45 protein-coding genes and 1 tRNA gene (1 of these 46 cut by a window edge) are annotated in these 57,671 nt (G+C 54.6%); 16 read left to right on the top strand and 30 right to left on the bottom strand.

The features are described from left to right. Nucleotides 1-215: 215 nt before the first annotated feature. Nucleotides 216-2,579, top strand: a complete 2,364-nt coding sequence (locus tag LA756_RS15850; protein ID WP_224435696.1) for a DUF4159 domain-containing protein — start codon at nt 216-218, stop codon at nt 2,577-2,579. A gap of 10 nt (nt 2,580-2,589) precedes the next feature. Here LA756_RS15850 and LA756_RS15845 read toward each other — a convergent pair whose 3' ends face one another. Next, nucleotides 2,590-3,687, bottom strand: coding sequence for a substrate-binding domain-containing protein (locus tag LA756_RS15845; RefSeq protein WP_224435695.1), 1,098 nt, complete (start codon nt 3,685-3,687; stop codon nt 2,590-2,592). Nucleotides 3,688-4,357: 670 nt separating this feature from the next. Here LA756_RS15845 and LA756_RS15840 point away from each other — a divergent pair. The 3 genes from LA756_RS15840 to LA756_RS15830 all read left to right on the top strand — a co-directional run bounded on the left by LA756_RS15840 (nt 4,358) and on the right by LA756_RS15830 (nt 8,558). Continuing rightward, the gene (locus LA756_RS15840; protein ID WP_224435694.1) at nt 4,358-5,311 is read left to right on the top strand and encodes a DUF1559 domain-containing protein; all 954 of its coding nucleotides are present in this window, start codon (nt 4,358-4,360) and stop codon (nt 5,309-5,311) included. Between the two features lie 177 nt (nt 5,312-5,488). Then, nucleotides 5,489-5,935, top strand: coding sequence for a carboxypeptidase-like regulatory domain-containing protein (locus LA756_RS15835; RefSeq protein WP_224435693.1), 447 nt, complete (start codon nt 5,489-5,491; stop codon nt 5,933-5,935). A gap of 265 nt (nt 5,936-6,200) precedes the next feature. Beyond that, the gene (locus LA756_RS15830; RefSeq protein ID WP_224435692.1) at nt 6,201-8,558 is read left to right on the top strand and encodes an arylsulfatase; all 2,358 of its coding nucleotides are present in this window, start codon (nt 6,201-6,203) and stop codon (nt 8,556-8,558) included. 114 nt (nt 8,559-8,672) lie between these two features. Here the strand turns inward: LA756_RS15830 and pilM are convergent, their stop codons facing one another. The 4 genes from pilM to LA756_RS15810 form a co-directional block, all read right to left on the bottom strand. Continuing rightward, complete coding sequence (pilM, locus tag LA756_RS15825) at nt 8,673-11,267, bottom strand: pilus assembly protein PilM (RefSeq protein ID WP_224435691.1); 2,595 nt, start codon at nt 11,265-11,267, stop codon at nt 8,673-8,675. A 63-nt stretch (nt 11,268-11,330) separates the two neighbouring features. Next, complete coding sequence (locus LA756_RS15820; protein ID WP_224435690.1) at nt 11,331-12,590, bottom strand: DUF1573 domain-containing protein; 1,260 nt, start codon at nt 12,588-12,590, stop codon at nt 11,331-11,333. A gap of 125 nt (nt 12,591-12,715) precedes the next feature. Further along, entirely contained in the window at nt 12,716-14,005 is a 1,290-nt protein-coding gene (locus LA756_RS15815) for a DUF1559 domain-containing protein (RefSeq protein ID WP_224435689.1), read from the bottom strand. A 349-nt stretch (nt 14,006-14,354) separates the two neighbouring features. Continuing rightward, nucleotides 14,355-15,554, bottom strand: coding sequence for a type II secretion system protein (locus LA756_RS15810; protein ID WP_224435688.1), 1,200 nt, complete (start codon nt 15,552-15,554; stop codon nt 14,355-14,357). A 295-nt stretch (nt 15,555-15,849) separates the two neighbouring features. Between LA756_RS15810 and LA756_RS15805 the strand changes: the two genes are divergently transcribed. Next, nucleotides 15,850-16,251: a hypothetical protein gene (locus tag LA756_RS15805; RefSeq protein ID WP_224435687.1), complete on the top strand. Its 402-nt coding sequence runs from the start codon at nt 15,850-15,852 to the stop codon at nt 16,249-16,251. A 25-nt stretch (nt 16,252-16,276) separates the two neighbouring features. Beyond that, on the top strand, nt 16,277-16,984 hold the full coding sequence (locus LA756_RS15800; protein ID WP_224435686.1) for an MOSC domain-containing protein: 708 nt from the start codon (nt 16,277-16,279) through the stop codon (nt 16,982-16,984). A 375-nt stretch (nt 16,985-17,359) separates the two neighbouring features. Here the strand turns inward: LA756_RS15800 and rlmN are convergent, their stop codons facing one another. After that, nucleotides 17,360-18,421, bottom strand: coding sequence for a 23S rRNA (adenine(2503)-C(2))-methyltransferase RlmN (gene rlmN / locus LA756_RS15795; RefSeq protein WP_224435685.1), 1,062 nt, complete (start codon nt 18,419-18,421; stop codon nt 17,360-17,362). A 193-nt stretch (nt 18,422-18,614) separates the two neighbouring features. Here rlmN and LA756_RS15790 point away from each other — a divergent pair, with 193 nt between their 5' ends. Beyond that, nucleotides 18,615-18,923 carry a hypothetical protein gene (locus LA756_RS15790; RefSeq protein WP_224435684.1) on the top strand — a complete coding sequence of 103 codons (309 nt, stop codon included), beginning with the start codon at nt 18,615-18,617 and terminating at the stop codon, nt 18,921-18,923. A 106-nt stretch (nt 18,924-19,029) separates the two neighbouring features. Further along, entirely contained in the window at nt 19,030-19,746 is a 717-nt protein-coding gene (locus tag LA756_RS15785) for a hypothetical protein (RefSeq protein WP_224435683.1), read from the top strand. 415 nt (nt 19,747-20,161) lie between these two features. Here the strand turns inward: LA756_RS15785 and LA756_RS15780 are convergent, their stop codons facing one another. Then, complete coding sequence (locus LA756_RS15780) at nt 20,162-21,601, bottom strand: TonB-dependent receptor (RefSeq protein WP_224435682.1); 1,440 nt, start codon at nt 21,599-21,601, stop codon at nt 20,162-20,164. Between the two features lie 690 nt (nt 21,602-22,291). Here LA756_RS15780 and katG point away from each other — a divergent pair. Continuing rightward, entirely contained in the window at nt 22,292-24,460 is a 2,169-nt protein-coding gene (katG, locus tag LA756_RS15775) for a catalase/peroxidase HPI (RefSeq protein WP_224440393.1), read from the top strand. 66 nt (nt 24,461-24,526) lie between these two features. Here katG and LA756_RS15770 read toward each other — a convergent pair whose 3' ends face one another. Both LA756_RS15770 and LA756_RS15765 read right to left on the bottom strand, forming a co-directional pair. Then, nucleotides 24,527-27,100, bottom strand: coding sequence for an ATP-binding protein (locus tag LA756_RS15770; RefSeq protein ID WP_224435681.1), 2,574 nt, complete (start codon nt 27,098-27,100; stop codon nt 24,527-24,529). A gap of 317 nt (nt 27,101-27,417) precedes the next feature. Continuing rightward, nucleotides 27,418-28,893 (bottom strand): DUF1501 domain-containing protein, encoded by a 1,476-nt coding sequence (locus tag LA756_RS15765; protein WP_224435680.1) that lies wholly within the window; start codon nt 28,891-28,893, stop codon nt 27,418-27,420. 414 nt (nt 28,894-29,307) lie between these two features. On the opposite strand from LA756_RS15765, the gene LA756_RS15760 reads away from it, so the two are divergent. Further along, a complete protein-coding gene (locus LA756_RS15760) occupies nt 29,308-29,637 on the top strand; it encodes a hypothetical protein (protein WP_224435679.1) in 330 nt (109 codons plus the stop codon). A 938-nt stretch (nt 29,638-30,575) separates the two neighbouring features. Here LA756_RS15760 and LA756_RS15755 read toward each other — a convergent pair. The 4 genes from LA756_RS15755 to LA756_RS15740 all read right to left on the bottom strand — a co-directional run bounded on the left by LA756_RS15755 (nt 30,576) and on the right by LA756_RS15740 (nt 34,277). Further along, nucleotides 30,576-31,181 carry an LUD domain-containing protein gene (locus LA756_RS15755; RefSeq protein ID WP_224435678.1) on the bottom strand — a complete coding sequence of 202 codons (606 nt, stop codon included), beginning with the start codon at nt 31,179-31,181 and terminating at the stop codon, nt 30,576-30,578. Then, nucleotides 31,178-32,575, bottom strand: a complete 1,398-nt coding sequence (locus LA756_RS15750) for a lactate utilization protein B (protein ID WP_224435677.1) — start codon at nt 32,573-32,575, stop codon at nt 31,178-31,180. The genes LA756_RS15755 and LA756_RS15750 overlap by 4 nt, the downstream gene beginning before the upstream one ends. Continuing rightward, on the bottom strand, nt 32,572-33,321 hold the full coding sequence (locus tag LA756_RS15745) for a (Fe-S)-binding protein (RefSeq protein ID WP_224435676.1): 750 nt from the start codon (nt 33,319-33,321) through the stop codon (nt 32,572-32,574). The genes LA756_RS15750 and LA756_RS15745 overlap by 4 nt, the downstream gene beginning before the upstream one ends. A 92-nt stretch (nt 33,322-33,413) precedes the next feature. Beyond that, a complete protein-coding gene (locus LA756_RS15740; RefSeq protein ID WP_224435675.1) occupies nt 33,414-34,277 on the bottom strand; it encodes a sensor histidine kinase in 864 nt (287 codons plus the stop codon). A gap of 553 nt (nt 34,278-34,830) precedes the next feature. Between LA756_RS15740 and LA756_RS15735 the strand changes: the two genes are divergently transcribed. After that, the gene (locus LA756_RS15735) at nt 34,831-36,273 is read left to right on the top strand and encodes a hypothetical protein (protein WP_224435674.1); all 1,443 of its coding nucleotides are present in this window, start codon (nt 34,831-34,833) and stop codon (nt 36,271-36,273) included. A gap of 96 nt (nt 36,274-36,369) precedes the next feature. Here the strand turns inward: LA756_RS15735 and LA756_RS15730 are convergent, their stop codons facing one another. From LA756_RS15730 to LA756_RS15710, 5 genes are all read right to left on the bottom strand, one after another. Beyond that, nucleotides 36,370-36,603, bottom strand: coding sequence for a DUF1653 domain-containing protein (locus tag LA756_RS15730; protein ID WP_224435673.1), 234 nt, complete (start codon nt 36,601-36,603; stop codon nt 36,370-36,372). A 75-nt stretch (nt 36,604-36,678) separates the two neighbouring features. Beyond that, nucleotides 36,679-36,752, bottom strand: a tRNA-His gene (locus tag LA756_RS15725). 91 nt (nt 36,753-36,843) lie between these two features. Further along, a complete protein-coding gene (locus LA756_RS15720; RefSeq protein ID WP_224435672.1) occupies nt 36,844-37,653 on the bottom strand; it encodes a creatininase family protein in 810 nt (269 codons plus the stop codon). Nucleotides 37,654-37,709: 56 nt separating this feature from the next. Continuing rightward, nucleotides 37,710-39,530, bottom strand: coding sequence for a leucine-rich repeat domain-containing protein (locus LA756_RS15715; RefSeq protein WP_224435671.1), 1,821 nt, complete (start codon nt 39,528-39,530; stop codon nt 37,710-37,712). Between the two features lie 385 nt (nt 39,531-39,915). Further along, the gene (locus LA756_RS15710) at nt 39,916-40,920 is read right to left on the bottom strand and encodes a sugar phosphate isomerase/epimerase (protein ID WP_224435670.1); all 1,005 of its coding nucleotides are present in this window, start codon (nt 40,918-40,920) and stop codon (nt 39,916-39,918) included. A gap of 221 nt (nt 40,921-41,141) precedes the next feature. Here LA756_RS15710 and LA756_RS15705 point away from each other — a divergent pair, with 221 nt between their 5' ends. Further along, nucleotides 41,142-42,170 carry a hypothetical protein gene (locus tag LA756_RS15705; RefSeq protein ID WP_224435669.1) on the top strand — a complete coding sequence of 343 codons (1,029 nt, stop codon included), beginning with the start codon at nt 41,142-41,144 and terminating at the stop codon, nt 42,168-42,170. Nucleotides 42,171-42,283: 113 nt separating this feature from the next. Further along, entirely contained in the window at nt 42,284-43,720 is a 1,437-nt protein-coding gene (locus tag LA756_RS15700; protein ID WP_224435668.1) for a hypothetical protein, read from the top strand. A 3-nt stretch (nt 43,721-43,723) separates the two neighbouring features. Here the strand turns inward: LA756_RS15700 and LA756_RS15695 are convergent, their stop codons facing one another. From LA756_RS15695 to LA756_RS15650, 10 genes are all read right to left on the bottom strand, one after another. Next, on the bottom strand, nt 43,724-43,969 hold the full coding sequence (locus tag LA756_RS15695) for a hypothetical protein (protein ID WP_224435667.1): 246 nt from the start codon (nt 43,967-43,969) through the stop codon (nt 43,724-43,726). A 101-nt stretch (nt 43,970-44,070) separates the two neighbouring features. Next, on the bottom strand, nt 44,071-44,379 hold the full coding sequence (locus LA756_RS15690; protein ID WP_224435666.1) for a hypothetical protein: 309 nt from the start codon (nt 44,377-44,379) through the stop codon (nt 44,071-44,073). 179 nt (nt 44,380-44,558) lie between these two features. Then, nucleotides 44,559-44,783, bottom strand: coding sequence for a hypothetical protein (locus LA756_RS15685; RefSeq protein ID WP_224435665.1), 225 nt, complete (start codon nt 44,781-44,783; stop codon nt 44,559-44,561). A gap of 222 nt (nt 44,784-45,005) precedes the next feature. After that, nucleotides 45,006-45,509, bottom strand: coding sequence for a hypothetical protein (locus LA756_RS15680; RefSeq protein WP_224435664.1), 504 nt, complete (start codon nt 45,507-45,509; stop codon nt 45,006-45,008). 45 nt (nt 45,510-45,554) lie between these two features. Next, complete coding sequence (locus LA756_RS15675; protein WP_224435663.1) at nt 45,555-46,445, bottom strand: M28 family metallopeptidase; 891 nt, start codon at nt 46,443-46,445, stop codon at nt 45,555-45,557. Nucleotides 46,446-46,494: 49 nt separating this feature from the next. Further along, the gene (locus LA756_RS15670) at nt 46,495-47,070 is read right to left on the bottom strand and encodes a hypothetical protein (protein WP_224435662.1); all 576 of its coding nucleotides are present in this window, start codon (nt 47,068-47,070) and stop codon (nt 46,495-46,497) included. 154 nt (nt 47,071-47,224) lie between these two features. Continuing rightward, nucleotides 47,225-49,045: an oligoendopeptidase F gene (gene pepF, locus LA756_RS15665; RefSeq protein ID WP_224435661.1), complete on the bottom strand. Its 1,821-nt coding sequence runs from the start codon at nt 49,043-49,045 to the stop codon at nt 47,225-47,227. A 381-nt stretch (nt 49,046-49,426) separates the two neighbouring features. Continuing rightward, nucleotides 49,427-50,488 (bottom strand): beta-ketoacyl-ACP synthase III, encoded by a 1,062-nt coding sequence (locus tag LA756_RS15660; RefSeq protein ID WP_224435660.1) that lies wholly within the window; start codon nt 50,486-50,488, stop codon nt 49,427-49,429. Nucleotides 50,489-50,610: 122 nt separating this feature from the next. Beyond that, on the bottom strand, nt 50,611-50,970 hold the full coding sequence (locus LA756_RS15655; protein ID WP_224435659.1) for a DUF2750 domain-containing protein: 360 nt from the start codon (nt 50,968-50,970) through the stop codon (nt 50,611-50,613). A gap of 154 nt (nt 50,971-51,124) precedes the next feature. After that, complete coding sequence (locus tag LA756_RS15650) at nt 51,125-52,246, bottom strand: Gfo/Idh/MocA family protein (protein ID WP_224435658.1); 1,122 nt, start codon at nt 52,244-52,246, stop codon at nt 51,125-51,127. A gap of 258 nt (nt 52,247-52,504) precedes the next feature. Between LA756_RS15650 and LA756_RS15645 the strand changes: the two genes are divergently transcribed. Continuing rightward, nucleotides 52,505-53,281: an NRDE family protein gene (locus LA756_RS15645; protein ID WP_224440392.1), complete on the top strand. Its 777-nt coding sequence runs from the start codon at nt 52,505-52,507 to the stop codon at nt 53,279-53,281. A gap of 280 nt (nt 53,282-53,561) precedes the next feature. Next, nucleotides 53,562-54,545, top strand: a complete 984-nt coding sequence (gene epmA, locus LA756_RS15640) for an EF-P lysine aminoacylase EpmA (RefSeq protein ID WP_224435657.1) — start codon at nt 53,562-53,564, stop codon at nt 54,543-54,545. Between the two features lie 198 nt (nt 54,546-54,743). Here the strand turns inward: epmA and LA756_RS15635 are convergent, their stop codons facing one another. After that, nucleotides 54,744-56,234 carry a WD40 repeat domain-containing protein gene (locus LA756_RS15635; RefSeq protein WP_224435656.1) on the bottom strand — a complete coding sequence of 497 codons (1,491 nt, stop codon included), beginning with the start codon at nt 56,232-56,234 and terminating at the stop codon, nt 54,744-54,746. A gap of 317 nt (nt 56,235-56,551) precedes the next feature. Here LA756_RS15635 and LA756_RS15630 point away from each other — a divergent pair, with 317 nt between their 5' ends. Further along, the gene (locus LA756_RS15630) at nt 56,552-57,061 is read left to right on the top strand and encodes a hypothetical protein (protein ID WP_224435655.1); all 510 of its coding nucleotides are present in this window, start codon (nt 56,552-56,554) and stop codon (nt 57,059-57,061) included. 514 nt (nt 57,062-57,575) lie between these two features. Here LA756_RS15630 and LA756_RS15625 read toward each other — a convergent pair. Continuing rightward, a protein-coding gene (locus LA756_RS15625) for a hypothetical protein (protein WP_224435654.1) crosses the window boundary here: on the bottom strand, nt 57,576-57,671 show its final stretch. It continues 360 nt past the right edge of the window; the window shows 96 of its 456 coding nt (coding positions 361-456); the start codon falls outside the window, past its right edge; the stop codon is at nt 57,576-57,578.

The raw sequence follows: 57,671 nt of genomic DNA, 5'->3' as shown, positions 1-57,671 counted from the left end.
ACATCGGAAATTGGCCGGAATTGCCATTCGCCGGGTAATTGTAAGTTACACGAGGGAAAAGGGTTGGTTCCTTCCGAAGAAAACCAAAAGCACCGCCAAGTGATTGTAGAAACGTGCTCCGATGGAAACAACGCGCTCGCATTTCGCTTGTGTCCATGGAAGGCAAACCTAAGATGAAGAGAAGCGAACGCGACGTGTCCCGGAGGAACCCCCGTTTGTTCCCACTGCGAATCACTAGCTGCATCGCACTGATTGTAGCGATCTTTTTGATTGTGCCGACCGCAAAGGCGCAACGTGCTGCTACGCGCGGAGGGATAACCCCACAAAATGTCCGCGATGCGATGGACAAAGCGGTTCGCTATCTCAAGGGGCAGCAAAAGCCTGACGGAAGCTGGCCCGATTACGCAGAGTTTGACGGCGGCGTTACTTCGTTGGTCACCTTGGCTTTGCTGGAATCAGGCGTGTCGAAGGATGATCCCGTCATTCAAAAGGCACTAACTTCGCTGCGTAGTACAGAGGCCGATAAGACCTATGCGTTATCTCTTCAGACAATGGTCTTCTGTGCCGTTGATCCTCAGCAAGACTTGCGATTGATCAAAAAGAATGCCGCGCTGCTGGAAAGCTTTCAGATCGATTCCGGCGAGCGAGCAGGGCTTTGGTCGTATGGTGCTCCGCGCGGTGCTGGAGCTGGGGGCGACAACAGTAACAGCCAGTTCGCCCTGCTTGCCTTGGATGAGGCCGCCGAACATGGGGCAGAAATCAGCGAGCAAACCTGGCGTCGGGCTTTCCTGCGGTGGGAGTCGATGCAGAACGGGAGTGGTTCGTGGGGATATCTTCCCAATGCACCTGGCACGGGAAGCATGACGTGCGCTGGCATCACATCGATGATCATCACCACCAAGCGGCTGGAAAGTGGCGACGCTCAAATCAATGGCGATAACGTCAACTGTTGCATCCCAGTTAAACAGGACAGTTCCGTCGACCGAGGTTTCGATTGGCTGGCTCGCAACATGACTCTGCGGACGAATCCGTCGGAAGGGGGTGGGGGAGGTAACTCGCTGCTCTACTACTTATACGGCATCGAACGTGTTGGGCGTTTGAGTGGTCGCCGCTTCATCGGGACCCACGACTGGTACCGTGAAGGGGCTGAGCTGCTTGTGGCATGGCAAGACACCTTGGACGGAACCTGGAAAGGAACCGGCGTTGTCGAGCAGGGCAATCCGTTGGTTTCCACGAGCTTCGCTCTGTTGTTTCTCGCAAAGGGCCGCCGTCCGGTTTTGATGTCGAAACTGCGATACACGGCCAACAACGATTGGAATCCTCATCGGCACGATCTCAATAATTTGAATCGTCACGTCGAAAGCTTGTGGCAGCAGAAGATGACTTGGCAAGTGATTGACATGAGTGCGGTCAAAACGCCGGAAGACTTACTGCAAACGCCAGTGTTATGGATTAGCGGGAAAGATGGATTTCAAATCACACCGCAACAGGAAGAAATGCTACGGCAGTATGTCGAAGGGGGCGGTTTCATCTTTGCCGAAGCAGGCTGCGGTGGCGCCAAGTTTGATGCGGACTTCCGGGCGATGCTCAAGCGAATCTTACCGGAAAGCACCTTCCGTTTGCTTCCGCCAGATCATCCCGTGTGGTTTGCCGAGCAGCCAGTCAACGCGGACTATGCCGTGCCATTGTGGGGATTGGATGCTTGTTGCCGCACAAGCATCGTCTATACGCCGAAAGACTTGAGCTGCTATTGGGAGCTCTACGGTAGCCGCAGTTTCATGAAGAACGAGAGCATTTCGCAAAAGGTGCGCGACCAAGTCGAAGCGGCCAACGCGATGGGGGCGAACGTATTGGCCTACGCCACTGGGCGACAATTGAAAGACAAGCTAGAGCGTGTCGAACTGACGACCGAAGGTGGCGTCGAAGACGAACTAGGACGAAACGTTTTGAAGATTGCCAAAGTCGAGCACCTTGGTGGATCGGACGATGCCCCAGCCGCTTTGGCCAATATGGTCCGTGTCGCTGGCGAACAGTTAGATCTTCGGTTCGATGTCGAGAAGCCGATGGTCAAGCTGACGGACGATGCCCATCAGTTCTTTCCAATTCTGTTCATGCATGGCCGCCGCGATTTTGGCTTCAATTCGACTCAGCGAAAAAACCTGAAGGAGTACCTGGAGCGGGGAGGGTTTCTATTTGCCGATTCGATCTGCGCGAGCAAGCCATTTACGGATGCATTCCGTCGCGAGATGAGTGTCATCTTCCCTGATGCGAAGCTGGAATCGATACCGATCGACCATCCGATGCTTTCGGCCGAATATGGTGGTTTTGATATCACCAACGTAATGCTTAACGACCCGCAAAGACGAGGTGCCGGCAATGGTGGTCTGAAGTCGGTTCGCCGTGAAGCAAGCCCAGAGTTGGAAGGCTTGTTCCTGGATGGGCGACTGGTAGCGGTTTTCAGCCCGAACGACTTGAGCTGCGCGATGGAGAGTGGGGCATCTTTGCAATGCAAAGGGTACATCAAAGAAGACGCGGCCCGTATCGCGACCAACATTTTGCTGTACGCAATGCAGCAGTAGGCGTTAAATGCTAAGACCGGACAGGCTGCGAGCGATATTCGCTGGGGGTCAATCCGGTTTCTCGTTTAAAGAAACGATGGAATGTCTTCTGGTGCATGAAGCCTGTGATCTGCGAGATTTCGTTGATCGACAACGACGATTCCGAGAGCAAGTGCTTAGCGCGCGCCAGTCGCGTGCTGCGAATCATATCGGCTGGCGAACGCTGCAAAGTCTTTTCGAATCGTTGCTCTAAGACGCGACGCGATGTAGCAACGGCGGATGCAACGTCTGAAACCTGAATCGGCCTATCCGACATCTCGCGAATAAACTTAACCGCATCACGGACCAAGGGGTCTTCGGCAAACGTCGTATCGACCGACGCAAGTTCTGCGATTCTGCGTGGAGGAATGAGCAGTGGATTCTCGGGAGCCTCTTTCCCTGCGATTAGATCCAATAGAAGGTTCAATGCCACCGATCCGACGCGGCGAGGAGATTGGTCGACATACGCAATCGGACTCGGGGCGAGTGACGAAATCAGAGGATCGACCTCGACGGCAAGTATGGCCACGTCATCGGGAACTGAGAGCTTCATCCGATTGCAGATCTTCATAATCTCGTGACCGATGAGTGTCGTCCAGACGAGAATGGCGGCTGGCTTCGGGATTTCGTTCAGCCAGACGATCATGTCAGAGTATCGATCGCCTAAATCCAACAGGCGGTTCTCAGGCGGCTGAGCGAACGTCTCAACACGCATGCCGGCTTGTTCAATTCGCTCTTTGAATGCTCCTTCCACTCGATCGGAATAGTCGAGCGAAGGAGGGCTTCCAATCAACCCGAAATTGGCCCAGCCATTCGATAAGAAGAAGTCGGCAGCCATGTGGCCGCATGCGACTTCATCGGAAACGACTTTGGGAATATCCGCGGAGTGCTCGCCCAGCCAAGAGATATTCACCGCGGGAAGTTGACGTTTGCGGATCTCCTCGGCCAACTCGTTATCGGAGAGCCGGCATATCACTCCATCCCCTTTCCAGTACGGAGGGAGCCGTAGTGATTCATAAAAGCCTCGCGGCTCGATCCAGAAATCGAATGGACCCTTCTCAATTCCTTGCTCAGCGATGCCGGCGACCACCTGGCGGCTCCATGCCGTTGAGGTCTGAATCAGTAAGGCAATTTGAAGTTCCGGATTAGCGGACATAGGGGACTAGGGAAATCGAGTGACAAGAAAAAGAGAGGAAAAGTCCGTGACTGAGAATCAAATAGGTTCTTACCTCGCACAGTACCTAAGTCGAGCTATAAGACAAGCATATCCTGGTCCAATTTGACCAATGATGATCAAGTTTCTTTCGCTGGTTGAACAACTTTTGAGGGGTAAGTTACCGTCATGAGAACGCTGTTCCCGCACATTTGGGACTTCGCCTCCCCACTGCTGAGGTGTTGACCATCCGTTCGAAATTTCATGGCTTGATGCGGTCTACCACAAGAGTGCTTTGTTAAGTTTTTGGACCATGCTGGACAGTGATTCGTTTCTCCCGAGATCTTCCGAACGAAATTGAAGCATGAAGATATCTTAAGAATTGCGTCAAAAGATGTCTCTGAATTCGGCGCAAATAGTCCCTGTTACCCCTGGGTGACCTTCAAGATACTTTTGTGAACTAAGGGGATGCTGGGGCTAAAGTGCTTGCTGAAGTCAGTGGGCAATAAGTCTCCCCAGTGGGGTGGAACATCGCGAGCAATAGTCGTGAGGCACCCCTAAACGCTCGAAGTCATTTTTCATTTATTCGATTTGTTGGAGACTATCAATGCAGACCACAGGAACATTCCGACAACGTGGTTTTACGCTGGTTGAGTTACTTGTTGTGATTGCCATTATTGGCGTGCTGATCGCGCTGTTGTTGCCGGCTGTGCAGCAGGCCCGAGAAGCCGCACGACGTTCGAGTTGCCGAAACAATCTCAAGCAGGTCGGTCTCGCACTGCATAACTACCACGACGTGCATGGATCGTTTGTTTTCGGGTTCAACAAGTTGGAAGCCCTTTGGACAGCACCAATCCTTCCTCAATTGGAACAGAACAACATCTACGAGACTTTGATCTGGGCCGAGAGTGGCGATGGCAACTGGCAAACCGATGGCAGCCCGAACGAAACGGCCTGTGGTACCGTTGTGCCGATGTATCGCTGCCCTAGCATGCCGATCGCTGAGCATGTCGATAACCAGGGCATCCCTGGTCGAGTGCCAATCAGCTACCGCGGCGTTGCCTCTTCACAAGCTTGTAGCGACGATGAATCAACGATTCCCGATTCGAGCTTCCCGCAAGTCGCGTTGGAACATCAAGACTTGGACGGAACGCTTTACGGCGGTAGCTCAACTCGTTTCGCTGACATTCGTGACGGTACTACCAACACGGCAGTCGTGGGTGAATCGTGGACCGATCCTTCTTACGTTCGAGACGGTCAAGGGATGGACTTCTGGCAGTTCGGTTGCCCACAGTCTGGCGGCTGGGATCCTATTCCTGGCGACAAAGGTGGCACGGAATACTCCGAAGGTGTTGGCTCGATGTGGCCAAAGATGAACTCGGTTCTCGATCCAACTCAGGTCGGCGTGATCGCTGAAATCGCTTTTGGCAGCTACCACCCAGGCGGTGCAATGTTCTGCTTCGGTGATGGATCGGTGCAGTTCCTGCCAGAAACGATCGACATTCAGATTTATCGTGGTCTCGGAAGCCGCAGAGGTGGCGAAGTCACCGGCAGCTTCTAAATCGTGGCGAACGATCGCCTTCCTCGATGCCGGTCCGATGGACGAGATGACAGACGAGGAAAAGCTCTTTCGACTTTTCAGGCATTCTACTGATCGGAATGCCTGACTTCGCGAATTGTTTTGTCGAGGCGAATTTACCCAATCCTTTGCGTTCTAATGTGTGAGATATTTGTCGCCATGTTCCGTAATACATTCGTCCCTTTGCTGTTCAGTGGAATCGTGCTGATGCTCTCAGGTTGCGGTGGAGGCCAAGTCGACTATGGCTCGGTGACGCTGCTGCCTGTGTCAGGAACTGTGACCCTGGATGGAGAGCCGTTGGAAGGTGCCACGGTTAAGTTCAAGGACAACGAAAACTTTACCTTCTCGTTTGCTTACACCGACGCCCAAGGCTACTACGAACTGCAATTCGATAGTGTCATGATGGGGGTCACTCCAGGTGATAAGACGGTCAGTATCACAACGACCGGACCGATCACCGAAGGTGGCGAGGAAGAAGTAGGCGAGATGGAAACGGGAAGCAAAAAGAAAGAGCAACTGCCGAAGCGGTACAACAAAGACTCGGAACTAAAAGTAAACGTGTCTTCTGAAAAGTTGGTCTACGATTTTGAGCTTGCCAGTAAATAGCTCGGTTCTGAACAATCTACGGCAACCTATTGCACAGGGTCGGTTGCCTCAGGGCTTACGGACTTCTGTGTCCGGCCTTATTTTGGGCGATGCTGGACTAAAAGCGAATTGCTAAACGCTATTTCGTACTGCGGCAACGCTTGAAGTTCTCGCGAAATTGCTTTCTTTCGATTGCCAGCGCCGATATCTTGGCACATAGGCCAGTCGCCATTAGCTGCGTTTCGGGGGCTTCTTGCATCGCTACGACTAGTAGGAGTTGCGCACCATGTTCTGTCGACGATTCGCAATGCCTGGATTATGCATTGCTGCTTTTGCCTCGCTTACGATCCTTGCCAATTCGCTTTGGGCTCAAGAAGTCTTGCCACGGCCGGAGCAGCCGTTTCAGGGGAAGATCGGGCTGACCTATAAGGACTCGGTCGCGGTTAAGCCGAAGTTGGATGTGCCGCAAACCTACGGCCTTGAAGATCCGCCCAATATTTTGATCGTCTTGATCGATGATTGCGGCTTTGGGCAGTGCAGCACATTCGGCGGTGCGGCTCCTACGCCAACGCTTGATCGGATTGCCAAGAACGGCATTATCTACAATCGCTTTCACACGACGGCTCTCTGCTCGCCCACACGGGCCGCTCTGCTGACTGGTCGCAATCATCATTCGGTCGGATCGGGAGTAATCGGCGAAGCAGGAACAGGCTTTCCAGGGTACACCGGGATTATCCCCGCTTCGGCAGGAACGTTTGCCGAAGTATTGCGCGAGAATGGATATATGAATGCCTGGTTTGGCAAAAATCATAATGTGCCAGATTGGGAAACGAGCATCGTGGGGCCCTTCGATCGCTGGGCAGACGGACTGGGATTTGACTACTTCTACGGATTTGTCGGGGGAGATACCGATCAGTTTCATCCGGCACTTGTAGAGAACAAGCGTCGTATGGTCGCTCCGGAGACCAACGAGGATGGCAGTCCTTATCACTTGACGACCGACATGGCCGATCATGCGATTCGTATGATTCGTGCGTCCAAGTCGGTAGCACCACAACGGCCGTTCTTTGTTTATTTCGCTCCTGGGGCAACACATGCTCCACACCAAGTGCCCGAGGATTGGATTGATAAGTTCCGCGGGCAATTTGACGGAGGTTGGGATAAGTACCGTGAAGAGACATTTGCTCGCCAAAAGAAGTTGGGCATTATTCCAGCCGATACGAAGCTAACACCACGACCAGATTCCCTGCCGGCTTGGGACTCGCTTCCGGAAGATCAACGCAAAGTCTATGCGAGGATGATGGAAGTCTTTGCTGCGTTTACGACCCATACCGATAACGAAGTAGGACGTGTTGTCGATGCAATTGACGAGATCGGCGAGCTCGACAACACACTTGTTATCTACATTGCCGGTGACAATGGCTCGAGCGCTGAAGGGGGCATGAGCGGGTTGCTCAACGAGATGACGTTCTTCAATGGTATTGAGGAGCCTCTCGAAGCAAAACTGAAAGCAATCGACACGTTGGGTAGTGCGAAGCATTACAACCATTTTCCCGCGGCGTGGGCATGGGCAATGGATACGCCGTTTCAATGGACCAAACAGATTGCGAGCCACTTCGGCGGAACACGCAATGGCATGGCAATCTCGTGGCCCAAAGGTATTCAGGCCCGTGGGGAAGTCCGCGATCAGTTTCATCATGTGATCGATATCTATCCCACGATTCTCGAAGTCGTGGGGGTAGAATCGCCTGCTCAGTTGGATGGAATTGCCCAGAAACCTGTCGAGGGCATCAGCATGGCTTATACGTTCAACGATAGTAAAGCAGAGGACCGCCGTACGACGCAGTATTTCGAGATGCTTGGTAATCAAGGAATCTACCACGACGGCTGGATGGCAAGTGCTCTTCGCGGCGTGCCATGGGTATCAGAAAATCCACCGGCCGATCTGCTTGAGATGCCGTGGGAGCTTTATCACGTCGAAGAAGACTTCAGCCAGGCCAATGATCTTGCCAAAGAGCATCCTGAAAAGGTTAAAGAACTGGTCAAATTGTTCTTTGCCGAAGCGTCTCGCTACAACGTGCTGCCTCTCGACGATCGCAAGACAGCTCGACTGGCAGTCGACAATCGCCCGAGCTTAACCCAGGGACGCACGAAGTTTGTGTATCCCAATCTATTACGCTTGACCGAAGGCTCTTCCCCGGACTTGAAGCATAAGAGTCACACGATCACCGCGAACGTCGTCGTTCCGGAGGGTGGTGCCGAAGGAGTGCTGTTCACGCAAGGTGGTGATTTCTGCGGCTATGCTCTTTACGTCAAAGATGGAAAGCTGACTTATCACTATAATCTTGCAGGCGTCGATCGTTACACGATTGTCTCAGCGGAGACGATTCCCACCGGGGATGTTCAGTTGAAAATGGAATACGTTACTGATGCCGACAAGCCTCTCGCAGGAGCGAACGTCACGCTCTACGCGAATGATAGGCCAATCGGCAAAGGACGCGTCGAAAAGAGTATTCCAAACCGTGTGACGTTGGATGAGACGACCGACATCGGCTTTGATACCGGAACACCGATCAATGACACCTATGAAACGCCCTTTAAGTTTAGCGGGCAATTGAAGACGGTGGCCATTGAACTGAAGTAGGGTTCGTCTCTCAATTAAGCATAAAAGCCATCGCGCAGTTCGCGTGATGGCTTTTTTTATTAGTTGTCCCGCCACCAGCTGATAGGAATCATCCATCCAGCAGTAGGCAACAGCTTAGACGTCTAAAAACTTGCCGTGCTGTAGGAATGTCATAAGTCCATGCATGTAAGACCCGCCGCCGATCAATTTGATTTCGGCAAGACGCTGCCTATCGAGCCCGGAGTAGGTGTTGACGGAGTAGGACGTTTCCTTGGAAATGTTCTTTAGCACCGGCTCGAGCACGTCGTAAAGCTTGAAGATTTCGTCAGCCGTGTCAGGCTTCTTCTTGAGCTCTTCGGCTTTAGTAAATGTCAGGCTCATCTGGCGAACGAGGATTCGTGTGAAGTTTTCGCCTCCCACTTCTAAGCTGCGGAACCAGATGGAATTCGGGCCACAGATTACCAAGTGGCTTGCATCGGAACCGACATCGAGAATTCCAAGGGCCTGATTGGTATCTTCCAGTTGTTCTCGATACGATTCGTCAGAGAAGAGGTCGTAATCGAAGAAGTTGTAGATTGCCAATTGGTCGGTTTGGACCAAGTTGGGCGTGATACCAAGGCCACGAAGAAACGCGAGACGTTCCTGCAGCTTGGTCAGACGCGTTGCGACGACGACACAGTGCCGCTTCGCTTCGCTTTCCAAACCCATTTCGTCCGGCGTCAGATCGTCGTCCCAGACATGGTAGTCCCAAGAGAGTTCTTCAATAGGGAACGGAATCTGGTGCCGAACTTCGTATTGAACGGTCTTCGGAATCTTCTTGTCCTCGACCGGAGGAAGAGCCAGAAAGCGTCCTAGAACTTCAGTGGCCGGCAAGCTCAAACAAATGATGGGTTTGCCACGCTTGTCGTTGAATGCGTCTTTGCCAACCGTTTCAAAGAACTGTTCAACGGCGTCCTGGATAAGACCACGGCGGTCAGCATCGTCGGCACGGGACAGCGGGCGTTTATATTCGACTTTGACCATTTGCTCGATATGGATGGTCGTTTCCGCTTCCTTTTTGTCCCCTTTAACTTCTTTGCGGAGCAGGATCGCTTTCAGGCCGGAGTTGCTAAGATCGATGCCCCAAGCCAAGTCGCCTGTCGGAGCTTTCTTGCCGGCTCCGATCAAGCCGAATACGCCGCCCGACTTATTGGGAAGAAGGTTGGTCTCTACTTTGCTTTTCCCTAGCCCTTGTAGAGCAAGTCCTGTCGCGACGATAAATCCCGACGAGAAGTGATCGAAATGTTCGTTATCGCGAACCGCGGCTACGTTAAAATTACGAAAGCGTGGATACAAGTCGACTGGAATACCCAGGGTGGTTTGCTTGGGTGGCTCATTCCAGACAGGCGTCGAAGCCCCGGGATTCTTTCTCGCGTTTTCCCATTTCTGGGTAATCTTATGCAAGCGATCTATCGAATGCTTGTCCTTTGGCATGAGCTTGACCAGGCGACTTGCCATGCCCACCAAGATTGGATCCGCATACGTCGTGCGTCGCAGGTCCGCAGACAGAAACGCCAGCTCAGAAACCTGGTCGAAGAAGTTCAGGAAGTTCTCGGTACGAACCGACTCTGGAACTTCCGTCAGCACTTGATGGGCACGTTCATAGCGGAACTGCTTGATGTACTGCTTCGCTTTCTCGACAAGTTTTTCTCGTTTCAAACGATCTGCTTGATCTTGCGACTTGCGGAGCTTTTCGGCCAAGCGTTGGGCGGAAATGTCGTGTGGCTTCAGCTCCAACAGACGTTCAACTTTCGGTAGCAGACGCGAAGTGCGACGTTCCTGGATGGCCGTTTTAATCTCTTGGGCCAGCCGCTTGATCTGCTTCTTCGTTTCGTTGACTTCGTCGTAAAGCTCTTTGAGCGACTCAGGCCATAGGATCTTCGGAATTTCACGAATGAGGGCGACCGCCTTTTCGGCGTGCTTTCCGTCGCGAAGTTGCTTGGCCTCAGCTTCTACTTCAGGGGCACGATTGATAAGTCGCTCTTTCTCAAGCGTGATCTGGGTGATCATCGTGGCGGCCCGCTTGGCGAATTCCATTTCCCCTTCGTGCTGGGCTTTGGTCAACTGACGAAGCACATCGCACGCACGGTCATGGCGGCCATCTTTCAGCAGTGCTTCCGCTTCATCGAATTTGGACTCCAGAGCTTCTCGTTGAGCATTTACCGAAGCTTGTAGGTTAACGCCACACTGTCCACAGAACTTTTCGTGGACCGTGTTCATGCCACCGCAATCGGGGCAGGCCGTGAAAAGTGCGTCGCCACATGCGGAGCAGAAGCGTCGTGACGGTGGATTGAGCGTCGAGCACTTGCGGCACTGAATCCGGTCCCCAGCCTCGACTGGTTTGGTGATTCCGTGACGGCTCGATCCGTTGTTGCCTCCTGCGACTTGAATCGAGTTGCCGGTCTGCTCGATGTCTAACTTCTTGTCGTACTCCGCTTTCTTTTCGGCATCGGTGAGTGTGGCGATGGCGTCCTCGACATGATTAAAAACCTGTCGCCAGAGAGCCGGATCGATTTCGCCAAACTTCGAATGCAACTGCTTGCGAGCCTTCTCGCCATGGTTGCGAATGTAATTGATGTCTTTCTCGAAGTCCTCGACTTTCAAGAGCGCGTAGAAGCTAAGCGGCTTACCTTCGGTCTTAATCCGAAGCAGACGATCATACGGGTCGATGCTAGATTCAGTGGGAGACATTCCACCATTGTATTTGCGAATCATGAAGGCTGTGTGAAGACAGGGGCTGGTAATGTGTGGGAATCAGTCGATATGGAACTTCAAAATGATTCCACTTTCGCGGGAGGGGACCTGAGGTAGCTGAGGGTGATCGGATTTGATGCGAACGCCCCCTGCATATTCGGAATAGTAGTTTCCAGGTTTGGCCCCAGGCGGAATTTGGATTTGAAGCTGGTAGAGTCCGATCTCTTCGTCCAAGGGAATAACGCTTGCTTCCACAAACTCGGGATACGTTTCGACGGAGGATACACTCCATGCTGGAGTTAACCGATCGACGCGAAAGTTGATCTTGAGCAGTTCGCTCCCTTTCGCCGAATCAATTCTTCCGAGCGTGATCACTCCATATCCATCGATCAAAGTCGAAAAGAACTTAGCGCCCGGTGATTTGACATTGAAGGATACATTTAGGCTTACCGTTTCCCCGAGGCTCTGTTCCGAGTCTTCTTTCGACGGCGCTTCGCTTGATTCCGATTGAGAAGGCTTCGCGGTTATTTCGACTTGGCCAACGTGATAGCCTGATTCGAGTTCGGAGGGGACTTCAATTCTAACTTTCCGGGCGGACCGGGCTTTGACCGATTTCCGTTCCTCGTCAGTGGCAGGCAGGAAATCGACCTTCATGCCGGGGATGTCAGCTTTGATTTCGTATTGGACATCTTTCAAGTCTTGCCAGGTCTTGGAATATAGCAGGACGTCCTTCATCTGCGGGCCATCGCTTGACAGAGCAGTGAACGTCACGTTGTCGTCGGTGAGGCCTAGTCGTGTTTCGATCAGCCCTTTCACTTCGAAGGCGATCTCTTTTCGATCTGGGTCATTGGTATAGACGACTGCGTTTTGGAGAAAGGGGCCTGACTTGAACTTCAAATCCCAGTCCAATTCGATCGACGCCGAACCTCCTGGGGGAATGGAAGATTGCTCGAGCCCTAGCAAAGTACAACTGCAAGAGCTTGGCCCTTGTTCTAGCTCCAGCGGGGCATCGCCTTCATTGTGGATCTCGAACGTGTGCGAGCCTTTGGTGAACCGTGGTTTGACGCCGAAGTCGTGAAGGGTGCTTTTGGTGACTGCCTTTGGCTGCGTCTGGGGTTCAGCGGAGTCTTCTTTCTGAACTTCTGAACTTGTTTCGCCAGCAGAGGAAGAGTTGTTCGGGTCGTCACTTTGTTTTTTATCACTCTGCTCAGGAGAGTGTGCCGTCGAGTTTTGGCTTGCTTCAAATGGGTTGGCAAACCAAAGCGTCGCTCCTACTAAAATGGTGAAGCAAACTATCAACAGGGGAGCAAAGCGACTCATGGAAATATCGTCTCGTAGATTGACAGGTGTGCGACATCCTCATGAAAGCGAGCCTTGGAGAAATCCCCAAGGCTCGACATTCAGAAGGCATCGTAGTTCGGTTCCGGCGTAAGCAATTTCGAGAACTAGTTCTCGAATTCACCCTTGCTGTTCTTACGGCTAACGATCTGGACACCGCTGTAAACATCGAACCAATCGAGTTCAACAACGTCGTCGGTGAAACCAGTCTTCGAGATCAGCAGGTTCTTGTCCGACAGGCCGTCAGCATTGACGCTGAAACCTGGGTTCAGGAAACCGTCGCCGTTCAGGTCGTAAACAGTCTTCACGCCACCATCAGCACAAAGGATGTTACAGGTACCGCCACCTTGGGTGGAACCGTGCCATGCGAACCAGTCACGTGTGTCTTGAGCCCACTGATTTCCGCCACCTAGAGTACCGGCAACACGTTGGTTTTCGGTGTTGTAGGTTGGCGTAACAGTACCACTGGAAACCGTACCAGTGTTGCTCGTCTTGTCTGGATTGCCCCAGCCGGCCTTTTCAGCGTATCCGTCCCATTCGCCGTCAGCGGTAGCACCGATGCTGAAAACTTCGGTGAAGTCGCCAGCGAGGATCAGGGTTTCGCCATCCGAGCTGTCAAGTTGGGCAGGACCGTCACAGAAAGCTTCAGCAAGTGGAGCGTCTGCGAGCAGATCCATTTCAGCGCTGACGTCTGCGGACAGAATAGCTTCACTCACGTCGCCAGGAGCACCACAGCCGAGCAGTGGAATCGCTTGGGTAGGAACGATAGCCGATTCAGCCGTACGCATACGCAGACCGTAGCGAGCACCTTCGTAGCCTTTGAGGCTTTCGGTGGTAGTGATGTAGCCGGTGCCTTGGGTCAACTTGGCCTGCTCACGAGCAGCGAACCAGCTTTGAGCGTAGTTCGTGTTGTAGCCAGCATCCAGCAGTTCGGTCTTGACGAAGTTGACGCGATCAGCCGAACCACCAGCCAACGAAGCCAATTGCGAGCAGATGCTTGCATTCAGACGTTCAGTTGGGGCACCGTCTTTGCCGTCATTCGTGTCAATGTCACCGATGAAGTCATTCAGCTTTTCCGTCGAGCGGAGTGGGCTCGATGGGCAGAGCATTTCGGCAGGAGCAGCAGCACCGGTGCTGACCAGGTCGTTGACCCAACCGTAGGTGTCTGGGCAACCATCACGACGCCAGTCGAATGCACCGCTGACCAACAGGCCGGAAGGATTTTGATCGGCGAAAATGTAGTGGCCGATACCGAACTGACGCAGGTTGTTTTTGCATTCTGCGTTACGAGCAGCTTCGCGAGCACGCGAAACGGCAGGCAGCAGCAGGGCAACGAGGATACCGATGATGGCGATAACCACCAGCAGTTCAATCAACGTGAAACCACGCTTCTTCATTGAAAATCTCCAAGGATTTAGTTACAAGCAATTGTGGAAAGAGTGTCGTAAGACGCTTTTCAGAGGGCCGGAGCACGGAGTTCCAAGTCATGTGCTTCGGTCTCTCTTTTTTTGTGCTGTGTGTGTTCCATTTGGGGGTGGATGTTTTGAAGACGTCCAAAAGACGCGATCAGAAACTGGTTGGCTTAACTACGATTAGGAACCGACTTACTACTGAGGCCTCCTTTCACATGAGTGATTTGGACATATTCTCGATGTTGAATATCAACGTTGTGTGAATCTCGCACGCAAAATTCGATTAAGGTTCGTTCCCGCCCATTTCTAAGCGGCAAGTCCCCATCAGTGGTAGTTATTTGAACTTCGTTGGGTTCAAGTCCCAGTGGGAATAGCATTCCGTCTCAGGCACTTCCGCTTCGGTTCCGGCGTAGCCGACGACATATTCGTTGCCGGCCGCGAAGCCTGGATTCAAGTACCCGTCACCATCGGTGTCGTATAGAGGCCGCACGCTGCCGTCGGCCATCAGGACATTGCAGACGTCGCCATGATTAACACCAAATTGCCGCAAGTCTTGTCGGCAACGCTCCCACCAAACACCTTTCCAGACAGCAGGAGTTGGTGTTCCGGAAAAAGCCGGCGGAGCCATCAGTGCGGATGGGGTCCAGCCAGAGTAAGCGGTCGTGTTGGAAACCATGGGACCAAACGTCGAAAACGGAACCATGGAATCGCCAGCTTGAACTTTGCTGGAAAGCCCTCGGCTTAAAAATCCGCCACCGCCAGAAAGGCCATCACCCAAGATCGGTACCAGGCTCGAGGAAGTCGTCGCGTTATCGAGCATGGCCGAAGTGATAGGACCGCGAGTTGAAGCGAGGGAGATCGCTGGCTCGCCGGTTGCCAGGTTGCTGACCGTGCCGGTGGGCTGCTTCGAGACGTACGACATCTTCACTCGAGAGCGGATTAGGAACCAATGTGCGGTGTAGTTGGTGTTGTACTGCTGATCATAAATACGAGTCTTAACGATCGCGTCACGGTCGGAACTGCCAGGGGAATAGTTGTTCGCGGCGATTTCTCGGCAAGGATTCAAACCAGAAAGGCCGCTGGCGAGGACCATTGTTTCGGAACCGAGAGAATCTGCCTCGGCATCAGCGAAGGCCGCCTGATCCCCAGAAATGGCAACGTTGGGCTCGGAGATCAGTTCTTCGTAAGCACTGGAAAGCTGCGAGTCGTTCGATGCACACAGCATTGTGCCAACGGCAATATTGGTGTTGACCATGTCAGCAACCCAGCCGACTTCGGTCACCGCACCATCGCGTTTCCAATTGAACCCGCCAGAGCAAAGGCGTCGGCCTTTGTCGATGCCGGCGAAATTTACCATGCCGATACCGATTTGTTTCAGATTGGATTGGCATTCCATGCGGCGAGCCGATGCCCGAGCCGTAGCAACGGCCGGCAATACAAGACCGACAAGAATGCCGATGATCGCAATCACGACGAGCAGTTCGACCAGCGTGAACCCTTGACGAGGCTTGGAAAACGAAATGGTATGTGTCATGGAGTTCCTGCGTAATAATTGGCAGTCCAGGGAAGCTGTCGTGCTGCGGACGACAGCCGATTGTCTTCCGAGTCGCTGGCGTTCCATCAAGTCGAGATTCCCACGTCGGTTCCACATTTAGAACAGCGGTGGATCAAGCTCAGGCTGGATGCGGGTTGGTCAACTATGTTGAGTCAGAATTGCTTTCTGCTTACTGACGTCCCGTCTTGCCGTCGGGAATAAGTGGGTATTCTTAAGGGCAATTGTTAAGAACGGATTTAGCGATGATTGGCTTCGCTTGAAGAGAAGCTCGAGCATGTTCCAACTGTTCGAAGAAGCGCAGAAAGAAGATCGATTTGGCGCGAAAGTTTACAGATGCCAGCCTCGCGGTAGCTATTTCGCTGTTGAGGCGATCGTGCGAATTAGTCGAGCGGGTCAAGAAAGGAGAAAGGCCACCCAACATCGCCCGTCGTTAAACGAACGCTCTTGGATGGCCTTTTCCTGGAACTCACACTTACTTCGTAACATTCTTGGAGGGAAATGTCTCGATGATCTTGTTACGATCTCTTCATACCAATGGTTCGAGCTGGTTCAGAAATATTCGGAAAACTTTCTGGGCGAGCAATCGCCGTGGGGAAAACGTCTCGTTAAATTGTCGAATCTTGAAGTGAAAGCATACATCCAAGTCGTAGCGACCGTGCGTGGAATTGAGAGATAACGAGAACGATAGAGAAAGGTAACTTGTGTCTGTTTCAGGAGTTATCGCCCAGTTGGCCATAGGGATGCCCCAGCAGTACGGCTCCTCGGAGGCCACCGATCCAATGGACAAAGCCTGGGAAACCGGCTTCTTCAAGCTTCCTGCGAAGGGGCCAGTTCCGCTCAAACGGCTCGGATTTGAGGGGGATGGTGTGGCCGATACCGTCAATCATGGTGGCGTTGATAAGGCCGTCCTTTGCTATGCGGCCGAACATTACCGAGTTTGGCGGAACGAATTTCAGCAAATCGATGCCATTGCGTCGCGAATTCCCCTCAACGAGTTCGGACCTGGGGCGTTTGGCGAGAATCTTACCGTGGAAGGTCTCAGCGAAGGGAATGTTTGCCTCGGAGACGTGTACGAGCTGGGAACAGCAAAAATTGAGGTGTCGCAGCCACGGCAGCCCTGCTGGAAACTCGGCAGACGCTGGCGTATGAAGCAGCTGACAGCATTGGCGGTCTCCACCGGCCGCATGGGCTGGTATGTGCGTGTGCTTCAAGAGGGAGATGTCTCGGCGGGGGAAGCGATGCGGCTCATCGAGCGGCCCATGGAGCAGTGGTCGATCGCGCGGCTGAACGAGCTCTTTTACCACGACCGAAGCAACGTCGAAGATGCCCAGGCAATGGCCAATTGCCAGGTTTTAGCAGAATCTTGGAGAGGCGAATTTCGCAAGCGTGTCGAGAAAGCCACTCGCTAGCAAATTTTGCTAAATGGTTACCACCGGCCAAGATCGGTCACAAAATGAAATGAGCGTTGGATTTACTGATCCTTCGCGGCGGCAATGGCCGAACATATTCTTCGTGCTTCCGACCTACCCTCGACGACCAAGTGAGGTAAAATAGGGAGCAACCAAAACAATGGATATAAACCTTCGGCCCACATCGGCTGAGGGACCAATTTTTTGCGATTGCCCGTTTCACCAACGGCTAGTGCAAGTGCACGCTAAGAAACGCGCAATTCTCGCAGCGACTCCACTCGTCGCATCTGGCCGAAGGTTTACTTACAGAAAACGCCTCGCTGACTAAGCGGGGCGTTTTTTGTTTCTTGTGATCCAGCCTAGAAAGCTTTTGGGCTAAGAGTTCATACCTTCCAGTGGTACCAGGTTCTCTTTCGATAAACGCCGCAATTGGCCGCATGCGGCGTTGATTTTGTCCCCTTTGCGGTGGCGGAACTTAACGGTGATGCCTTGGCTTTCCAGGATGTCGCGGAATCGCTGTTGGGCTTGGACGGTGGGTGTTTCGTACGGCAAGCCAGGGACGGGGTTATAAGGAATTACGTTCAGCAGAGCAGGGCGGCCTTTCAGGAGTTTGGCCAACTGCAGGGCATGCTCGGGGCGATCGTTCAGTTCGGAGAGAAGCACGTACTCGAACGTCAGCCGGCGACCACTCACGTCGAAGTAATGATCCGCCGCGTCGAGGATCTTCTGGATGCCGATGCTTTTATTGACAGGCACAATCTTCGTTCGCAATTCGTCGTTGGGGGCATGCAGCGAAACGGCCAGGTGATAACGCGTATCGAGTTTCGAGAGCTTGTCGATCGCCGGCGGAAGCCCAACGGTACTGATGGTGATTCGTCGGGCGCTGATGCCAAGGCCGTCTTCTGCCGAAGCGAAGTCGAGGGCTGGGATCAGCCGGTCGACGTTGGCCAGCGGTTCGCCCATTCCCATCACCACAATGTGGCTGAGGCGTTCCCCTTCGGGCAGCAGCATCTGCAGCCGCAGCATCTGTTCGACGATCTCTCCGGCCGTCAAATTGCGCTCGACGCCGTCGAGGCCTGACGCGCAGAAAACACACCCCATGGCGCAGCCGACTTGGGAACTGATGCAGATGGTGCGTCGATCGCCGTCGCGTAACAGGACGCATTCGATCCGTCCGCCGTCGTGCAGTTGGACAAGCAGCTTTTCGGTGCCGTCGTCGGCCGTTGTATGCTTGGCCACCGTAGTCGTCCAGATCTGACACGCCTCGGCCAACTTTTCCCGGAAAGCCTTGGGGAGGTTGGTCATCGCGTCGAACGAATCGACCCGATTTTGCACAATCCACTCGCGCAGCTGTTTCGCACGGAACTTGGGCTGTCCCAGTTCTTTAATGGTGTCCGGCAACTGCTGGCGGACGATTTGTTCTACGAGATCAATCATGCGTTTGGGCCGCAATCAGAGGGGGGCGGCAAAATTCGGGAAAACGGGCTGCCCATGGTGAATGGATACAGAATCCGTTATATTAGCTAAATTCAACCCATTGCGAGGGTAGGTCTACTAAGCGAACTCCTCTTTAGTAGATTCTCCTCTTCGCAACTACTTGGTCAACTTCCCACAACGGCAAGATTGCACTATGGCTCGAAAAGTCGCTAATCGTAAAGAGTTGCGCGCCCAGGTGGAGGCTGCGGAAGCCGCCGAAGCTCAGGACGAAGGAGCACCCAAAAAGAAAAAGGCGAAGCGCAAGTCCCGCAGTAAGAAAACCACCGAAGTCCGCATGAAAATGTTCTGGGGGGTTTTCAACCAGTCGATGAAGCGGGTCGCCCTTTACGACTTCGACCAAAAAGAAGAAGCCGAAGCGAAAGCTGCCGACCTCAGCAAGTCGGGCAAGCCGCCTCACTTCGTGCAAAAAGTCAAAGAGACGATCGAAGAAACGATCGAGTAAGCAATCGACTTTGCCGGTCGCCAGCCCCATGTTCGACCGTGCCGTTTTCGTAGTTGCCTCGTCCTAGTACCAACATCTCACCTGTTTGAGTGCGGGAGCCCCCACGATGATGCTGCGAACGAGTCTTTGGATATGCGCCGTGCTTTCTGTCGCGGTGCTCGGATGCACAAGCGAACCGCCGGCGCCGGCACCTCAGCCAGGCGAAGGGGAAACGCCGAAGCCAACTGCCCCGGCGGCCAAGTCGCCTAAAATCTCTCTCGCACCGACCGGAGATCCAACACCTCCGCTCGATGGTGGTCGCGTGCAGTCGAACATGCCGGAAGGGTGGAAGTTCCTGCCCCGTGCCAACGACTATCTCTTCGCCGCTTATTACGAAGAGAAAGCAGGCGTGCCTCGCTTGGTGTTGCGACAAGCAGATTCAGGAGATCTGCCGCAGACGACTTCTGCCGAAGAGGCCAAGGCGCTCGCCGCCAAGATCACCGAAGAAGTGGGCAGCGATAAAGATGCCGCGCTGACGGTCGTCAATGTGGGTGACAATTGGTTCGTGCGTTACGAAAAAGTCATGTCGTTTCGCAGCCAATCGGCCCGTGGCGTTTTTCTAGAAACGGTCCGTGGCGACAAACGCTACTCGATCGAACTCTTGACGTATACCGAAGAGAAGGACAAGTTCCTGCCGGCCCTCTACCGTTTTGCCGCGGACTTGAAAGTCGAAGCGGCCTCAGCACCAGAAGCTGCTGCGGAGGCAGAGGAAAACCCAGAGCCGAAAGCAGACGAAGAATCAAACGATCGCGAAGCGGACGAAACGCCTGCGGAAGAAGAGTAACGCTTGTGGTTGCAAGCGTTTGAGATACGTCATTCAATTGCCAAATAGCCGTCGCAGAGAGCCTTGGTTATGTTGGCATTGTCGCATAAATTGCGAACAGTTGTCTACGAATATCTTAAGACACTCGCTCGTAGGAAAGCGGCATATGCCTGCGGTTCACGAAGCGGCCATGTGAAAATGGTTGCCCTTAATTTCGGGGCTTAGACCACCTGTTTTTACGCAATCTACGCTCGGAAAACGCAAGACTTCGTTAGAATAATGCGCAAAGTTGTTGTAGATTAGGCGCATACTTGGTTAGAATGCGCCTGTTCGCTTTGCCGGCCGCTCCGCCCGAGGAATAAGGGTGTCACAGGCGGCATTGTTTTCGGGCATGCCCCGTTTTTCTTTGGGGCAATTAGGCCAACGGTCGCGTCTGCTACGAGACCGCACACGAGTCGTCGTCGGGGCATTGGTAGTCGAAGAACTTGCGTTCTTTGATCACTTTCGCCACGGGACTTGGAACCATCGTTTCCCAGGTTGGATCGCACTCGCTGATCTTCTTGAGAACGTCCCGCGAGAAGATGCCGAGGCATTCCGGGTTGTAGTTGTCCAAGTCGCTGATCCCGTCTCGTTCTATCAGATAGCGGAACAGCTTTTGAAGTTCTGGTTTGATGTCGAGGGTCTCGCTGGTCAGCAACTCGTCCGATTGACGATCCTTCAGCGGATAGCAGTAGATCTTCAAGTCGTTCTTGAACAGACGACCAAACGATTCCAAGATACCGCCGTCGAGTTTGAGGTAATACTTTTCGTCGAACAGTTCCCGCAAGCTGGCAGCACCCATCACCACGCCGATGTGCTCGTTGGTGCATCGAGCGAGGTAGGCGCCCAAGCGGTAGTACTCGAAGTAATCGGAGATCAGCACGTTCATGCCGCAGGCCGCCATCACGTCGGCACGCGCTAAGAAGTCGCGGCGATCGATCTCGCCTTCGGCCTTCAGATTTCTCATGGTGATTTCCATGATCTGGGCCACTTCTTTCCCTTTCACATCGGGAAGCTCCGAGAACTTCTCGTGGGCACACCGGAGCATGTCCAAGTTCACGTTGCAAACAGGACGGAAGCTGCCGCGTTCGACCAGGATTGGTTTCTTGTAGAGGAATTCCGACGGCTGAAGCACTTCGCCGTTGGCCGCGAACATGGCGGCACCGCTCAGGCCCAGTTCGACCAGCTTCAAGCTCATCAGGCGATTGTCGACACGGCGGAAGGCGATGCCGGAGAACTCGATCATGTCGATTTCGATACGCGACGTCGATAGTCCGTCCAGCAACGAATCGACGAGTAGCTCTGGCTCGTGATGGTAGTTGAACGCCCCGTACACCAGGTTCACGCCGACAATGCCGAGGGCTTCCTGCTGCAATGCCATCTCGTTGTCCAGCATGCGGACATGGATGATCACCTGGCTGTCTTCGTCGCGGGGGTGAGCCTGGAATTTAATGCCCATCCAGCCGTGACATTCCGAGCCACCTTTGTAGCCGCGTGCTTTGACCGTGTCGGCGAACGCGAAGAACGTGCTTGTTTCGCCGCGGATGTCGGTCAAGCGTTCCAGGTTCAACGCGTGCTCTTGATCGAGCATCGCTTGCAGCCGTTCGCGACAGACGTAACGCTTCGCGCGGCCGTAGATCGCGTCGCTCACCTGCATATCGTAAGCGGACATACTCTTGGCGATCGTGCCGGCGGCGCCACCGACACGAAAGAACCACCGAACGACTTCCTGTCCGGCGCCGATTTCCGCGAAGGTTCCGTATCGTCGGTTGTCCAAGTTAACGCTGAGCGCTTTTTGGTGCGTATCGAGTGGCTTTCCGGATGTGTTTTGGAGCATACGACTTTCGCTTGGTGAGCGTAGAGGTAGTGGGTGATTTCAAGCGACGCGCCTGTCGTCGCGTGCACGAATTCCGCCAATGCCGTCCAGCGATCAGGATAACAATTGGCGCGTTTCATGCCACAGTCATCTATCGGGCGTGAAGGCGCGAGAGTCGAGCGCTAGGGGGAAGTTTTCCGGGTTTAAGGGATATGTGCACGCTAACGGCTGTTACGGGCAAATCTCATTCCATTCAGTTTTCACAGGAATTTGGCGTATTCTCGTCGCTTCGATCGGGAAAAATGTTGAGCCACAGTGGTCGTCGCCCTAGATTTCCGGGTAGGGTCTCGGATTCGAGCTATGCGTTCTGTGCATAGTAGCCATAGGCAGAATTCATTGGATGAATTGATCGACATGCGTCACAATCTAAGGAAGTTAACAGGCCGGTGCCCCACCGCGGGCCATCTTATATAACCCCAACGAACCGGAGAGATCATGAAACGTACCAATCCCATCGCAGCATTCTTCGCGAGTTGTGCGGTGCTGGGTGCCGCGACAACCGCTTATGCCCAGCATCCAGCGCTTCCTTCTGGTCATCCGACTGGGGCCGAGGCCGGGGCAAGCAAGTGCCCGATCACTGGGGCTATGCAGGCGCTGTTCACCGCTGCCGAAGCGAAAGTGGACGCCTCGGAAACGAGCCCTGAAGCGGAAATGAATTCAGGCCCCGTCATGTCGGTCAAAGACTGGTGGCCTAACCAGATCGATCTTCAGGTGTTGCACCAGAACTCGGCCAAGAGCAATCCTCTGGGGCCGGAATTCAATTACGCCGAAGAGTTCGAGAAGCTCGATCTCGAAGCGGTGAAGAAAGACATCAAAGAGTTGATGACCACTTCCCAGGATTGGTGGCCAGCTGACTATGGACATTATGGACCGCTGTTCATTCGAATGGCCTGGCACAGTGCGGGAACGTATCGGGTGACTGACGGTCGCGGCGGCGCTTCTGATGGCACGCAGCGATTCGCTCCGCTGAACAGTTGGCCAGACAATGCCAGCCTCGACAAAGCACGTCGTTTGCTGTGGCCGATCAAGCAGAAGTATGGCAACAAGATTTCGTGGGCCGACTTGATGGTCTTGTCAGGCAACTGCGCCTTGGAATCGATGGGCTTCGAAACGTTTGGTTTTGCTGGCGGTCGCGAAGATGTCTGGGAACCCCAGATGGACGTCTATTGGGGGCCTGAAAACGAATGGCTCGGTGGTGAACGTTACCATGGCGACGGCGAACTCGAAAAGCCGCTGGGTGCCACGCAAATGGGTTTGATCTACGTCAATCCTGAAGGCCCCAAGGGAAAGCCAGATCCGCTTGCCGCAGCGAAAGCAATTCGCACCGCGTTCGGTCGTATGGCGATGAACGACGAAGAAACGGTCGCGCTGATTGCCGGTGGTCATACATTCGGTAAAGCCCACGGTGCTGCTTCGCCGGCCGAATATGTCGGCCCGGAACCGGAAGCCGCGAGCATCGAAGAGCAAGGCCTTGGCTGGAAGAATAAGTTCGGCAAAGGAAAAGCGGAAGATACCATCACCAGCGGTTTGGAAGGGGCTTGGACTTCGACGCCGGCTCAGTGGTCGCACGACTACTTCAACAACTTGTTTGGTTTTGAATGGGAACTGACGAAGAGTCCCGCCGGGGCGCATCAGTGGAAGCCTAAGAATGGTGAAGCAGCCGACATGGTGCCGGATGCCCACATCGAAGGCAAGACACATGCTCCCATGATGTTCACGACCGACTTGGCTTTGAAGATGGATCCGGAATACGCGAAGATCTCGAAGCGATTCCACGAGAATCCAGAAGAGTTCGAGAAGGCGTTCGCGAAGGCCTGGTACAAGCTGACTCACCGCGACATGGGGCCGCATGCCCGATTGTTGGGAGCGAATGTTCCTGAGCCGCAGTTGTGGCAAGATCCTGTCCCCGCCGCCGATTACGAAGTGATCGACGACGCGGACATCGATACGCTCAAGGGCAAGATCCTCGACACGAACTTGACCATTCCTGAATTGGTCGAAACGGCGTGGGCTTCGGCCAGCACGTTCCGTGGTTCCGACATGCGGGGAGGTGCCAACGGTGCTCGAATTCGCCTGGCTCCGCAAAAGGATTGGGCGGTCAACAATCCTGAGCAGACCGCGAAGGTGATTGCCGCACTCGAGAAGATCCAAAAGGACTTCAACGATTCGCAGTCAGGCGACAAGCAGGTTTCGCTGGCCGACTTGATCGTGCTTGGCGGTTGTGCCGCGGTGGAAGTTGCTGCCAAAGAAGCAGGCCACAACGTCGAAGTGCCCTTCACGCCTGGTCGTACCGATGCGACTCAGGAAATGACCGACGTCGAGTCGGTGGCTTACCTCGAACCGATGTCGGATGGCTTCCGCAACTATGTCGGTAAGAACGACTACGACCGCCGCAAGCCGGAAGAGAAGCTGATCGACCGAGCGAACTTGCTCACGTTGACTGCTCCGGAAATGACGGTCCTTGTCGGTGGGCTGCGTGCGTTGGATGCCAACACGGGCGAATCGAAGGATGGTGTCTTCACCAACAAGCCAGGCGCGTTGACGAACGATTACTTCGTCAACTTGCTGGACCTCGACACGACGTGGCATAAGACCGGCGAGAACACCTACGAAGGTCGCGACTACGAAACGAATCAGCCGAAATGGACGGCAACTCGTGTCGACTTGATCTTCGGTTCCAACTCGCAGCTGCGAGCGATCGCCGAAGTGTATGCCAGCGACGAAGGGGAAGCTCGTTTCGTTAACGACTTTGTCAAAGCCTGGGACAAAGTGATGAACCTCGATCGTTTTGAAGTCGATCGCGCCGACCCTGAGTTGTAAACGACAAACGGTCATGCCAAAAACAAAAACGCGTCCTACAGCTCGATTGCGGTAGGACGCGTTTTTTTATTTGCTCTTATCAGAGCCAGAGGTCAGCTTGGGATGTTCCAGCATGTCGCGTAACACGTCTAACGATGGCGGCTTGGTCATATGCTCGTCAAATCCCGCTTGGCGGGCTTCGGCACGATCGGCATCTTGTCCGTAGCCTGTCAAGGCGACGAGAAATACATCTTGTGTTTCCTGCATTTGCCGCAGCTTCTTGGCGACTTCGTAACCACTCATCCCCGGCATGCCGATGTCCATCAGGATTAAATCGGGACGAAACATGGGAGCCTTTTCAAGTACGGTCGAGCCAGAGTGAGCCACTTCGACCGAGTGATCGCCAAGCTTGCGTAGCAGTTTGCTCAACAGAACTGCTGCTCCAACATTGTCATCGACGGCAAGGATTTTAAGCGAACGCGTGCTGGATGCTTCTTTCGGTGTGAGGGATGCCGGAAGTAACGAACTGGCGTTGGCGGGAACCGGCAATGTAACCGTGATGGTGGTCCCTTGGCCGACGCCTGGACTTGCCGCCGAGATGGTCCCGCCGTGCATCTCAACGAGACGCTGAGAGAGCGTCAGTCCTAATCCGAGACCACCCTGAGCCCGATCCAGCGATGGTTCGACCTGCTTGAAGATATCGAAGATCTTGGGAAGCATGTCTTCAGGAATTCCAATGCCATTATCTTTGACGGTAACGGTCGCTTGTTCTTCGTCGTGGGTCAGCGAGATAGCGATCGTTCCCTCGCGAGGAGTGTACTTGCAGGCATTATTGATGACGTTGGAAAAAATCTGGGTGAGCCGAACGCTATCGCCTTCGATTGCTACGGGAGTTTCAGGAACATCGATCGACCATTGATGTTCTTGCTCGCGCAAGTTGCTCAGGCACATCTCCAAGGCCGACTTTAACGTGGCACGCAGGTCAATGGAATCGTTCCGCAAGTTGATCTTGCCGCTGGTGACACGCGACACGTCAAGAAGATCGTCGACAAGTCGAACCAAGTGAGCGACTTGCTGCTCCATGATTTCCACCGATTCGGCGACATCTTCCGCAGAGCCATGGGCAAACTTAAGAAGCTGAAGCCCCGTCCGAATAGGAGCAAGTGGATTTCTCAGTTCGTGGGCGAGTGTGGCGAGAAACTCATCTTTCTGACGATGGGTTTCGAGCAGATGCCGTTCAAACTCTTTCCGATCGGTAATGTCTCGCGAAGAGCCCACGACCGCTTCGATCTCGCCATTGGTTCCCAGAACCGGCTGTAGAATTGATTCGTATTGCCGCGTTCCTTCCGGGGTCTGGTAGGTCGCCTCATCACGAAGACTTTGCTTGGTTTTGATGACCTTTTGAACTTGAGCCTGAAATCGTTGGGCGATGTCCGAAGAGGTTTGCGAAGGGATCGCTGATTGACCGACGACGTCCCCCATCTCTTTTTTCCAAAGATTGAGAAACGCTCGGTTTACATACAAAAATTTGCCATCGTGATCGCAAACAAAGTTTAAGTCGGCCGTATTCGATAGGGCATTTTCATAGGTTCGACGAAGCTGATCCGATTCGCTCGCCAGGCGGTTGGCCAACTCTTCCGCTTCTTTCTGGCGTGTCACGTCAACGATAATGCCGGGTAGCCGTACGGCAATTCCCGACTCTTCACATTCAACTGAACCTCGGGCAATGACCCATCGATAGCGTCCTTCGCGATTTCGTACCCGATAGATCGCTTCGTAGTCGGTGCAAGTCTCGATTGCTCGTAGGACTTTGCGTTCCACTTCGGCTTGATCGTCGGGGTGAATTGCCGAGAAGAAAGCTTCGATAGGTCCTCCTGCGGCGACCTCTGGTGAAACGTCGAAAAGCTGAATCAGGTTTCTATCGCCAACGACACGATTGGAAGCGATTTCCCAGGTCCACGTGGCAACTTCCGCCGCTTCTAGTGTTGACTGCAGCCGCTGCTGCGTATCGCGCAAATCGCGTTCGACTTGTTCAAGGGTCAGTTGCTGCGAAGCCATGGCGTCCGTCGCCGATTGCGCTGCTTCAACCGCTTCCAGGTTTTGTATCACCGTGGAAGCGAACGTGGCGAGATTGGTGACAATTCGCGCGTCTTCGGTATCGAATTTCTTGTCTGCCGAGTGAGATACGATCCAGACGGTCCCAATGGCTTGATTGTCTCGATAAAAAGGAACCAGCAGGATTTCAACAGGAGCAGGTGAGATAGAGTCTATGTACGGAAATGCACGCACGGGATCATTCATCAACTGAAATGCATCTCGCTTCACGACAATGCCGCACGGGCTAAAGTCTCGTGGCATGGTCCCGAGGTGATATTTTTTGTATTCCCCGGCCGTGGCTCGCCAACGAAAAATCGGCTTATCATCTTCGGTTTCAGCAATACTGATTCCTGCAGAGCCGGCGTCGCAAAGTTCGAGAGCTGTATCGACAAGCTTTTGCAGCACAGCAGCAGGAGATTCTGCGAGAACTTGGGCAAGTTCAATTAATGCCTGGTTCTCTGCGGCGTGATTCGGCGGTCTTTCCGGACGTTGGGCGAGTGTTTCCGTAGTCAGGACTTCATCGATATTCCAATCGCCCTCGGGGGATGATGGATCGCAAGTCATGGAGATAGTACTGCCCCTAGGATAAACCTGTAATGCGGCCTGAAAGCAACAGAAGGCCTTGGCCGCCATCCGAAGTAAAGATAGTTAGAGCGGATAATTACCCGGGAAGAAGATGCCCCAGCAACCCGTACTGTCTAGTTCTACCCGATTGGCTACCTTTGCCAAAGACTTTCCGCAGAATTAGCCCGAGAGCGCTTGTCGAACGCCTCAGGCTGCGGGCAACCACAAAAAAATGGCCTCGGTGGGATGGGTGGTCACCGAGGCCATTTCGTGAAAAGGATTAGGAGGATTGCAGAAAAGATGGGGTGGAGTTCGCGTTAGCTGAATAGTCCGGTAACGGCTTCAGCTTTCACTAGCTCGCGGGGTTGATTCAAATGGTTGTAAACGATGGTCTGAGGATCGATACCGATGGCGTGGTACATCGTCGCTAACAGTTCCGTCGGATGTACGGGGTCGTTCTTCGGAGCGGAAGCGGTTTCGTCTGATTCGCCATAGACCTGACCGCGGCCGATCCCGGCGCCTGCGAGGCAAGCGGTGTAACAATACGGCCAATGGTCGCGGCCATCAGCGCTGTTGTTGTTGCCGGAAGTGCTGACGCCTCGCTGAGGGCTTCGGCCGAACTCGCCAACGGCGACGACTAATGTTTCTTCGAGCAAGCCGCGGTCGTCCATGTCGGCGATCAGCGAAGAAAGACCAGAGTCCAGCATTGGGGCTGATTGGTCTTTCATGCGTTTGGTCAAATCGACGTGATGATCCCAGCTGTGGTTATTGCTGTTGGCGACTTTGGGCCAGATCACTTCAACGACCCGGGTACCTGCTTCGACTAAACGCCGCGCGAGCAGTAAGCTTTGGCCGAATGTATTTCTGCCGTAACGATCACGCGTTTTGTCCGATTCTTTAGAGAGGTCGAACGCGTCGCGTGCGCGGCCACTGGAAATCAGGTTCAAAGCGGTTTCGTAGTATTTGTCTAAGTCGTACGATTCGACTGCTTTGTCGAGCGTCGGCATCCCCGCGTTGATCATGTCTCGCAGGCGGGCTCGTCGGTTTAAGCGCGTGCTGCTGATCTCGGGACGCAGTTTCAAGTCGTCGACATTGATGCGATCCATCTTGTTCATGTCCATATCATCTCCGCTGGGGAAGAGATAATACGGATCGTAAGCGCGACCCAGGAAGCCCGCGGTGCCAGACTTGTTGACGACGTTGCTTTCCTGCAGCGGTCGCGGCATCATCACGAACGGAAGCATAGGGACTTCCGGCGGCTTGAACTTGATGATGTTGCAGCCGAAGTTGGGGAAGTCTTTGGGCGTGGGCGGTTCTAACTGTCCACTGGGACTGACTTTGTCGGCAGTGTAGCCGGTGTGCATCTGATAGATGGCCGCGGTGTGATTAAACAGACCGACCGGCGTATAGCTCATCGAGCGAATCAGCGTCAGCTTGTCGGTTTCCTGGGCCAGCTTCGGCATGTTCTCGGTGAGGTCCATGCCGGGAACTTTACTGCCGATTCGTTTGAACGCGCTACGAACGTTATCGGGCACGTTGTCTTTGGGGTCCCACAAGTCGAGATGGCTGGGGCCACCTTGCAGGTAGACCAGGATAATGCTTTTCGCTTTGCCGAAGTTCGGCCCGTGCGAAGTGGCTTCCGCTCCGAGCGCTTGTCCTGATTGGAGATTCAACAATTGACCAAGCGACAAACCCAACATGGCCGAACCACCGACGCGCAATAGGTCGCGTCGAGTTGGCGCCAAGTGAGGATCGCAAACGTCCTTCGCTTTGCTTCCAGGAATGACCAGCATGACAAATGCTCCATGGGTCAAATAGGACGAATGTCGTCGCATGAAACCAAGCAACGGCAAACGAGCGGAGGTAGGATGAACTGGCGTTTGGCCGTACGTCATCAAGTGGGCAATGACGCGAGAGAAGTGGTTCTCTCTACGGACATCCGGCGTTTGTGGGGATAACGCGGTCCTCGGTCCAAAGGGCGTGTTAGGAAAAACCCCTCAATAACATGCCTTTCGAGGGAGTATGACGCTTTCCGGGGGTAATGTCAAGCTACGCATCCTCCATGCATTTTACGGGGGCTGTTTTCTTTACTGCGTGCAGCCATGCAATTGCTAGCGGAAGAATCGGCTATGTTGGACTTGCGTCGGGAGCTTTCGATTTGGTACGTACTGCGACCGAAATTTCTTTGGGTCTAAGGAGTGCCAACGATGCGACGTCGAATGCTGAAATGGATTGCCGGCAGTTTTGCTCTGGGGACGGCTTACGTCCTAGGAGGAAAATGCTTCGCACCGACATCGCTTCACGCCGCGGATTCGGCCGACTTGAAAGACACGTTGGAGCGCGGTCTGTACGCTCGTTTGCCGGAACAATATGAGTTCATTGCGCGGGTGGTTTTTAAAGTCGAGCAAGACGAGCTTTCTCTGAAGTTGGTTTACTCCACCTTTAAATGGGCCAGACAGTACGACAAGGGTCGTCGTTACTACTACTTCGAAGCCGCCATGCGAAAACGCGCAGGCGATTTGGGCGTTGATTTCTAGTTCGATCTGCGGTCCTTAGTCTACGAATCGCTTGACCACTTTGCAGATTCGGTGAGAATCGTTCGCAGAGAGGCGACACCTGCGCAGTTCTGCGCGGTTTATTCTTACATGGCGGCACACACGACCCACCTTGGCCGCCTTCCATCAGAACAGAGACGGATAGAGTGACAAGAGGCATGATGATGAAGGAATCGACCTGGAAGAGCATTACCCAGTTGGTGATTCCCGGGCTATTTCTTTTCGGCGCGTTGGCTTACATGCATGGGCCAAGTTACGTCGCGTTCTTTCAGAAGAAACTGCTAGCACACAGCATGCAGCGCGATACGTTGTTCGGTCCTGTGAAATACCACGTGCGATTGAAAGCTGATTTCACTGCCGAGAATGGCGATGGCTGTGAAGTGTACGTGCTGACCGATCTCGATCCTGCCAAGAACGAAGCAACCAATCGGGAAGAACTTCTGCTGGTCAACAAGTGGGCCAAAGTGGTCGATCGCAAGTTGACGACCGACGTCGGCGCCATCCGCAGCACGCACCTCAGCCCGCAAGAAGGCTACGCCATGTTAGAGGTCGTCCGCAACGTGCCGGATAATCGACGTCAGGCCGAGATTCTGCACTTCCAAGTTACCGGCGACCAGATCGCCATGGTCGACAGCGAGATTCGCGATATTCAACCAGAGTGGGATTGGCAACATGGTCCCCCACGACGACGCGATTCCGACGGCGATCGTCGACGACGTGGTTGGAACCGTGACTGGCATCCGACCCCAGAGCAGATGGAAGAATGGAAACGGATGCGTGAGCGCTGGGAAGAACGTCAGCGCGAAAAGAACAAGTCGGAAGTGGCAGTCGCGAAAGAGCCGAAGTCGACGAAAAACGTTTCGCGGGACGAACGCCGCGAACAAAAGCGGGCTCAGCGCGAAGCAGAGAACATCACGCAATCAGACAACGAAAAAGACGTGAAGCGATCTCGCCCCATGCGCGCCGATGACGAGCGATTGCTCGATGTCAGCAGTCTTCGAGGGACCGGAAACGAAGCAGCCAAACTGGTTCTTATCGAAAGCTAGGCGCTCGTACGCTTCGGCCATCTGATGCACGATCGCCCCTTCGACGTTGCCGTCGGGGCAGTGAATGACCAAGGCGATGTGCTGCGGAATGAACAGCACGACGCGATGCCGAATCTTCGCATCGGTCACCCAAACGGCGGCATTCTCGGCCACGGCAAACTCGCCTGGCAAAACGGCGTAGTCGACATCTTCCAGTTCGTGAGGGTCTTCTACGCGATCAAGATCGGTTGTCCCGACCAGGCCTTCGATGCAGCTAACGGTCTTCTTGGCGTCGGTATAGAAGGGAATTTTGGCGAGCTCGGACGTGAGCCCGTCGATGCCTTCGACGACAACGGCGGTTCCGCCGACGGCTTGCAATACTTCGCCAAACTGAGCGACAGCATCTTCGTAGTGGATCCACTCTTGATTCAAGTCAGGTAGTTCCGCCGAAGGCACAAGCTGGTTGCGAACTGACTTCAGGATTTGATCTTTGCTACTCATCGGTGGTCGTTCTTCTTTTTGGCACGCTGGGCATATTGCTGACGGAAGCTTTCCGGCGGAGACTCTGGCATCTCGCGATTGCGTCCCCACGGATTCAGCGAGTTGTAGATCAAAAACCGCGGCATCGTGCGGAGGAAGAACTTGCCGATCCCGCCGAGCCAGGCATACAGCTTGGGGCGTTGGAACACGTACGAGGCTATCCGCATCGGCATGGTCTTCGACATCGGCAGTTGCTTCTGGTTTTTCACTTCCGTGCGAAGTGTCAGCAGTTGCTCGTGCAGATTGATCTTCACCGGGCAAACATCCGAGCAGCTTCCGCACAGCGTGCATGCAAAGGGAAGCGACTTATGGTGCTTGGCGTCACGCAGTGGATTTAAGATCGAACCGATCGGACCAGGAACCGTTGCCGCGTAGCTATGTCCACCGCTGCGGCGATAGACCGGACACGTATTCATGCACGCACCACAGCGAATGCACTTCAGCGAGTTGCGATAGTCGTCGCTGTTCATCAACTTGCTGCGGCCGTTGTCGACCAACACGATATGCAGTTCGCCTCCTTCGACAGGGCCGTGGAAGTGGGACGAGTACGTCGTGATCGGTTGTCCGGTCGCGCTGCGGGCGAGTAACCGCAGGAAGATGCTCAGGTGATCCGCTTTCGGGATTAGCTTCTCGATCCCCATGCACGCGATGTGAACCTTCGGCAACGAAACGCCTAAGTCCGCGTTCCCTTCGTTGGTGCAGACGACGAAGCCTCCGGTCTCGGCAATGGCGAAGTTGACGCCGGTGATGCCGACGTCGGCCTGGCAAAATTTCTGACGCAGATGCTGTCGAGCCGACTCGGTCAGGTAGTTCGGGTCGTTGTTGCCCTGTTCGGTATTCAGGTGCGTGTGGAATGTGTCGCTGACGTCTTCCTTCTTCAGGTGAATCGCCGGCATGACGATGTGCGAAGGGGGTTCTTCGCGAAGCTGGACAATGCGTTCGCCCAAGTCGGTGTCGACCACTTCGATGCCATGCTTTTCGAGCCATGGGTTTAAGTGGCACTCTTCGGTCAGCATCGATTTGGATTTGACGATCCGCTTGGTGTCGTGCTTCTGCAGGATTTCCAACACGATGCGGTTATGCTCTTCGGCATCTTTGGCCCAATGCACGGTGACACCACGAGCGGTCGCGTTCTTCTCGAACTCTTCGAGGTAGTCGGCCAGCTTGCTGACGGTGTGAGCTTTGATTTGCGACGCGCATGCCCGCAGTGTTTCCCACTCGGGAAGACTCTTCGACATGCGGTCCCGCTTTTCGCGGATGAACCACAAAGCGGAGTCGTGCCAGTGCGTGCGGTCTTGGTTCTCGTTGAACTGACGCGCGTTGCTGGGATGGTCGTAGTTTTTGACGGCGCTCATTGGGGTACCTCGTATCCGGCAAGGATCTCGGCAATGTGCATCACGTGGATCGGTCGCTTGTCACGGCGAATCAATCCCGCAAGATGCATCAAGCACGACATATCACCTGCCGTAAGAACCTGGGTGCCTGCCTGCAGATGGTCGGCGACACGGTCGCGTCCCATCGTGCAGCTTACCGCTTCTTCAGAAACCGCAAACGTTCCTCCAAATCCACAGCACTCGTCCACGCGGCGAAGCTCGGAGAACTCGACACCTTCGAGCATCTCCAGCAATTGCCGCGGTTTGTTGAAGCATTCGGTGTTGCGTTCGGTGTCGCTTGCCAGGCGAAGTTCTCGCAGGCCATGGCAGCTGGAGTGCAGACCTACTTTGTAAGGAAACTTGACCGGCAGCTGCTCGACTTTCAGGACATCGACAAGGAACTCGCACAGCTCGTAGACCTGAGTCCGCATCGCTTCGTACGGAGCGTTGTCGTGCAGCAAGTGAGCGTAGTGGTTCTTGACCATCGACACGCAGCTTCCGCTGGGACAAACGATCGCATCGTAGCCGGTAAAGATGTCGACAAACCGCTGAGCCAATGGAAGTGCGTCGGTATCGCAGCCAGAGTTCAGCATCGGTTGCCCACAACATGTTTGGGCTTCCGGAAAGTCGACCTCGACGCCCAAGCTTTCCAGCAGATCGAGCGTGGCCATGGCGACGCGCGGATAGAGCTGGTCGACATAGCACGGGACAAACAGGGCAACACGCATGGTTATTTAGAAAAGGGGGTGTAACTAAGAAGCAAATTCGAGGTTGGAGGGACCTCTTAGTATAACCGCTTAGCCGATCTTTCCGACGCAGATCAACTGATTGCCTGAGATTTTTCGCTTAACGTGTCCGATTGAGTCAAATCGGTGACGGAAAAATCTATGCGGGTGATCGTTCCGCCGTCTCGAGGGCATTCAATCTCCAAATGCCCCGCCAGAAGTTCCACGCATTCTCGGATGCACTGCTGGCTTGCCGCTTCGGCTTCTTGAAAGGGATCGGAGCGTCCATCGTCCGAGATTATTAGCGACAAGCGATCGTCGTTTTGCCGTAGATCGAGATGGACATGCGCGGCCGAGCGGTTGCGGCGAATGGTGTCGAAAGCCTCGCGAACAAGCTGCACTAACGCACACTCGCTGAGGGGCGTCAGGCGATCGAAGTCGACGTCGTGCTGAAACTCGACCGTGGCGACGCTCGTACTCAACTGATCGGCAAGTCGCTGTAAGCTTGCGATCACTCCTTCGTCTTGCACCAGGGAAGGGGACAAGCAGTTCATCACACGACGAGCTTGCAGCAAGCTTTCGCGAATCAGTTCAACGGCTGCCTCGAGCGTTTCGCTGGAAACGTCGGCACGCTGGGAAAGTGTTTCCAGTTGAAACAGGGCAGACGTTAGATTCGGCAAAGTCAAATCGTGCAGATCGAGGGCCAACAGTTGTCGTTCGCGATCTTGATCGGACTTTAAAAATTGCAGAAACGCTTTGTCTTCCAACAGCTGCAGATGGAACTGTTTGAGCGTCTCGATCTCTTGCTGAAGTTTCGCGGAAGTCTCGTCAGAGTTTACCCAATCGGTTGTCTCCGCAGGGCGGTTGCCGGTCAGGCTGAAGATTGCCAGGGCAACAATCGCGATTGCCAAAAGTGCGAAAATGGTTGTCGCTACGAGACTTGGGACAACCATTGGCATGAGGGATGCACTAAGGCCTCCCGCCGCGGCCAAAAAACCGAGCGTAGCGATCGCAATGCAACAAAACGAGTTGGCTCGCACGGATTGCTCCCATGGACGCGGCGAAATTGCGAGGGAAAAGATTCTGTATGGTTTGTTCTTAACACCCTACCACGGTCGAATCTGCCCCTCCCTCAGGTTGCATGGCTCGGTGGCTTGTATATTTTGCCCAAAATACACAGGAACCTAATTTAACCCGACCATCGCAGCCGTTAGAATCGGAACTTGCCAGTTCAGACTGATATATGACCTACTGTTGAAGTGGTGCTGGGTGAGGCACCCATAAGACCTACTTGTTTTCAGAATGTTTCTGGGGGAAAGATTGATTATGCTCCGTGTTGTTTTAGTCCTGACAATGACCTTCTTGATGTTTCCGCAGCTCGCGGAAGCAGGGAAACGGCATCGCCACGCATGTGCGTCGCCTTGCGTTTCCGCATGTGACACTGGTTGTGGCACATCCACTTGCGCTTCTTGTGGCGAAGCGGCCCCGGTCGAAATGGTTGAAAAGACCGTCATGGTCCCAACCACCGTAATGGAAACCCGCACCGTTACGAAGACCGTCTGCAAGCCTGAAACTCGTGAACAGACCTACAAGGTTTGCAAGCGCGTTCCAGAAACCAGCTACGTCACCAAAGAGTACACTGTGACGGTTCCGACTTGGGAAACCAAAGTCGTCGAATACACCGTCAACAAGCCAGTTTACGAAACCAAGACCGGTACGAAGACCGTCATGGTGCCTGTGCAGAAGACCAAAATGGTCGACTACAGCGTTCGTAAGCCAGTCTACGAAACCAAGACCGGCACCAAGACCGTTATGGTTCCTGTGACGAAGACGAAGACGGTGAACTACAACGTTCGCAAGCCAGTCTACGAAACCAAGACCGGTACGAAGACCGTCATGGTTCCTGTCACGAAGACCAAAATGGTTGACTACTGCGTTCGCAAGCCAGTTTACGAAACCAAGACCGGCACGAAGACCGTCATGGTTCCAACTTGGGAAACCAAAGTGGTCGACTACACCGTCAGCAAGCCAGTCTGGGAAACCAAGACGAAGACTTGCACCGTGATGGTTCCTCATCAAGAAGAACGCACCGGGACGAAGACCGTTTGCAAGATGGTTCCTGAAACCGTCACCAAGACCCGTTGCGTCGACAAGGGTTGCTGGCAAACCAAGACGAGCACCGACTGCTGCGGTTGCCCAACGACTTGCAAAGTCTGGGTTCCTAACGTCGTCGAAGAAGCTTACGACTGCACCGTCATGAAGCCTGTCACCGAAGAAGTGGCTTACACGTATACCGTGTGTGTCATGAAGCCGGAAGAACGCACCCAGACTTACAAAGTCTGTAACATGGTCACTGAGACCAAGCAGAAAGAAGTCAAGCACATGGTGTGCAAGCCGGAAACGCGTGAGTACACCTACCAGGTGTGCAACTACGTGACGGAAACCAAGCAGAAGGAAGTTCAGTACACCGAATGCGTGCCGGAACAACGTGAGTACACCTATCAGGTGTGCAACTACGTGACCGAAACCAAGCAGAAGGACGTGCAGTACACCGAATGCGTGCCGGAACAGCGTGAGTACACCTACCAGGTGTGCAACTACGTGACCGAAACCAAGCAGAAGGAAGTGCAGTACACCGAATGTGTTCCTCAGCAGCAGGAATACACCTACAAGGTCTGCAACATGGTTCCTGAAACGCGAACCAAAGAAGTCAAGCACATGGTCTGCAAGACGGAAACTCGCTCGAAGGAAGTTCCTGTCACGACCTATAAGACTGTGTACGAAGACAAAGTTCGCACCTACACCGTCATGGTTCCACACCAGGTCACCGAAGAAGTCCAGGTTCCTGTCTGCAAGATGGTTCCTAAGACCATCCAGGTTCCCGCTTGCGGTACCACTTCGGCTTGCAACAGCTGTGCGACTGCCGCTCCAGCTTGCAGCAGCTGCGGCGCCTAATTTGGCCCACGCATAAGCGAAGATAAAACAAAAGCCTGCGATCGGTTTCGGTCGCAGGTTTTTTATGCGCGGTGTTCAAGCAAGTGCGTCGTGGCTCTACGCTTCGCCGAGGTACTTGAAGCGAGGAATCACTTGACCGCCGACGGTGACCGTTTCCTGGAACATCTCCAGCGGACGCACCCACAGGCTCTTGTCGCCGTAGTCTTTCCGGTAGACCACCAGCGGCTCTTCGGTCTCGCTATGCCGTGCAACGCCCAGCACAACGTATTCTGGGCCTTTGTAGTGGCGATATCGTCCTGGCAGCGGCAAATCGCTTGGCAATTCGGACATACGGCAGAAACGCCTTCCCAGAGAAGCCAAAGCGAGATAACAAGTGCTTTGGCAATTTGGCAATAAAAAAGAAAGGGTGGATAGAGGGATTCGAACCCACGACCCCTGGAACCACAATCCAGTGCTCTAACCAACTGAGCTATACCCACCATAAGGCAAGCGACTTAGTTTAAATGCCGCTACGAATCTCGTCAATCGGCACCCCTGCTCAATTTTCGCAAGATTCGCCAAATTGGGCACTTACGTCGCCTCGTCTATCTTAAAGGGGAACGTTTCATCCACGTTCGCTTCGGAAAGTTGGACCAGGAAGGGGGCCAAGCGGTTCACCAAAAGCTGTAACAGACGCTCTCCTTTATCGGCAGAAGCTTCGTGGGGATTGCCTGATCCGCTGTTAGTGGTCAGCAAATGCCATGGCCGCGTGATCGAAACCCAACCATTTTGCAGAGCCTCCATCTGCATGGGCCTGGTCGCGCCAGAATCAGCGTCGAGCGACCCATCTGGTCGTCGGGCGACCAACTCGGGCCGGTACGCCAAGATCATCGAGGTCTCCATCTCGCCGGCATGGTCTTCTTTATGCGTGAATATCTCGTGGTATTCTTCTTCGCTGAACGCTTTAAACCAGTTGCACAGAAAGACCTGAGCTTCCGTTTTGCCGTACAGCTCGCGGAGCAGGGGTTTCATCTCGTTGCCGCCATGGCTGTTGAGGAGCAACACCTTCTTGATACCACTTTGGACGAGCGACTGGATGAGATCGGTAACCACGGCAAACAGCGTCGATGGGTCAAGATTCATCGCGAAGGGAAACTCGCGCATGTTGGTTTCTGTGCCGTAGGGAATCGTCGGCAGCAGCATGACTTTCGCCCCTTGAGCATGGGCCGCCTCGCAGATCTGTTCCCCGATGAACGTTCCTTCGTAGTCGTCGGTTCCGTACGGCAGGTGAAGATTATGCGGCTCGGTCGCCCCCAGCGGCAGCACGGCCACTTCGTACTGGGTGTTTTTGACTTGGCCGTAGTTAACTTCCGAAAGTTTCCAGGGACGAGGGGCAGTCATCGATGTGGCTCCAGCAGGTAGGAAGGGAAGTGGAGCTCTCGATTTTAAAGCGACGCTTAATGGTGAACCACCACCTGAGGAAGCGATTGCTTTAATCGCTCGATGCCTTGCGTGGTGACGCGTGACTGCCGTGCGTCGATCATCTTCAAATCTTTCAGCCGCGAAAGCTTCAAGAGACCTTCGTCGGTGATCTGTGTCACTGCCATGCGGAGCACTTTCAAGTTTTGAAGTCGCCCAATTGCATTCAGCCCCTCATCCGTGATTCGCGTACCGCTGATATCGAGCTCTTCCAGGTCGGTCAAGTTGGCGATCGTCTTCATCGCCTGGTCGTCCATCGTAGGCGTCGCAATACTTAGGTCGATCAGTTTTCGACAGTTGCCCAAATGAGCAACACCTCGGCTTGAGACGTTCGTCGTCGTGAGATCTAGCCAGGTAAGCTCCGAGAACGTTCCGATGTGCGGCATGACTTCGTCATTGATCGCGGTACACTTACCGAGCGCCAGCTCGCTGGTGCGGCCATCTTTCGGAAGAGCCAAAATCTGCTCGCGCGAGACGCCCAGCCAAGCCATGTAATGCAAGTCTTGCCGACCTATGTTGCTCTCGCCCAGTTTCTGGGCCAGCGTATGCAGGATGTCATCCTGTTTGTAAATTTCGACGAGGAATTGAATGAACGGTTCACGGTACTTGCCGTTCTGTCCGTCTAAAAACATCTGAGCCAGCCCTGCCGACTGACTGTAGATCGCGCTGATGTCGGGACTTTGCTGAATCTCTTCACGTCCCATGGCGGTCAGTTTCGTCAGTGAAATATAGAAGTCGCCAATCAAACGGCGATTCCTCGCAAACTGCAGTCGCGAGGCATCGATGCCGCCCAGCGTTACGTAGCCATCGTAGATTCGGAGCGACTCCATATACATCGCCACGCCTTCGATCGCCCAGAAGTTATAGTTCACCCCGATGTCCTTCGAGGCGGAACGATACTCCTGAAACAGCTGATGGGAAACTTCGTGGTACCACGTAGCATGGGCTGCGTCGCTGTCGTCATGAAAGAGATAAACCTTCTCTTCATCGAACTGGTAGATACCCAGCGTGATGCCGATTCTCGGTTGGACTTGCTCCAAGTAGTTGACGTATTCGCCACGCGACTTGAAGAGGACAACTTCAAACTTCTTCCGCACCGGGCTGGGCGATCCGCCATCGAAGTAGCCGGCCAGTTGCAGTTCGTTGCTCCAGAACGAAAAGAACATCTGTTCCCACGCCGAATAAACCACCTCCAGACGTTCGCCTAGACGCAGGCCTTCCGCTTCGCTCAAATTGGTCATGATTTGGAAGTGAGGCGTATCGATTTGCCAGAACGTTCGCGCCGGCCAGCCATACTTTGGGTGTTCGTAGCGTGGCTGTTTCGCGCGCGTCACCACGCCAGGGCGTCGCCATGTTCCGTTGACATTGGCGTAGCCCAAGATTCGCCGCGCGTCAGGATGATCGGGATTTTGCCGCAACACTTCGTGCAGCGTTTGGTAAGATTTTCCGCCCTCTTTAGCGATAAGCAGTTCCTGGGAATATCGGAACAGGTTCTCCGCGTGCGCGTTGCGGATCGCGCGAAACTTCTGATGCCAGAACTTGACCAGCTGCGGAGCATCTTCAGTCGGCTCGGTCGGATCCGTTTCGGGAACCAGGTAAAAGACGTTTGCCTCGCCATAGCTCGGAATGATCCACTGCCGTGTGATTTCTGCCTGTTGCGGCAGCTTCACTTCGTCGCACTTCAAAGCGAGTTCGTTCAGCTGCGATTGAAACCGCGCATCGATCTCGACCCGAGACGGTGCTTCAGTCTGCATCGTCACGGCAGAGATTATCAAGATAGCGGCAGTCGAAAGTTGCACGATGGTTTCCTGGGCAGCGAAAAGCAGTCTCAATCCGAGGCTCTTGCCTAAGCCCTGGAAGGGCGACAGAAAATAGCCAGGGGTGTTAACCCCTGGAAAGCGTACAAAGGTCTTGGTAAGCCCCAACGGGGCGACAGAATCATTTGCTGGAAGCTGAATTTCTGTCGCCCCGTTGGGGCTTGGGTGTTATTACTACCCGACCAGGGGCTTGCACCCCTGGCTATTTTCTGCCGCCCTTTCAGGGCTAAGAGCCATATTCGTTTACACTCTAGTGTGATGTCAAAGCGGGGTCCTTGCCAACTTCTGGCCGTTGCGCATGAAAAAACCGAGCAGGCCATTTCGACCTGCTCGGCTTGTTTCGATTGTAGCGATTTGAGGGATCGCGTTATTGCTTCTCTTTGTCGAATGCCGAATCGAATGCGACGTCGCTCGGGGCGAAGTCGATGCTGCGGACGAACTCGCACGACTCTTCGGCACCATGCAGACGGTCCATGCCGCTGTCTTCCCACTCGATGCTCAGCGGGCCGGTGTACTGGATGTCGTTCAACGCTCGGATGATTTCTTCAAAGTTCACGCCGCCATGGCCTGGGCTGCGGAAGTTCCAACCGCGGCGGTGATCGCCAAAGTCGATGTGGCTGCCGAGGATCCCCGTGCGGCCATTAAGCGTCGTGATCGCGTCTTTGATGTGGACGTGGTAGATGCGATCAGGGAAGTAGCGAATGAATTCAACTGGGTCGATCCCTTGCCATAGCAAGTGGCTGGGGTCGAAGTTGAAACCGAACTCTTCCCGGTGGCCGATCGCATCGAGCGCCTTTTCGGCACTGTAAATATCGAACGCGATTTCGGTCGGGTGAACTTCCAGACCGAACTTGATCCCGCATTCGCCGAACACGTCCATGATCGGGTTCCAGCGATCGGCAAACAGCTTGAAGCCATCGTCGATCATCTTCGGAGGAACTGGGGGAAAGCTGTAAAGCAGATGCCAGATGCTGCTGCCGGTGAAGCCATTCACGACCGGCACGCCAAACTTCTGAGCCGCGCGGGCCGCGTTCTTAACCGCTTCGGCGGCGCGATCGTTGACGCTGGCCGGATCGCCGTCGCCCCAAACCGATTCCGGCAGAATCGACTTGTGGCGTTCGTCGATGATATCGCACACGGCTTGTCCGCAAAGGTGCGTGCTGATCGACCAACAACCGAGGTCGAACTTATCGAGCTGTTCGCGTTTCTTGTCGCAGTAGTCGTCCTCGGTGACGGCGCGATCGACTTCAAAGTGGTCGCCCCAACAAGCGAGTTCCAGACCGTCGAAGCCAAAACCTTTCATCGTCTTGGCCAAATCGTCCAACTTCATATCGGCCCATTGGCCGGTGAACATCGTGACTGCGCGAGCCATGCTGTGCTCCTTTGCGGGGTGAAAACGCGTCGATGGTATGTCAATGGAAAAGTGTGCAGAACACACAGAACCGGTATTTTGGCCCTTGGCAGACCGCCTTGCAACCAGACAGAGCACGCCGGTAGCCGTTTTCCAAGGGTAACGATTCTGCCAATTTCGCGGTCGCGCCCTATTAGGGTGCTATATTGAAACGTGAACGCGAACCGAAAGGACCTCAGGCGATGACCAAGCTCCGCACTCTCTTAGCCATGTTGATGCTCTTTGCGATTCCCGCCGCTGCGCACGCGGACAATCGGGTCACGCTGGAAGTCATCACCATGAAAGGTGTTTCGATCACGGCGCTGCAAGCCTGGACGAAGTTACTAAACGGCAAAGGGGCCGACTCAGTTCGGCTGCGCAATGGGCGCGAAGGGGAGAAAGCAGGCATCTCGGAAACCGAACTCGGTTCCAGCAAGTCGTACAAAGTGACCGCTATCCTTTCGCGTGACGAAACGTTGCACATGCCGGACGGCAAGCGATTCACCAAACGCAACATCAACGAACTACCGCAATGGTTTCACAAAATTAAAGTGGGTGGCGAAGACGAACTTAAACGCCAGCCTGTCAGCGGCGGCATGACTCGAAACGAAAAAGCGGACGTGCTTGCCACGCTGTCGAAACCACTCGACTTCGAAACGAGTGGTAAGCCGCTTGCCGAAACGCTCGGCTCAATTCGCGAACTGACCGGGCTCAACTTCGATGCGTCTCCTTCGATCATTGCCCGCGCGAAGATGGCGAAGTCGGAAGACGAACTGAAAGGCGTCAGCGCCGGCACTGCCATGGCCATTTTGTTGCGTGCCCATGGCTTGATCGTCGTCCCAAAGCGTGAAGTTGGCGGCGTTGTGAACTTGCACGTTCAAGAGATCGGCAGCAGTGACGATGCCTGGCCGATCGGTCAACCGCTAAAGAAGAGCCCCGCTCAAACGTGCCCGGTGCTGTTTCAATTCATTGAAGTCGAAATCAACCGCACGCCTCTCGAAAAAGCGTTGGGGGCAATCACGCCACGTCTGCAGACGGCCATCTTCCGCGATCATTACAAGATTGCCCAAGACAACATCGATACCGACATCGACGTTCGCTTTCCCAAAGACAAGACGTTCTACAAGAAGATCCTGGATCACATTTTGTACCAGGCCTTCTTAAGCGTTGACTTGAAAGTGGACGAAGCGGGACAGCCTTTCTTGTGGGTGACGTCCGCCAAACGTGGTTAATTTTGGCCCAGCGTTGGCGAAGCAAGTTGCGTCCTGTATAGAATAACGCAGTGCTTGTTGGGTTTGTCCCAGCAAAGACTGGCCAGCTTTCTTCCTTGGGCGTTGTTCGACCTATGAATCTGAATTCGATCTATCCGCGCGCTGCGACTTGCCTGGTACTTTTCATGGGGCTTTGCCTGTCGACTTCGCTATCGGCAGAAGAAACCAAAGCTTGGAAGAAGTCGGGCGGCAACGAGAGTTACTTCATCGACAGTGGCAACGGCAAGTGGCTGGAAGTCGATTCCGAAGGGGGAACGCTTCGTTTCGAAGAACTGCAGCGTGACGGCGACAATGTCGAGATCATCGATCGCGGTCGACAGATTAAAATCTGGCTTCGCCCTGAATATGCCGAGCTGTCTGCCAACGGCCGGCCGTATGCTCGATGGCTGCAAGGGGAATGGAAGGCTCTCGATACGCTTCCTGAATACGCGAAAGTCTCGCCGGTCGATCACAAAGTTCGTTTGATCTACTTCGTCCCGACCGATCGCGAGCCGAAGCCAGGGTATCGCGAAAAGATCAACACGCTGATGCACTTTGTCAACGAAACCTACAAGTTCGAGTTTCGTCGGCGCGGTTTGCCCGATCGTGGTTTGGTCTTTCAAACGGACGACAAGGGTGTGCCGATTGTGCACCTGGTTCGTGGAAAGCATCCTGCGAAGCATTACAACGGAGCTCCGAACTACGATCCCTACTTCCAACTGCGTCAGCTTCAGCCAGAGATTCCCCGTTCGATTGGTTCGCAGACGACTCATCTGGTGGTGACGTTCGCCGAAACCTACGACGGCGGTCCTAACCAGTTTGAATGGCCTGGCGGGATTGCCCTGGGCGGTTGGCGTTCGGCAGACGGCGGGACAGCCAACTTCTCAGCTTGGATCTTACAAGATATGTTCTGCGCGAAGACAATCGCCGCGCAGCGCAAGCTGTTCTTCGATCGCACGCCGATTGAAGGGCGTACGGCGCTGGGGCATGGTCGACCGAACTCGCCCAGATACGAGTTCATTGAAGATGGATTCGGCGCGGTCGTTCATGAGGTGGGACACGCATTGGGACTACCGCACGATCTGCGTGACGACCGGCACTACATCATGGCCAACGGTTTCCGACGCATGCAGGCCAACTTGAATCGCAAGACGCGCGTAACCGATCGGGCTCAGTTCTCGGATGCCAATGCGAACATTCTTGCTTCGTCGCGACTGCTGAATCCTGAGGTCGATCTGAAAGACAGCAAGCCGCCGAAGGTAGAGCTGACCGTGGAACCGGCCGACAAGCCGAATCACTATCGAGTCAAAGTGAACGCAAGCGACGACCGCGGAGTGAAAGCCGTTCTTTATTACGACGACGTCCGGGGAAGCGTTGCCGATGGCGTCAAGCTGGAAGGAGCCAAGGACAGCGACGAACGCGAGCTGGAACTTGCCGCTGATGGCGAAAAGAAAGAAGTTCGCCTGCAAGCCAAAGTGATCGACCAAGGTGGCAACATCACGACGGTTCAAACCACCACGGTCGTTCCTTAAACGCTAACGGCCAGGCCGAAAGTCTGGACCAAAGCCAACGCCGTAACCATATCCACCAAAACCGAACCCACGGTAGTTGCCGCGATACGGAATAGCATGGTCCGTGGGTATCGATGAACGTCGCGGCGTATAGAACGTCCGAGCCGTACTGCTGTTGGCTCGAAAGCCACGCCGCCAGCCTGCTTCGGCAAGTGAGGTGTGGGCGGCAACGGCGATCAGGACGACGAGCAATATCGAGCAACGATTCATGCGATTCTTTCTCATGCTGCAGGGCAGGGGAGAGCTATGAAAAAAGAGCGGCACTCATCGCGTAATGAATGCCGCCCTTGAGTGAGGCGATTTCGTTATGGCTAGAATCCGACTCGGATGCTGACCCCGGGGCCGTATCCGTAGCCATATCCATAACCGTAGCCAGGATATCCGTAGTAGCCATACGGACGTGGCTGATAGTAATACCGCGGGCCGTAATAGTACGGCGATGCATAGCCGCGATAGTAAGAACTGCGATAGTAGGTCGACACGCGAGCAGGCCGACTGTAGTAGCCGTAGTATGCGACTTGCGGTCGGTAATAGCGTCGCCCGCCAGCATCGGCGGAAGAGGTGGAAGCGAACATGAAACCACCGGTAACGATGGCGGCCAGCAGCAGAGTCCGGAACATGGCTCTTCTCCCAAAGAGTGTGACGGCGAATCGCATGCTCGCCTGAGTTTATTCTTCGCACCTGCGGCGATTGGGAAAGAGCCTTCACTCAAAATCAAGGACAAAATACGCGTGCAAGACACGCCGCGCGTGGGGCAACATCACACGGCGTGTCTCGACGCGCATTTCGTTGTTACGGACTACCAGTAAATGCCAGGGCCTCGGTAATAGCTCGGACCATACCAGTCGTATCCAGCGCGATGGATCTTGCGATGGTGATGTCGGTAGTGGTGATGGTGACGAGCATGGTGTCGATGCCAGCCATGGTGACCCCGATGATGACGGTGGCGCCAGCCTGCGTCGGCGGTGGAAACCATGGAGAGTCCAGCAATTAGCACGGCAGCAATAAGTAACGAGCGAAACATGATTTTTCCCTCCGTAGGTGCATAACAAGGTGACTTAACGTGTTGGTCACCGTTTGCATGTCGTGTGCCGCTTCGCCGGAAATTTGGTCAATTTCAAAATAGGCAAACCAAAATCCCAACCTCTTCGGGGAACGTTCGCCATGGCTTCGCAACTTGGCTGAACTCGATTTGCGCGATCTGATCGATCAACGATCGATGTCGTGACGAACGATAGAATTTTTGTTAAGGACACAGATAAGGTGCCCCTGGCAGGGACACTTCGGGAAGCTCGTCGACACGTTGGAAATAGATGTCAATCATCTGGTTGTCCCCCAACTGCCCCGACGGAGGCGTGTTGGAACAGACCATCACCCGGTAAGCTCCGTCCCGCAGCAGCAGTTCCTGGTCGCGAGGGCACTCGACATTCCAGTCCATCAAGTCGTACAGATCTCGGAAACAGACTCGTCCGCCGATGCAGCGAAACGGAAGCGTCAAGTTGAACTCGTGGTTCTCGGAACACATGGCCGGTTTGCCTCGCTGGATCCGCAGGCGAAACTTCCCAGGCGTTCCTGTGGCGAACCCGACAATCGTTCCTTCGCGAACATGCCGCCGCACATTCGGCACGCTCGTGTAATGGACACTTAAGTAGTCATCGCCCTGTTCGATATGTTTCGCGTTTTCCGGCGAATAAAAGATGATGCCTAGCCCAGCCGTTTCCAGTTGGATGGACTTTACCGTCGAACTCATGCGCTTGCCGCCCCTGTCTGTTTTCGATCGTCTGCGATTGCCTGGCTATTTCAGCAATCGCTTCATGGCTGCGGAAACTCCGAGGGTGACCTCGGCCATTCGCTCGTAGTCGAGCGTGTCTGGCGTATCGCTGGCTTGGTGATAGTTCGGATTCCGCACAAATGCTGTATCTGTAAGCATAAGGGCTGGATAGCCTTGTTCCCAGAAGGCTCGATTGTCGCTGAGGAAGATAAACTCGAATCGATCCGGCAGGGGCAACGACCATAGCGGGAGCTTAGTGCCACGTTTGAACCCGCGATGAAACTGGTAAGCGAGCTTCCAGGAATCTAAGTTCCCCAGTGCTGTGAGGAAATTCCCGCGGTTCGGCATCGGCCAGGTAAGCCAGCGCGGGATCTCTTCCGGGTAAGGCTGCGAGCCCTCTTCATCCCGGAAATAGCCCACCATCTCGAGGCAAAGCATGCCGACGATCTTTTCATCACGAAGCTTCGCGGACCGCGCATGGTGTTGGCTGCCCATCGAGTCGACGTTGAAGTAGGGAGGTTCTTCGCATGCGAATGCCACATAATGTGCGGTGCGTTTGCCGAGATGTTCTTTCAGCAGTCGACTCACTTCCAACAGCACCGCCACTGCGGAAGCGTTATCGTCGGCACCTGGGGTGGACGAAACCGTATCGTAGTGACCACCCAGCACAACGATTTCATCGGAACGAGACGTGCCAGGCGTACGGACAATCAGGTTAGTTGCGACGTTGGAAAGCGCGTCGTACGATTCTTCTTCGACTTCGTAGCCCATGCCGACCCATTGCTGACGGATATATCCCATGGCGGCTTCCATGCTGCCAGGCCTTGCGAAGCAGCGTGGACCGATCAGCCCAGCCAGGCAGTCAACGTGGCGGTAAAGGCGCTCGCGTAATGCGTCTTTGTTTGGTGGGTTCATCGTACTGCGGCTTCATCATAGAGGGACGCTACGGCCGCTAAGGATCGACTTAACGACGCCAGACTTGCCACCACTGCTTCGCTTTTCGATCGCGGTGCAAATGTTGAAAGCAGACGGCGTTGCCTTCGGGGAGGGGCTGGTGGAACGAGAATCCGGTGATTTGCCGAGCCGTCTCGATGGGGATTTCCATGATGCAATCGACCGGTTGGTTCTTTTCGTCGAAAGAGGCTTGCTCGGCGGTGAAGGTTCGCCGAATCGTGTCGAACATTTCCGGAGGCGTTCCCAATGCGACTAAGTGATGCTTCCCTTCACGTTCCTGGCTGTCGTGGGTGATTTCCCAGGTTCGGCGGCCGTTGTGCCAGCCGGAAGCGGTGGCATACATCGCGTACTCTTCGACCGCGCATGTGACCAGATCGCACTGACGCGAAAGACGGCTCAGCCAACGCGAATAGGCATAGTCGCATCGATCCGAAACGACCAGGTACCAGCCCGAGGGAAGGGCAATGCCGGAAAGCGAGCCGTTGGGGAAACCTTCGAACGGTTCACCTCGTTCGAGCCCCAGCCCTTTAAGCGTTTCCTCTGCCGACTTCCCCTGTACAGCCAACCAAGAATAAGCAGATCCCACGTTCGCAGCTCCTATCAGAAAACGCGACCAGGCTTATGCGTTTGATGATAGGAGAATTACGCGAACGTTTGAATCAGGCTTTCGTAAGAAGTGATCCGCTGCGGTCTCCCCTCGTTTCCGATCTGGGCTACCCCTGATGCACGATACTTCTTCGTTATAGCAAGTCGTTCAGTTGATCGACGAGGCTTTCGAAGTGGCTCAGGGCCATGTCGACTGGTTTGGGGCTTTCCATGTCGACGCCGGCATCTCGCAGGAGGTCGAGCGGATACTTCGAGCAGCCCCCTTTGAGGAACGACAGGTAATCGTCCAGTTCCTGCTTGCCGCCGTTGAGCACTCGCATGCTCAAAGCAATCGCGGCCGACAATCCGGTCGCGTACTTATAAACATAGAACGCACGGTAGAAGTGTGGGATGCGGAGGCATTCCAGCTTCAGTTGCGGATCGATCGCGAAGTCTGGGCCGAAGTATTTCTCGAGCAAGCCTTGGTAGACTTCCTGTAGCGACTTCGACGTGAGCGGTTCGCCTGCTTCGCACATCGCGTGGGTGATCTTCTCGAACTCGGCGAACATCGTCTGGCGGATGATCGTGCCGCGGATGGCGTCGATGTCGCGATTGATCAGGTAAGCCCGTTCTTCGTCGGTCGTCGCGTTCTCTTGCAGGTACTGGCTTAGCAGCTGTTCATTGAACGTGCTGGCCACTTCCGCCACGAAAATGACGTAGTTGTAGTACTGATACGGCTGGCTCTTCGACGAATAATAGCTGTGCATCGAGTGCCCCGCTTCGTGAGCCAACGTGAAGACGTCGTCCAGAACGTCTTGCTTGTAGTTCATCAGAATGAACGGGGCAGCGTCGAAGCTTCCGCAGCTGAACGCGCCGCTCTGCTTGCCGGCGTTGGGGTAACGATCGCACCAGCGGGCCTTTGTCAAACCATCTTTCAGCACGTCGCAATATTCGGGACCGAGCGGAATCATTGCGTCCATGATCACGTCGACCGCTTCGTCCCACGTGTGCTTCTTCTTGATGTTGTTCAAGATTGGCACGTAGGTGTCGTAGTGATGGATATCCTTCAGCTTCATCTTGCGGCGACGCAGCTCGAAGTAGCGATGCACGGCCGGCAAGTGGTTATGGACTGAATCGATCAGATTGTCGTAAACCGATTCCGGAATGTTGTCGGCATACAATGCCTGACCACGAGCACTTTCGTAGCCACGAACCTTGGCGTAGTAAACGTCTTTTTGGATCGAACCAGAAAGTGTCGCCGCGAGCGTGTTTTCATGCCCTTCAAACTGAGCGTAGTATTGCTCGAACGCTTTCTTGCGGACTTTGCGTTCCGGAGAAAGGAGGAACTCCATCAGCGTCGAGTTGGTCAGTTCCTGCTCTTCGCCATTTTCGTTCTTGACGCTGCCAAACTTCATATCGGCATCCAGCAGTTGGCGGAACGCTTTGCCTGCGGCGCCTGCCATTTCGCTTTGCATCGCGAGGATGCGTTCTTCTTTCTTGCCGAGCGTGTACTTCTTGTAACGCGTCATCCGTTCCAGGACGAGGCGATATCCCTTCAAGACAGGATCGTCCATCAGTTCCTGCAATCGCTTAGCGGGAATCGCTTGGATTTCCGGCGCGATATAACTGGCCGCTTGTCCCAGTTTGCTGGCCACCGCTTGAAAGCGAGCCATGCGGCGTTGGTTGTCGTCGTTGGCCTGGTCTTCGGTCGTCTTTAGGAACGCATAGATGCCCAGCTTTTCGCCCAGTCGGTCGACTTGCGTATCGAACTTCAAACAGGCCAACAGCTCTTTCGGTCCTTGGGCGAGCGTGCCGCGAAACTTGTCGAACCCTTCTTCCTTCTTGGCCAGCTTTTTGAAGTCCTTTTCCCACGCTTCCGGATCGGGATACAAGCTGCTCAAGTCCCAGGTGTTCTCGATAGCAACTTCGTCACGCGTGAGGGTCTTCTTCACAGACTTCTTGGCAGCTTTGGCCATGGTAGTTCCTTCTCTGGTTTCTCTAGTCGGCAATCTCGAAGCCAATCGTACCGCGTTAAAGCGTACAGATAAAGGTTAGCTTAGTTTTCCGTTTTCCGTGTTCGGTTTTCAGTAAGAAGCTAGGCCAACCGAATCGGCATCGAAGGCCCAGCCGTAGGGCCCGCGTGTCGCGGGTCTTGAACATGATATTCGGTATCCAAAATTTCGGGTGCCAGCGCGGTAGTAAACGACAGTCCCACGTGAACAGTGGCATAGCCAGTGGTACCCGGATGGCAGCAACTGGAATCTTGGATTATCGACCCGCGACACGCGGGCCCTACGAAAAAAGGGCATCTTGGATGCCCTCTCGTGAGTTCGTTTTCGTTTTGAGTCGTGGGTCTCTTACCACTGAAAAACGGTCGTGCCCCACGACAGCCCGGCACCGAAGCCGCACAGCAAGATGCGATCGCCTCGTTGGATGAGCCCTTTCTCCATCGCTTCGTCCAAGACAAGCGGGACACTTCCAGCCGACGTGTTGCCGTAAAGGTCTAAGTTGACCACCATCTTCTCACGCGGAAAGCCAAGGTTATCGCACGCCGCGTCGATGATACGGACGTTGGCCTGATGCAGAAGTACCAGCGAGATATCGTCCGGCGTCAGTTCGGCATGGTGCAGTACGTCGCGGATCGAGTCTTCAATCACGCGGACGGCCCACTTGAAGACACTTCGGCCATCCATGTACAGGTACTGCTTCCCTTCGGAAAGTGCTTCCGGCGTGAGCGGTTCTCGGGAACCACCCCCAGGAACACACAGCAGCGGACCGCCATCGCCTTCGCTACCGAGCGTGTAAGAAAGCATCCCTTGTTCGTCACTACCAGGCCCGAGAACCACCGCTCCGGCTCCGTCGCCGAACAGCGGATAGGTCTTCTTATCTTCTGGATTGGCAATCCGCGAAAGAAGATCGGCCCCGACGACCAGTGCTCGTTGGCTGGTTCCGGTCTTGATGAACTGAGCCGCGGTGATCATCGCATAAAGGAAGCCGGCACACGCCGCACTGACATCCATCGCGGCGGCGCGAATGCCGAGACGCTCTTGCAAGCGGCACGCGGTGGACGGGGTCGACGAGTCAGGCGTGAACGTTCCGACAACGATCAAGTCGATCTCGCTGGCATCGACGCCGGCCGACTTGAGCGCCGCAATCGCGCTTTCGTAAGCCATGTCGCTGGTAGCGATGCCCTCAGGGGCATGACGTCGCTCGCGAATTCCCGTTCGCTGAATAATCCACTGAGGATCGCAGCCGAGCGAAGAGAGGTCTTCGTTCGGGACCACTTTCTCAGGCACGTAGCTGCCGGTTCCCAGGATCTGAATGCCAGTTAGCGAGCGAAGATGACTTCGGCCTGAGGGAACAGGGCGCGGAGAGGTCGAATCACTGCGGGAAGAGGAATTAGGTTGCGCCGTCGCCATGCTTTCGTTTCGTGAGGGAAGCGGAGCGGGAAAACGATGTACTGTAGCACAAATGCCCCAAGTTCTCATGCCTATTTCGGTTGGCCGTAGGCTGAAAACTTAGGGAGTTCACACCGTAGCAATTATAGAAGTTCTGCCCGCAAGGCTACCGGGTCGACAAACACTGGCCCATCGAAAGGGGTAGGAAACACGGCCACTTTCATTCGCATTTTGACAAGCTTATCGACCCAACGATCGTTGAAGCTGGACAGCTTGATTTGCTTAGGGGTGTGTTGTCGCCACTTATCGGTAGCGCAAAGGGTCGCATGTTGTTCGTCCGGCCAAACGACTAAACCCTTCTTGCCGTCGTCGTCGGTCGCTTCGGCCCAGCCGTCGACGTACAACCCCCAAAGTTCTTTGGTTTCGCCGACTTTACGAATGAAGACCTGAAGCCGGTCTGGGCCGCTCAAATCGACCGCGCCGGCATATTTGCCTGAGGACATGCTGCCTCTCCCAATTTGCTGTTCCGAATGGCTATTGAAAAGGGCACAGGCGCGCAGAAATGCGCACCTGATGCTTAGCTGGCCTGAAGCTGCTGTGAAGTCCAGCAAATCTCAGGGCGCCACCGGCATGGCCAGCAGCACCCAGGGACGCTCTTTAAACAGGCTCGTCGGGAATATCGACCCAGGCTCGCTTTTCGTACGACTCCAAGACCGAGTCTGCCACGATTTGGGCCATCAGCCCTTCGTAGTAGCTTGGCACGCACTCGCGCTCTTCACTGATCGCCGAGACGAATTCCCACATCAAATCATAACGGAAAATTGTCGCAGCTTCACCCATATCGGTGGTGCGGGGGCTTCCCTCAGGCGTCAGGAATTCTTTGGGCACTTCTACCGGGTGAAGATCGTCACCTGTTTTGCCGAGCAAAATCTTGTTTGGCTCGTGCAGCTGATAGACGGCGGATCCTTCGCTGCCGTTCACTTCGGCCCATTCGTGACCGAAACCATTGCGGTGGTAACCTTTGGCGAGCGTCGTGCCTTCCCAGACGCCTACGGCACCACATTCAAACTCGCCGATCAGCGACGACCAGTCATCGACTTCGCTCGGTGGGCAATCCTTACCATCGATGGTTTTATCGCGCTTGGTGAACTGAGCCACCGCACCGCAGACACTTTTGATCGGGCCCAACAAGTCACGGGCGAAGTCGAGACGATGGATCGTCATGTCGAACAAGTCGCCGGCGCCTGCTTTGTCTTTGTATTGACGCCAGCCCCAGCTGGTTTCAGGCCAATCGAGGAAACGCTGGCTGCGGAAATGGCGAGGTTCGCCCAGCTGACCTGAGTTCAACAGGCTACGCATGTATCGCATCGAAGGGGCAAAGCGATACGTGAATGCGGTCATGTGGACCACTTTGTTATCGCGTGCCGAGTGATACATCTCGCGGACTTCTCCGGCGTTCAATCCAAGTGGCTTTTCGCACATCACGTGCTTGCCGTTTTGGGTCGCCAAAAGCGAGATCTCTTTGTGGGTGAAATTCGGAGTCGCAATGATGATGGCGTCGACTTCCGGGTCGGTACAAATCTCTTCCACACTTGTGGTGGTCTTCTTCACGCCCCAGTCCGATTTGCGCTTCTCGAGAAGGTCGCTACTGGCGTCACAAACCGATGCCAGCGTCGCTCGCGAGTCGAGCTTGATGCCGGGAACGTGATGGTAGTCGCTGACCGCGCCAGCGCCGACGATGCCGATTTTTACGGGGTTTTCCGAAGAATACTGGGGCATGGGGGCAAACTCTTTCCTGATAACCTGACAGAGGGGATACCTTAAAAGTGGGGGTAGTGGGCCTTTTTCAGCCCCACTGTTCACACGTCCTTCAAGGAGCCCTTCGAGAAACTTGTTTTAACAAAAATTTAGGTACTCGACCCCCATTAAAGGGTGTCCGAATGGGGAAAAAAGAATAGACTCAAAAGGATTAGTTCAGCCTTGGGGCGTGACCAGGGTGCTCGCTTTTTCTTACCTTTAGCCCCGCTCTTTAACAATATGTGCCTATTGGCAATTCAATACCGAAGCGTTCCCGAAGCACCGATCCTTGTCGCGGCTAACCGGGAAGAGTTTTATGATCGTCCCACGTTGGCACCTTCGATTCAATCGGGGAAGCCTCGAGCACTGTGCGGAATTGATCAACAAGCCGGGGGAACCTGGCTCGGCGTCAATCAGCACGGGCTTGTCGTAGGTTGCACCAATCGTCGCAAGATGAAGCGTCCGCCGGTCCCTCGTTCGCGGGGACTGCTTTGCCGTGAACTGCTGCGTGCCAGCAGTGCTCAAGCCGCCGTCGAAATTGCGATGGAAGGTTTGATGTCCGAGCAGTACGACGGCGTGAACTTCGTAATGGCCGATGCCGACAGCGGCTGGGTCGTTCATGGTGGCGACGACGTCAACGCCCAACGATTGGAAGAAGGCTTGAACCTGATCGGCGGTCACGACTTGAACGACTCGCGTGACGAACGTGTCCAGCTTGCTCATCGCCTGATGACGCTGCAGACGCTCGATTCGGCCGTCAAGTTTCTCGCCGTTTCCAGCAAAGTCTTCGCTCGTCCACCGGCAGCCCAAGGCCGCCCCGGCATGGTCATCGAAGGCAAGGAATGGGGTACTGTCAGCAGTACGCTCGTTTCGCTGGGTAAGAAGCCACGCGACGCCATCTTCCAATACGCTGAAGGCGCTCCGACCAAAGTGGGCTATGAAGATTACTCGCCACTGCTGCGAGACATCCTCAGCCGCGGTCTGCGAGAAGCCCGAGCTTCGCGAGCCGAAGCCTAATCGCCCTCCGGCGAGCATCAACCAACCTAAGAGCACATCGCCATACGATGTGCTCTTTTTTTATGCCCCACCACAGCGTAGGGTGCGTCTCGACGCACCATGCCCTGGCAAACCGTCGTGACGCCACGCTGCTCATGACAACGTAATTGATCCCGAAAGAAAATGCATTGCCAAGCATAGTGGGTGGAAACCGATTGGATGATTCTGGTGCGTCGAGACGCACCCTACCTGTTGCCACCCCGGTTTGAATGAGCCCAAGTCCACCATCGAAATCAATCCCATGTCACAAGATTCCTGGCGACCGACGGCGTCGCTTGATCACTTGAAGCGTCGTCACGAGATCACTCAAGCGGTGCGGCAGTTCTTTCTTTCGCTGGGCTTCTGGGAAGTCGAGACGCCGCTGCTCTCGCGCGATACGGTCATCGACACGCATCTCGATCCGGTGCCGGTCACGCTTTCCTGGAACCCGGCCGAGCCTCAGCATGGTGACGCCTTCTATCTGCAGACGTCGCCAGAGTTCGCCATGAAGCGGCTTGTGGCGGACGGCGCGGAAGCCATCTTTCAGATCGCTAAAGCATTTCGATTGGCCGAAGTTGGTTCGCAGCACAACGTCGAATTCACCCTGGTCGAATGGTACCGCGTCGGCGACGATTTGAAGGCCGGCATGCAGCTGCTTTCCGACCTCGCCGAAGCCGTTTTAAAGCGTGGTCCGGCCCAACTGGTCAGCTATCAAGAACTGTTTCAATCTCATCTTGGCTTCGATCCTTTGTCAGTCACTGCCGAGGCACTGCGCGACGTGGCGAGTGCGCAAAACGTCAATGTGCCAAAATCATTTTCGAACGACGATCTCGATGGCCTCTTAGAGCTGCTGATGGGGGAACTCATTCAGCCGAAGCTTGGTTTCGATTCGCCGGTGATCTTGTATCACTATCCCGCATCGCAAGCCGCATTGGCTCGGTTGGACGAAGACAATCCGCGCGTCGCGTGCCGCTTTGAGTTGTTTGTTGACGGTATGGAATTGGCCAACGGCTACGACGAACTTCTCGACGCCGAGGTGCTTGTCCAGCGTAATCGAATCAACAACGAGGCCCGACAGCAGCTCGGCAAGCCACGCCTGCCTGAGGCAAGTCAGTTGATCGAAGCGATGCGCAGCGGACTGCCGGCCTGCAGCGGCTGCGCATTAGGTTTGGATCGCCTGGTAATGGTTGCCCTTGGAGCGAAGTCGATCGAAGAAGTCATTCCATTCCCGACGCGGAAGGCTTAAGCCCAACGCATTGCTTTATCACTTTGCATTCGTCGGATGGTCTCGGTTTTAATCTCGGATGGCCGAAGACCACAGGAAGCCATGGAATGCGGCTAGCGTCCGCATAGAAGCGTGACTCTCAGGTCCGACTGCTTGCAATGGCATCTTGTCGATTACGCCGATACCGAGTTAAAAATCGGTACCAGCCCATCGCAGGATCTACTGAATCACCAGCGGCAGCGGTAAATGTTCCGCCGTGCGGGGAATGAAGTAAGGGATCTGGATCAGGGCGATCTCGCGAGCAAGCGATTCGGTCGCTCCGTCGGCGATGGTGCCTCCGTCGAGTCCTTGCAGGAAGCTACGCGAACTGCCACTGGTAAACTCGTGCGACCAAATCGGTTCGTCGGAGCCCTTGATGAATAAGTCGAGCTTTGCGACGCCGTAAGAATGTTCGAGCGACGCTGGTTCGCAGTTGAAGCGGAGGTAGACCTCCTGGTCTGGCGCGAACAACATCTTGTCCGCTTTCAGGCGAGCCACAATCGCATCGCCGATCGCGGCTCGGGCCTTGTTGATCGTTTCGCCAGTCTGGCCACGCATGTAAACCATCAACGAGACCTTCACGCCGGGGCCAAGGATCGCATTCTCGACCGATTCCATCGCCTCGAACGAACGGTCGACTTCTTCCCAAGGAATCCCGATCATCGTGATCGACTCGGCATCTTCCCCGAAGCGACCGATCACAAAGTATTGATCCAGCACGCCAATTTCGTCCGTATCGTAGCGGGGTCGCTTGAACTGAACCGTCGTCTTCTTCGAGTCGCGATGAATCACATTTCCATCGACGATCCAGCCCTTCTTGTCTGGCAACCACGAAAGACTGTATTCGTTTAAACGTCCCCATGGAATGAACATGCTGATGTCGTATATGATCTGGCCGCGACCATTCCAGACCACCAAGCGCTGCCTACCGTAGGTGTTGTAGATCGCCGCCATCTCTTGACCGTCCGGCGAAAACTCGAGGTCTTCCACGCCACTGGCGCCCAGCGTGTAGTTGTAAGTGCTGCTAGGGTCACGTAGCGGAGCGGCCAGGTTGCCGACATAGCGTCCATCGGCCAAGTTCAGTACAGAAACTTTGTCCCCTTCGACCAATGCCAGGAACTTGCCATCGGGCGAAACGGTCAGCTGGCCTTCTTCAATGTTTTCGGTACGGCAAAGTACGTCGCGCACCTTTTTGCTCTCTTGGATATCCCAGATCAACAGCGATTGTCCGGTGTTGGGGGCCGCCAGCAGATAGCGGTTGTACATGATCTTCATCACTGGGTAGTAGCTGCTTTGCTTGCCAGGTACCCGCGAAATAAGTTCCCCGGTGACCAGGTTCCAGACGTTAATACTGCTGCCCTTGTCCCAGTGGGTTCCTTCGTAGGCGGCGAAGTACATTCCGTTGCCACTCAAACAGCGATACTCGCCGATCTCGGTATCGCCAGGGATGGTTTGGACGACCTTCTTCGACTTGATGTGCCACGCCTCGCGATCGACGACCACCACAGGGCAGCCGAAGGGGCCGACAGTGATCTGGGCTTTTTCCCCAGCCGGGATCGATATATCCGACGAATTCAGCCAAGGCGAATCACTCAGCTGAGCAAAAACAAGATCGACGGCGGTCAGCGAAACGACCACGGCCACCACAAGAGTTCGAATCATTCGAGACATGAGTAGGTCAAATAGAAAAAGCGGGCCAATGCAATCCACGCCTCCGATTATGCACCGACGTCCAGACGAGGGGAATGCGAAAATCGAGTCGCTCGCCACTTTCACGCAGGTTTCACGACTCGTCAGCGAATAAAACTCAAAAAGCTGCGTGCCAATCACAAAACATAGGGTGCGTCTCGACGCACCTGTCCTGCTAGTCATGCGCGTTGCGCCGTTATTGTTTTCCGGTTGGGTGATTCGTGGTGCGTCGAGACGCACCCTACGCTACGATGGGGAATCTGCAACGTTTGAAAACGTATCCGCAAAGGTACAAGCAAGTGAAGAATGAAAAGGCTGGCCTCTTTCTTAAGAAGGCAAACGACGATCTGGTTTCCCATTGTGAATGCACGCCCACTTGGGTCGCCGCGCCGGGTCAACTCGATTGCCCTTGGTGTGGCTGCGGCTGGCTGATTATCTGTCCCCAGTGCCGCAAGGCTTACACGTTCGCCGTCGTCGCTCCTTGCGATTTGACGTGGGAAGAACTGGCCCATCACGACCTCGACACGCGCTACGACGAGCCGCCAGAGGACGAAGATATCGAGATTTGGATCGATTACATGCGGACCGAAATGGAAGGGCTTGAAGAAGGGCAGCTGTGCGTCTACATCGACGGCAACTACATTCCGGCCAACCTCGAAAACTTCGAGTTCGACGGCATCTACGCCCACCACCAATTTGCCCGAGTCCCTCAAGTCGAAGGCCTCACCTCCGACGAAGCCGTCGGCGAAACGCTCGCCAGCTACGAATACTGGACCGAGCGTCGTATTGACGACGACGAAGAGGAGTAGACCGCCGCTGTGGCCACTGCGTCCATGCCAAGCTTTCCTTCCTGTTGTGCCGTAGGCATCCTGCTAGGCGTTGTGTCGTCGATAGCGGCAAGGCTGTTTGGCAACGATCTCCAAGCGGAAACTTTTCTGCTTGTTGCAATCGGAGCCAGCACCCTTGCAGCACAAGGGGAAATAAAAACCTGGCGTGCCGTTATGTTGTATTCTTTGACGGCATGTGTAGCGACAGTCGTGGGGATTCTAGCAAGTCTCATCCGCATGCCTGAATCCTGGCTAGTCTATTCATTGCTTGGTGCAATTTCTGGAACTATCATCGCCGCCGCGGCATGGATTCTTCGCAGGGTGAGTAAACCTTAGCCGAAGCCGTCGGCGAAACGCTCGCCAGCTACGAATACTGGACCGAGCGTCGCATTGACGACGACGAAGAGGAGTAGCCCCACCGCTGTGGCCACTGCCTGCCAAACCAACCATTTCGCACCGCAACGAAAACAGCTAGGTCACGTACCCTACTTTGCTGTTACAAATCAAAGTCGATTACATTATCACCCGCGGCGATGGTAACCGTCAGATTGCTGGTCGCCGGATTGGCGTATCGACTCGGCAGAAGGTTTTT

This window comes from Bremerella sp. TYQ1, from assembly GCF_020150455.1.
Classification (GTDB): Bacteria; Planctomycetota; Planctomycetia; order Pirellulales; family Pirellulaceae; genus Bremerella; species Bremerella volcania_A.
This window is presented reverse-complemented; position numbering and strand designations above follow the sequence as displayed.

Coding starts and splice junctions, on each gene's coding strand:
- LA756_RS15840 (WP_224435694.1), top strand. CDS start 4,358: ATGCAGACCACAGGAACATTCCGACAACGTGGTTTTACGCTGGTTGAG.
- LA756_RS15835 (WP_224435693.1), top strand. CDS start 5,489: ATGTTCCGTAATACATTCGTCCCTTTGCTGTTCAGTGGAATCGTGCTG.
- LA756_RS15830 (WP_224435692.1), top strand. CDS start 6,201: ATGTTCTGTCGACGATTCGCAATGCCTGGATTATGCATTGCTGCTTTT.
- pilM (WP_224435691.1), bottom strand. CDS start 11,267: ATGTCTCCCACTGAATCTAGCATCGACCCGTATGATCGTCTGCTTCGG.
- LA756_RS15820 (WP_224435690.1), bottom strand. CDS start 12,590: ATGAGTCGCTTTGCTCCCCTGTTGATAGTTTGCTTCACCATTTTAGTA.
- LA756_RS15815 (WP_224435689.1), bottom strand. CDS start 14,005: ATGAAGAAGCGTGGTTTCACGTTGATTGAACTGCTGGTGGTTATCGCC.
- LA756_RS15810 (WP_224435688.1), bottom strand. CDS start 15,554: ATGACACATACCATTTCGTTTTCCAAGCCTCGTCAAGGGTTCACGCTG.
- LA756_RS15805 (WP_224435687.1), top strand. CDS start 15,850: ATGTTCCAACTGTTCGAAGAAGCGCAGAAAGAAGATCGATTTGGCGCG.
- rlmN (WP_224435685.1), bottom strand. CDS start 18,421: ATGATTGATCTCGTAGAACAAATCGTCCGCCAGCAGTTGCCGGACACC.
- LA756_RS15790 (WP_224435684.1), top strand. CDS start 18,615: ATGGCTCGAAAAGTCGCTAATCGTAAAGAGTTGCGCGCCCAGGTGGAG.
- LA756_RS15785 (WP_224435683.1), top strand. CDS start 19,030: ATGATGCTGCGAACGAGTCTTTGGATATGCGCCGTGCTTTCTGTCGCG.
- LA756_RS15780 (WP_224435682.1), bottom strand. CDS start 21,601: ATGCTCCAAAACACATCCGGAAAGCCACTCGATACGCACCAAAAAGCG.
- katG (WP_224440393.1), top strand. CDS start 22,292: ATGAATTCAGGCCCCGTCATGTCGGTCAAAGACTGGTGGCCTAACCAG.
- LA756_RS15770 (WP_224435681.1), bottom strand. CDS start 27,100: ATGACTTGCGATCCATCATCCCCCGAGGGCGATTGGAATATCGATGAA.
- LA756_RS15765 (WP_224435680.1), bottom strand. CDS start 28,893: ATGCTGGTCATTCCTGGAAGCAAAGCGAAGGACGTTTGCGATCCTCAC.
- LA756_RS15760 (WP_224435679.1), top strand. CDS start 29,308: ATGCGACGTCGAATGCTGAAATGGATTGCCGGCAGTTTTGCTCTGGGG.
- LA756_RS15755 (WP_224435678.1), bottom strand. CDS start 31,181: ATGAGTAGCAAAGATCAAATCCTGAAGTCAGTTCGCAACCAGCTTGTG.
- LA756_RS15750 (WP_224435677.1), bottom strand. CDS start 32,575: ATGAGCGCCGTCAAAAACTACGACCATCCCAGCAACGCGCGTCAGTTC.
- LA756_RS15745 (WP_224435676.1), bottom strand. CDS start 33,321: ATGCGTGTTGCCCTGTTTGTCCCGTGCTATGTCGACCAGCTCTATCCG.
- LA756_RS15740 (WP_224435675.1), bottom strand. CDS start 34,277: ATGCCAATGGTTGTCCCAAGTCTCGTAGCGACAACCATTTTCGCACTT.
- LA756_RS15735 (WP_224435674.1), top strand. CDS start 34,831: ATGGTCCCAACCACCGTAATGGAAACCCGCACCGTTACGAAGACCGTC.
- LA756_RS15730 (WP_224435673.1), bottom strand. CDS start 36,603: ATGTCCGAATTGCCAAGCGATTTGCCGCTGCCAGGACGATATCGCCAC.
- LA756_RS15720 (WP_224435672.1), bottom strand. CDS start 37,653: ATGACTGCCCCTCGTCCCTGGAAACTTTCGGAAGTTAACTACGGCCAA.
- LA756_RS15710 (WP_224435670.1), bottom strand. CDS start 40,920: ATGGCTCGCGCAGTCACGATGTTCACCGGCCAATGGGCCGATATGAAG.
- LA756_RS15705 (WP_224435669.1), top strand. CDS start 41,142: ATGACCAAGCTCCGCACTCTCTTAGCCATGTTGATGCTCTTTGCGATT.
- LA756_RS15700 (WP_224435668.1), top strand. CDS start 42,284: ATGAATCTGAATTCGATCTATCCGCGCGCTGCGACTTGCCTGGTACTT.
- LA756_RS15695 (WP_224435667.1), bottom strand. CDS start 43,969: ATGAATCGTTGCTCGATATTGCTCGTCGTCCTGATCGCCGTTGCCGCC.
- LA756_RS15690 (WP_224435666.1), bottom strand. CDS start 44,379: ATGTTCCGGACTCTGCTGCTGGCCGCCATCGTTACCGGTGGTTTCATG.
- LA756_RS15685 (WP_224435665.1), bottom strand. CDS start 44,783: ATGTTTCGCTCGTTACTTATTGCTGCCGTGCTAATTGCTGGACTCTCC.
- LA756_RS15680 (WP_224435664.1), bottom strand. CDS start 45,509: ATGAGTTCGACGGTAAAGTCCATCCAACTGGAAACGGCTGGGCTAGGC.
- LA756_RS15675 (WP_224435663.1), bottom strand. CDS start 46,445: ATGAACCCACCAAACAAAGACGCATTACGCGAGCGCCTTTACCGCCAC.
- pepF (WP_224435661.1), bottom strand. CDS start 49,045: ATGGCCAAAGCTGCCAAGAAGTCTGTGAAGAAGACCCTCACGCGTGAC.
- LA756_RS15660 (WP_224435660.1), bottom strand. CDS start 50,488: ATGGCGACGGCGCAACCTAATTCCTCTTCCCGCAGTGATTCGACCTCT.
- LA756_RS15655 (WP_224435659.1), bottom strand. CDS start 50,970: ATGTCCTCAGGCAAATATGCCGGCGCGGTCGATTTGAGCGGCCCAGAC.
- LA756_RS15650 (WP_224435658.1), bottom strand. CDS start 52,246: ATGCCCCAGTATTCTTCGGAAAACCCCGTAAAAATCGGCATCGTCGGC.
- LA756_RS15645 (WP_224440392.1), top strand. CDS start 52,505: ATGTGCCTATTGGCAATTCAATACCGAAGCGTTCCCGAAGCACCGATC.
- epmA (WP_224435657.1), top strand. CDS start 53,562: ATGTCACAAGATTCCTGGCGACCGACGGCGTCGCTTGATCACTTGAAG.
- LA756_RS15635 (WP_224435656.1), bottom strand. CDS start 56,234: ATGTCTCGAATGATTCGAACTCTTGTGGTGGCCGTGGTCGTTTCGCTG.